The 56,553-nt window shown below is 66.8% G+C and carries 57 protein-coding genes and 1 tRNA gene (1 of these 58 only partly in view); 36 read left to right on the plus strand and 22 right to left on the minus strand.

Features of this window, described 5'->3' with window-relative positions; all coding sequences use genetic code 11:
- The coding region (locus IFT87_RS20195; protein ID WP_206757226.1) for a hypothetical protein at window positions 1–216 on the minus strand (216 nt) is incomplete at its 3' end.
- 30 nt (window positions 217–246) lie between these two features.
- Between IFT87_RS20195 and IFT87_RS08510 the strand changes: the two genes are divergently transcribed.
- Window positions 247–1,071, plus strand: coding sequence for a Crp/Fnr family transcriptional regulator (locus IFT87_RS08510; protein ID WP_052149411.1), 825 nt, complete (start codon window positions 247–249; stop codon window positions 1,069–1,071).
- Between the two features lie 178 nt (window positions 1,072–1,249).
- Here the strand turns inward: IFT87_RS08510 and IFT87_RS08515 are convergent, their stop codons facing one another.
- Window positions 1,250–4,084: a TonB-dependent receptor gene (locus tag IFT87_RS08515; RefSeq protein WP_249403281.1), complete on the minus strand. Its 2,835-nt coding sequence runs from the start codon at window positions 4,082–4,084 to the stop codon at window positions 1,250–1,252.
- An 873-nt stretch (window positions 4,085–4,957) separates the two neighbouring features.
- Between IFT87_RS08515 and IFT87_RS08520 the strand changes: the two genes are divergently transcribed.
- The 4 genes from IFT87_RS08520 (at window position 4,958) to IFT87_RS08535 (ending at window position 8,487) form a co-directional block, all read left to right on the plus strand.
- Window positions 4,958–5,608 carry a carbonic anhydrase gene (locus IFT87_RS08520; protein WP_031394264.1) on the plus strand — a complete coding sequence of 217 codons (651 nt, stop codon included), beginning with the start codon at window positions 4,958–4,960 and terminating at the stop codon, window positions 5,606–5,608.
- Window positions 5,609–5,778: 170 nt separating this feature from the next.
- Window positions 5,779–6,579: a class I SAM-dependent methyltransferase gene (locus IFT87_RS08525; RefSeq protein WP_192008219.1), complete on the plus strand. Its 801-nt coding sequence runs from the start codon at window positions 5,779–5,781 to the stop codon at window positions 6,577–6,579.
- A 70-nt stretch (window positions 6,580–6,649) separates the two neighbouring features.
- Window positions 6,650–7,708 (plus strand): sensor histidine kinase, encoded by a 1,059-nt coding sequence (locus tag IFT87_RS08530; protein WP_037533299.1) that lies wholly within the window; start codon window positions 6,650–6,652, stop codon window positions 7,706–7,708.
- Between the two features lie 86 nt (window positions 7,709–7,794).
- On the plus strand, window positions 7,795–8,487 hold the full coding sequence (locus IFT87_RS08535) for a dienelactone hydrolase family protein (RefSeq protein ID WP_249403282.1): 693 nt from the start codon (window positions 7,795–7,797) through the stop codon (window positions 8,485–8,487).
- Window positions 8,488–8,541: 54 nt separating this feature from the next.
- Here IFT87_RS08535 and IFT87_RS08540 read toward each other — a convergent pair whose 3' ends face one another.
- Both IFT87_RS08540 and IFT87_RS08545 read right to left on the minus strand, forming a co-directional pair.
- Window positions 8,542–9,438 (minus strand): ROK family protein, encoded by an 897-nt coding sequence (locus tag IFT87_RS08540; protein WP_031440373.1) that lies wholly within the window; start codon window positions 9,436–9,438, stop codon window positions 8,542–8,544.
- Window positions 9,439–9,509: 71 nt separating this feature from the next.
- Window positions 9,510–10,739: an ROK family transcriptional regulator gene (locus tag IFT87_RS08545; protein WP_042466987.1), complete on the minus strand. Its 1,230-nt coding sequence runs from the start codon at window positions 10,737–10,739 to the stop codon at window positions 9,510–9,512.
- Between the two features lie 263 nt (window positions 10,740–11,002).
- Between IFT87_RS08545 and IFT87_RS08550 the strand changes: the two genes are divergently transcribed.
- A complete protein-coding gene (locus IFT87_RS08550; RefSeq protein ID WP_052149412.1) occupies window positions 11,003–11,512 on the plus strand; it encodes a DUF697 domain-containing protein in 510 nt (169 codons plus the stop codon).
- 38 nt (window positions 11,513–11,550) lie between these two features.
- Entirely contained in the window at window positions 11,551–11,847 is a 297-nt protein-coding gene (locus IFT87_RS08555) for a hypothetical protein (RefSeq protein ID WP_031393817.1), read from the plus strand.
- Window positions 11,848–11,916: 69 nt separating this feature from the next.
- Here IFT87_RS08555 and IFT87_RS08560 read toward each other — a convergent pair whose 3' ends face one another.
- The 7 genes from IFT87_RS08560 to IFT87_RS08590 all read right to left on the minus strand — a co-directional run bounded on the left by IFT87_RS08560 (window position 11,917) and on the right by IFT87_RS08590 (window position 20,137).
- Complete coding sequence (locus IFT87_RS08560) at window positions 11,917–12,867, minus strand: D-alanyl-D-alanine carboxypeptidase family protein (RefSeq protein ID WP_244649069.1); 951 nt, start codon at window positions 12,865–12,867, stop codon at window positions 11,917–11,919.
- Window positions 12,868–12,872: 5 nt separating this feature from the next.
- Window positions 12,873–13,226, minus strand: coding sequence for a hypothetical protein (locus tag IFT87_RS08565; protein ID WP_084215397.1), 354 nt, complete (start codon window positions 13,224–13,226; stop codon window positions 12,873–12,875).
- An 11-nt stretch (window positions 13,227–13,237) separates the two neighbouring features.
- A complete protein-coding gene (locus IFT87_RS08570) occupies window positions 13,238–14,815 on the minus strand; it encodes a L,D-transpeptidase family protein (protein ID WP_249403283.1) in 1,578 nt (525 codons plus the stop codon).
- Between the two features lie 145 nt (window positions 14,816–14,960).
- Window positions 14,961–16,592: a M28 family peptidase gene (locus IFT87_RS08575; protein ID WP_037533334.1), complete on the minus strand. Its 1,632-nt coding sequence runs from the start codon at window positions 16,590–16,592 to the stop codon at window positions 14,961–14,963.
- Between the two features lie 83 nt (window positions 16,593–16,675).
- The gene (locus IFT87_RS08580) at window positions 16,676–17,488 is read right to left on the minus strand and encodes a DUF1206 domain-containing protein (RefSeq protein WP_192008221.1); all 813 of its coding nucleotides are present in this window, start codon (window positions 17,486–17,488) and stop codon (window positions 16,676–16,678) included.
- 139 nt (window positions 17,489–17,627) lie between these two features.
- A complete protein-coding gene (locus tag IFT87_RS08585; protein WP_342211144.1) occupies window positions 17,628–18,461 on the minus strand; it encodes an EAL domain-containing protein in 834 nt (277 codons plus the stop codon).
- A gap of 167 nt (window positions 18,462–18,628) precedes the next feature.
- Window positions 18,629–20,137 (minus strand): YifB family Mg chelatase-like AAA ATPase, encoded by a 1,509-nt coding sequence (locus IFT87_RS08590; RefSeq protein WP_192008222.1) that lies wholly within the window; start codon window positions 20,135–20,137, stop codon window positions 18,629–18,631.
- 137 nt (window positions 20,138–20,274) lie between these two features.
- Here IFT87_RS08590 and IFT87_RS08595 point away from each other — a divergent pair, with 137 nt between their 5' ends.
- The 8 genes from IFT87_RS08595 (at window position 20,275) to dapE (ending at window position 25,935) form a co-directional block, all read left to right on the plus strand.
- Window positions 20,275–20,592: a hypothetical protein gene (locus IFT87_RS08595; RefSeq protein WP_235188444.1), complete on the plus strand. Its 318-nt coding sequence runs from the start codon at window positions 20,275–20,277 to the stop codon at window positions 20,590–20,592.
- Between the two features lie 87 nt (window positions 20,593–20,679).
- The gene (gene rpmH, locus IFT87_RS08600; protein WP_031393806.1) at window positions 20,680–20,814 is read left to right on the plus strand and encodes a 50S ribosomal protein L34; all 135 of its coding nucleotides are present in this window, start codon (window positions 20,680–20,682) and stop codon (window positions 20,812–20,814) included.
- A gap of 83 nt (window positions 20,815–20,897) precedes the next feature.
- Window positions 20,898–21,236, plus strand: a complete 339-nt coding sequence (gene rnpA / locus IFT87_RS08605) for a ribonuclease P protein component (RefSeq protein ID WP_249403285.1) — start codon at window positions 20,898–20,900, stop codon at window positions 21,234–21,236.
- A 196-nt stretch (window positions 21,237–21,432) separates the two neighbouring features.
- Entirely contained in the window at window positions 21,433–21,681 is a 249-nt protein-coding gene (gene yidD, locus IFT87_RS08610) for a membrane protein insertion efficiency factor YidD (protein ID WP_081874402.1), read from the plus strand.
- A complete protein-coding gene (yidC, locus tag IFT87_RS08615) occupies window positions 21,678–23,387 on the plus strand; it encodes a membrane protein insertase YidC (RefSeq protein ID WP_031441665.1) in 1,710 nt (569 codons plus the stop codon). Before yidD ends, yidC begins: the two co-directional genes overlap by 4 nt.
- A 26-nt stretch (window positions 23,388–23,413) precedes the next feature.
- Window positions 23,414–24,076, plus strand: coding sequence for a ribosome biogenesis GTP-binding protein YihA/YsxC (gene yihA, locus IFT87_RS08620; RefSeq protein ID WP_031393803.1), 663 nt, complete (start codon window positions 23,414–23,416; stop codon window positions 24,074–24,076).
- A gap of 66 nt (window positions 24,077–24,142) precedes the next feature.
- Window positions 24,143–24,817: a glutathione S-transferase gene (locus tag IFT87_RS08625; RefSeq protein WP_031393802.1), complete on the plus strand. Its 675-nt coding sequence runs from the start codon at window positions 24,143–24,145 to the stop codon at window positions 24,815–24,817.
- Window positions 24,814–25,935, plus strand: coding sequence for a succinyl-diaminopimelate desuccinylase (gene dapE, locus IFT87_RS08630; RefSeq protein ID WP_037533315.1), 1,122 nt, complete (start codon window positions 24,814–24,816; stop codon window positions 25,933–25,935). The genes IFT87_RS08625 and dapE overlap by 4 nt, the downstream gene beginning before the upstream one ends.
- A 9-nt stretch (window positions 25,936–25,944) precedes the next feature.
- On the opposite strand, the gene IFT87_RS08635 is transcribed toward dapE, so the two are convergent.
- Genes IFT87_RS08635 through IFT87_RS08645 form a run of 3 tightly spaced genes read right to left on the minus strand, consistent with a single transcriptional unit; the run spans window position 25,945 to window position 28,518 of the window.
- Window positions 25,945–26,529, minus strand: a complete 585-nt coding sequence (locus tag IFT87_RS08635; RefSeq protein WP_037533317.1) for a Smr/MutS family protein — start codon at window positions 26,527–26,529, stop codon at window positions 25,945–25,947.
- Window positions 26,504–27,874 (minus strand): murein transglycosylase A, encoded by a 1,371-nt coding sequence (locus IFT87_RS08640; RefSeq protein WP_342211145.1) that lies wholly within the window; start codon window positions 27,872–27,874, stop codon window positions 26,504–26,506. The genes IFT87_RS08635 and IFT87_RS08640 overlap by 26 nt, the downstream gene beginning before the upstream one ends.
- Window positions 27,871–28,518, minus strand: a complete 648-nt coding sequence (locus tag IFT87_RS08645) for a Tim44/TimA family putative adaptor protein (RefSeq protein WP_156360333.1) — start codon at window positions 28,516–28,518, stop codon at window positions 27,871–27,873. Before IFT87_RS08645 ends, IFT87_RS08640 begins: the two co-directional genes overlap by 4 nt.
- 184 nt (window positions 28,519–28,702) lie before the next feature.
- On the opposite strand from IFT87_RS08645, the gene secB reads away from it, so the two are divergent.
- Genes secB through trpS form a run of 3 tightly spaced genes read left to right on the plus strand, consistent with a single transcriptional unit; the run spans window position 28,703 to window position 31,818 of the window.
- Window positions 28,703–29,212 carry a protein-export chaperone SecB gene (secB, locus tag IFT87_RS08650; RefSeq protein WP_031394740.1) on the plus strand — a complete coding sequence of 170 codons (510 nt, stop codon included), beginning with the start codon at window positions 28,703–28,705 and terminating at the stop codon, window positions 29,210–29,212.
- A 23-nt stretch (window positions 29,213–29,235) separates the two neighbouring features.
- The gene (gene murJ / locus IFT87_RS08655) at window positions 29,236–30,801 is read left to right on the plus strand and encodes a murein biosynthesis integral membrane protein MurJ (protein ID WP_192008224.1); all 1,566 of its coding nucleotides are present in this window, start codon (window positions 29,236–29,238) and stop codon (window positions 30,799–30,801) included.
- A gap of 9 nt (window positions 30,802–30,810) precedes the next feature.
- On the plus strand, window positions 30,811–31,818 hold the full coding sequence (gene trpS, locus IFT87_RS08660) for a tryptophan--tRNA ligase (protein WP_031394738.1): 1,008 nt from the start codon (window positions 30,811–30,813) through the stop codon (window positions 31,816–31,818).
- A 44-nt stretch (window positions 31,819–31,862) separates the two neighbouring features.
- Here the strand turns inward: trpS and dnaA are convergent, their stop codons facing one another.
- From dnaA to mutM, 3 genes are all read right to left on the minus strand, one after another.
- Entirely contained in the window at window positions 31,863–33,323 is a 1,461-nt protein-coding gene (gene dnaA / locus IFT87_RS08665) for a chromosomal replication initiator protein DnaA (RefSeq protein ID WP_235188442.1), read from the minus strand.
- A 461-nt stretch (window positions 33,324–33,784) separates the two neighbouring features.
- A complete protein-coding gene (gene rpsT, locus IFT87_RS08670) occupies window positions 33,785–34,048 on the minus strand; it encodes a 30S ribosomal protein S20 (RefSeq protein WP_031394736.1) in 264 nt (87 codons plus the stop codon).
- Window positions 34,049–34,155: 107 nt separating this feature from the next.
- A complete protein-coding gene (gene mutM, locus IFT87_RS08675; RefSeq protein ID WP_031441657.1) occupies window positions 34,156–34,971 on the minus strand; it encodes a bifunctional DNA-formamidopyrimidine glycosylase/DNA-(apurinic or apyrimidinic site) lyase in 816 nt (271 codons plus the stop codon).
- Between the two features lie 56 nt (window positions 34,972–35,027).
- Between mutM and IFT87_RS08680 the strand changes: the two genes are divergently transcribed.
- The 7 genes from IFT87_RS08680 (at window position 35,028) to IFT87_RS08710 (ending at window position 41,632) form a co-directional block, all read left to right on the plus strand.
- Window positions 35,028–35,807 (plus strand): class I SAM-dependent methyltransferase, encoded by a 780-nt coding sequence (locus IFT87_RS08680; protein WP_042467653.1) that lies wholly within the window; start codon window positions 35,028–35,030, stop codon window positions 35,805–35,807.
- Between the two features lie 238 nt (window positions 35,808–36,045).
- A complete protein-coding gene (gene ubiB / locus IFT87_RS08685) occupies window positions 36,046–37,578 on the plus strand; it encodes a 2-polyprenylphenol 6-hydroxylase (RefSeq protein WP_159512496.1) in 1,533 nt (510 codons plus the stop codon).
- Between the two features lie 13 nt (window positions 37,579–37,591).
- On the plus strand, window positions 37,592–38,713 hold the full coding sequence (locus IFT87_RS08690; RefSeq protein ID WP_192008226.1) for a hypothetical protein: 1,122 nt from the start codon (window positions 37,592–37,594) through the stop codon (window positions 38,711–38,713).
- Between the two features lie 10 nt (window positions 38,714–38,723).
- Window positions 38,724–39,917, plus strand: a complete 1,194-nt coding sequence (gene coaBC, locus IFT87_RS08695; RefSeq protein WP_192008228.1) for a bifunctional phosphopantothenoylcysteine decarboxylase/phosphopantothenate--cysteine ligase CoaBC — start codon at window positions 38,724–38,726, stop codon at window positions 39,915–39,917.
- Between the two features lie 10 nt (window positions 39,918–39,927).
- Complete coding sequence (dut, locus tag IFT87_RS08700; protein WP_037533326.1) at window positions 39,928–40,368, plus strand: dUTP diphosphatase; 441 nt, start codon at window positions 39,928–39,930, stop codon at window positions 40,366–40,368.
- Window positions 40,365–40,880, plus strand: coding sequence for a hypothetical protein (locus IFT87_RS08705; RefSeq protein ID WP_192008230.1), 516 nt, complete (start codon window positions 40,365–40,367; stop codon window positions 40,878–40,880). The genes dut and IFT87_RS08705 overlap by 4 nt, the downstream gene beginning before the upstream one ends.
- Complete coding sequence (locus tag IFT87_RS08710) at window positions 40,877–41,632, plus strand: HesA/MoeB/ThiF family protein (RefSeq protein ID WP_037531158.1); 756 nt, start codon at window positions 40,877–40,879, stop codon at window positions 41,630–41,632. The genes IFT87_RS08705 and IFT87_RS08710 overlap by 4 nt, the downstream gene beginning before the upstream one ends.
- A gap of 58 nt (window positions 41,633–41,690) precedes the next feature.
- On the opposite strand, the gene galU is transcribed toward IFT87_RS08710, so the two are convergent.
- On the minus strand, window positions 41,691–42,560 hold the full coding sequence (galU, locus tag IFT87_RS08715) for a UTP--glucose-1-phosphate uridylyltransferase GalU (RefSeq protein ID WP_031394718.1): 870 nt from the start codon (window positions 42,558–42,560) through the stop codon (window positions 41,691–41,693).
- 124 nt (window positions 42,561–42,684) lie between these two features.
- Between galU and wecB the strand changes: the two genes are divergently transcribed.
- Window positions 42,685–43,848 (plus strand): non-hydrolyzing UDP-N-acetylglucosamine 2-epimerase, encoded by a 1,164-nt coding sequence (wecB, locus tag IFT87_RS08720; RefSeq protein WP_052149235.1) that lies wholly within the window; start codon window positions 42,685–42,687, stop codon window positions 43,846–43,848.
- Between the two features lie 12 nt (window positions 43,849–43,860).
- The gene (gene wecC, locus IFT87_RS08725; RefSeq protein WP_037531160.1) at window positions 43,861–45,156 is read left to right on the plus strand and encodes a UDP-N-acetyl-D-mannosamine dehydrogenase; all 1,296 of its coding nucleotides are present in this window, start codon (window positions 43,861–43,863) and stop codon (window positions 45,154–45,156) included.
- On the opposite strand, the gene IFT87_RS08730 is transcribed toward wecC, so the two are convergent.
- Window positions 45,153–46,205 carry a M48 family metallopeptidase gene (locus IFT87_RS08730; RefSeq protein WP_192008231.1) on the minus strand — a complete coding sequence of 351 codons (1,053 nt, stop codon included), beginning with the start codon at window positions 46,203–46,205 and terminating at the stop codon, window positions 45,153–45,155. The genes wecC and IFT87_RS08730 overlap by 4 nt on opposite strands.
- A 122-nt stretch (window positions 46,206–46,327) precedes the next feature.
- Here IFT87_RS08730 and IFT87_RS08735 point away from each other — a divergent pair, with 122 nt between their 5' ends.
- Window positions 46,328–47,128 (plus strand): metallophosphoesterase family protein, encoded by an 801-nt coding sequence (locus tag IFT87_RS08735; protein ID WP_042467448.1) that lies wholly within the window; start codon window positions 46,328–46,330, stop codon window positions 47,126–47,128.
- A gap of 169 nt (window positions 47,129–47,297) precedes the next feature.
- On the plus strand, window positions 47,298–47,543 hold the full coding sequence (locus IFT87_RS08740) for a hypothetical protein (RefSeq protein WP_031394633.1): 246 nt from the start codon (window positions 47,298–47,300) through the stop codon (window positions 47,541–47,543).
- 443 nt (window positions 47,544–47,986) lie between these two features.
- Here IFT87_RS08740 and IFT87_RS08745 read toward each other — a convergent pair whose 3' ends face one another.
- Window positions 47,987–48,556, minus strand: coding sequence for an FKBP-type peptidyl-prolyl cis-trans isomerase (locus IFT87_RS08745; RefSeq protein ID WP_031394634.1), 570 nt, complete (start codon window positions 48,554–48,556; stop codon window positions 47,987–47,989).
- 133 nt (window positions 48,557–48,689) lie between these two features.
- Window positions 48,690–48,896 carry a 30S ribosomal protein S21 gene (gene rpsU / locus IFT87_RS08750; RefSeq protein WP_031394635.1) on the minus strand — a complete coding sequence of 69 codons (207 nt, stop codon included), beginning with the start codon at window positions 48,894–48,896 and terminating at the stop codon, window positions 48,690–48,692.
- A 186-nt stretch (window positions 48,897–49,082) separates the two neighbouring features.
- On the opposite strand from rpsU, the gene cysS reads away from it, so the two are divergent.
- A complete protein-coding gene (gene cysS, locus IFT87_RS08755) occupies window positions 49,083–50,549 on the plus strand; it encodes a cysteine--tRNA ligase (protein ID WP_192008232.1) in 1,467 nt (488 codons plus the stop codon).
- 61 nt (window positions 50,550–50,610) lie between these two features.
- Window positions 50,611–51,549 (plus strand): D-2-hydroxyacid dehydrogenase, encoded by a 939-nt coding sequence (locus tag IFT87_RS08760; RefSeq protein ID WP_192008233.1) that lies wholly within the window; start codon window positions 50,611–50,613, stop codon window positions 51,547–51,549.
- 37 nt (window positions 51,550–51,586) lie between these two features.
- Here IFT87_RS08760 and IFT87_RS08765 read toward each other — a convergent pair whose 3' ends face one another.
- Window positions 51,587–51,742, minus strand: coding sequence for a hypothetical protein (locus IFT87_RS08765; protein ID WP_192008536.1), 156 nt, complete (start codon window positions 51,740–51,742; stop codon window positions 51,587–51,589).
- Window positions 51,743–51,950: 208 nt separating this feature from the next.
- Between IFT87_RS08765 and IFT87_RS08770 the strand changes: the two genes are divergently transcribed.
- From IFT87_RS08770 to IFT87_RS08790, 5 genes are all read left to right on the plus strand, one after another.
- Window positions 51,951–53,324 (plus strand): class II 3-deoxy-7-phosphoheptulonate synthase, encoded by a 1,374-nt coding sequence (locus IFT87_RS08770; protein WP_031441317.1) that lies wholly within the window; start codon window positions 51,951–51,953, stop codon window positions 53,322–53,324.
- Window positions 53,325–53,437: 113 nt separating this feature from the next.
- A tRNA-Glu gene (locus IFT87_RS08775) sits at window positions 53,438–53,512 on the plus strand.
- Window positions 53,513–53,675: 163 nt separating this feature from the next.
- Window positions 53,676–54,251 carry a GNAT family N-acetyltransferase gene (locus tag IFT87_RS08780; RefSeq protein ID WP_084215166.1) on the plus strand — a complete coding sequence of 192 codons (576 nt, stop codon included), beginning with the start codon at window positions 53,676–53,678 and terminating at the stop codon, window positions 54,249–54,251.
- A gap of 91 nt (window positions 54,252–54,342) precedes the next feature.
- Window positions 54,343–55,986, plus strand: coding sequence for a PAS domain-containing sensor histidine kinase (locus tag IFT87_RS08785; protein WP_249403286.1), 1,644 nt, complete (start codon window positions 54,343–54,345; stop codon window positions 55,984–55,986).
- Window positions 55,979–56,553, plus strand: partial view of a response regulator transcription factor gene (locus IFT87_RS08790; RefSeq protein ID WP_192008234.1) — the 5' portion only. The gene runs 31 nt beyond the window's last position; the window shows 575 of its 606 coding nt (coding positions 1–575); its start codon is at window positions 55,979–55,981; its stop codon lies beyond the right edge, outside the window. The genes IFT87_RS08785 and IFT87_RS08790 overlap by 8 nt, the downstream gene beginning before the upstream one ends.

A 56,553-nucleotide genomic window follows, 5' to 3' on the forward strand; every position in this document is an offset into this window, starting at 1 on the left:
AATCCCGTCAAACGCAAATTTCACTTTTATGGCAATTTTTGCGAACTGGCGCGTTCTGCGCCCCCGACGGCGCGGAACAGGGTTGGCGATAATCGTACGATCCCGGCCGCAGGAACGACGCGATCCAGCTGCGTTGCCACTGAGCGGGATCAGGATATTCCATAAGTCGAGCGATTCGAACGGTGAGCCGAGCGCATCACACCCTTCCCCGGTCATCCACCGCAGAGGCGTTCTCGTTCCTGCTTGATGACCAGCGTCTTATCCGAACATCGCCCCGGCAGCACCTCAGGCCCACGCACGTCTTTTGCGACGCGGAGTCCCGCGGCGGACAAGCTCGTCCAGAAGCTGCGCGACCGGCATCCCCTGTCGACTGCGGAGGAGGTCGCGCTTAACACGTTGCTTGCGGCCAAGGCCGGGCCGATTTCCGGTCGGACGGTGTTGCTCGACCGGGGGATGCAGCCAAGCGGGATCCATGTCCTGCTTGACGGCTGGGCGTGCCGCTACACGATGCTCGTCGATGGGCGCCGTCGGATCGTCGCCTTTTATCTCCCGGGCGATGTCTGTGACTTCGACGTCTTCCTGCTGGCGGGGATGGACCAGACGATCGCCGCGATCACCCCTGCACGCGTTGCGGTGGTCGATGCCCCGATGCTAGCCGTGCTTGCCATCGACCACCCGCCCCTGACGCAGGCCCTGTGGTGGGAATCGCTGACCGCCGCCGCGATCCAGCGCGCCTGGACGCTCAATGTCGGGCAACGCAGTGCCAAACAGCGAATCGCACATCTGTTGTGCGAGCTATATCTGCGAATGGACCGGGTTGGGCTGGTGCAGGACGGCAGCTGTGCGCTGCCGTTGACCCAGTTTCATCTGGGGGATGCCTGTGCGCTGACGTCCATCCACACCAATCGTGCGCTTCAAGAGCTGCGCCGTGACGGCTTGCTGTCGCTCGAGGCCCGACGCCTGACGATCCACGACTGGCCGGCGCTGGTCGATCTGGCCGCGTTCGACCCCGCCTATCTCCAACTGTCCAAAGAGCCTGGCACGTCCGGCGATCGTGCGGCCCTTGGCTAAATAGCGACCCGGGTGGCGGTCGGCTTCTTCATAGAGGTCCAGCAAAGGCGGGGTTGCCGCTCCGGCGCGCCACGCCACCCCGTTAAGCCATGAACGCCCGCTCGCCACAGAGCCGTCTGCAGACAGGCGGTCTCCGGGCGAGCGAGACTAGGCGCGGCCTATCTAGCGGCCGCCAGACCTACAGCCGGAAGGACAGCGACGCGACATAGGTCCGCCCGTTCTTGTAGAAGGCCGTGGGCCGATCGGGCGTCGCGTTATACTGGCGATAGGTCTCGTCGAGCAGGTTCTGCGCGTTGAGCGACAGCGTGACCTGCTTGGTCAGATTGAACCCTGCCGACAGATCGAGCTGGTTATACGCGGCGACCATTTCGCGCGAGCCGAGACGGCCAATCGTGCGGAAATACTTCGTCCGGTAATTGTAGCTCAACCGCGCCTGGAACGGTCCGCTTTCGAAATAGGGGATCACGTTGACGGTGTGCTTCGACAGATAGGGAAGGTTGAGATCGGCGCCCGACGCGTCGGTCGAGGAGGTCGTGCTGTCCTGATAGGTATAATTCGCTTGGAGCCCGAACCCGCCCCAGATCTCGCTCTGCCCGGAAACGAGGATCCCGTTCACCTTCGCCTTGCCGCCGTTGATCGGCTGCGAAACGCTGTAATTGTTCTCCAGCCGCCCGGTCAGCGAATTGAACAGCGTCACCCCCTCGGTCCGGGTCGTGATGATGTAGTTGCTGATGTCGCGACGGAAGGCCTCGACCGCGAGCAGGCTGCCCGGACGCGGGTAGAATTCCGCGGTCAGCTCGTAATTGGTCGACTCATACGGCTTCAGATTGGGATTGCCGCCACCCGCATCGCGCGTCGTATCGTTTTGCGAGATCGATGCCGCCAGATCCTGATAGCGTGGCCGCGAGATCACCTTGGCGACCGCACCGCGGAAGATAAGCGACGAACTCGCCTCATAGGCAATATTGAAACTCGGCAGGAACTTCAGATAGTCGGTCGATGTCGTCGTCGGGGTCGGCACGGGGTTGGGGTTGGCCGCGGTCGACAGCGTCAGCGCATAGTCCGACACGTCCTTGGTATAGACCAGCCGGCCGCCGATATTGCCGCGAAAGCCGCTCTGCTCGAAATTGAGCTGCGCATAGCTCGCCGCGACGGTTTCCTTGACCCGGGTTGACGCGCCGATCTTGCGGATCAGCGGCGAATTGATCGCATTCGCCAGGATGTCGATCACCGACTGTTCGGACAGGTTCAGATACTGAGTCGCGTTGCCCAACCCGCCGCTGCCGCTGAATGTGCCGTCCGGGGTCGACGCAGTCGGCACGTTGAGCTGCGATGCGAGCTGGGACGTGGTGAGATAGGTGTTGATGCCGCGGCCGTCGATGCGGTTGACATGGTCGGTGACGCGCGCGCCGAGCATCAGCTGCGTGAACGGCCCGAACGAAACCGGGATCGTCGCATCATAGCCGCCGAAGATGTCGCGATCGGTCGTCACGCTATAATCGAGTCCGCCGATCTGCGCGGCGTTCAACTGCGCGCCGCCGACCAGCACCGGGCTGCCCTCGATCTGTGCGGGATTGTTGTTCGGGTTGGTGAAGTAGTTTGCAGGGTTGGTCGGGTCGCCGGTGAAGTTGACCGTCGCCGTATCGTTGGTGAAGGCATAGCTGAACGGCAGTCTGGTCTGCACGTTGAACAGATATTCGGGATTGCGCCCGCCCCTCGCCCGGCTCCAGCCACCCGCGAACGACACCTTGGCGCCGTCATCGCCTTCCCAATCCGCGAACAGGTTCAGATTATCGGTGGTCAGCTTGGTCTTGCGGACGAGCGTGTCGAGCTGCGCGCTCTGGCTCGTGGCAGCACCGAAGGTCGCGGCGTTGACGACCCCGTTGCTGATATTGGCCGACTGCAGCACGTTACCCGTCCAGGCCCCGGGAATGGTGTACATCGACTGGCTGTAATTGTCGTAATTGCCGTTGATGTGCAGGCCGTTGAGCGTCAGCGTCAGCTCCGAGCTGGGGCGGTACTGCACGGTGCCGGACACGCTCTTGCGCTCGCGCGTCTGCTGGAAATAGGCATAGTTGATGCCGAACGGCGAAGCGGCCTTGTAGAGATCCGCAATTGTTCCGCCGGTGATGGTCGCACCCGGGCTCTTCAGGCTGAGCGTGCCGTCCTGCGCGCGGTTGACGAACGGGCTGTTATAGGTGCCGTCCGCATTCGCCGCGGCATTGTCATAGCCGAAGAATTCCACGCCGGCGCGCGTCAGGCTCTGCTTGTCATAGGTCGCGGCGACCAACACACCGAACGTCTCCGCATCGTTTTTCCAGCTGTACAGCCCCGAGCCGCGGACATTGCCCTTGTCCGAACGGTCGTTGTACGAATAGCCGCCCGACGCGAAAATCGAATTGGCCTTGAGCTCGAGCGGCCGGCGGGTGCGGACGATGACGGTGCCGCCAAGGCTACCCTCCTCGATCCGCGGCTCGGGCGACTTGTACACCTCCAGCCGGTCGACGAGTTCGGGCGCGAGCAACGAATAGTTGAAGGTGCGGCTCGACGGGTCATTGTCGTTGCCGCCCCAATCCGCCGACGCGAGCGCATGACCGTCGAGCAGCATCCGGTTCAGCGCGGGATCGGTACCAAGGATGGCGACCTTCTCGCCCTCGCCGAAGCGCCGATCGATGCTCACGCCCGGGATGTGCGACAGCGATTCAGCGACGTTGCGGTCGGGAAACTTGCCGATCGCTTCGGCGCTAATCACGTCGACCACGGCATTGGCCTCGCGCTTGACCGCGATCGCGCTGCGCAGGCTGCCGCGGATACCGGTGACGACGATGTCGCTGTCCGCGTCTCCCGAGGGGGCGGCCTGCGTGGGGGGTGTCTGCGCGGATGCGGGCTGCTCGGCGGCGGCTGGCGGGGCCGACGACGGCGCGGTCTGTGCACCCGCAGGCGCGATCAGCCCGGCGATCGCGCTGGCGACCACGCCGGTGGATGCGAGCAACATCTGCTTAGGAAAAACCATTGGTCAAAGCCCCTTTTCATAGGCGCCATCGCGCCATCCCGATGCAGCCCATGCCTGCACCCGTAAATCCCGCGAATCGCCCGGTATTCTTTTGGTAGCCAGGTCGATGTCTAGGCGCCGCTACCTATATCAAATTCATTTTCCGAATCTAATGCGAAAATTACCTTTTTATCACCAATTCTGGGAGGGACGCATTCCAGTCCGGCGGTTGCCTCGTGGCTGCGGACCTGACCCCAGCGAGACCCGGGCCAAGTCCGTTCGACAAGGCAAGACGCGTCAGCGCATCAATTTGCCAAGATACTCCACGTTTCGGAAGATGGTGTCAGTCGCGAGCCGAAGACACATTCCTTTGCCCGTCGAGGGACTCGCCCACGCTTACTGACAGGCGCTAGCGCATCATGACCCCGGCAACTGACGCCAAGATCGACCGCAGCGGATCTAATACTCGCTTAGGCTCGCGAGGTATCCGTTGGCGAACCCCGAATAAGGGCAACACTCCGTACCAATATAGGATGTTTGCGGCGTCCACTGAGCCATGCGGTTTGTGCGCGGCGGGTGTCGCTACCAGCCCCAGCGAAAGCGCTGATCAGGCGAGCGCAAAATATCCTCGTAGCGCAATGCTGCGCGCGGCAGCGCCCTGTCCATGGCGCCGGAGCCCCTGCCCATGGCATAGGGCCTGACCAACCCCATGGTCGCGCAATTCCTCCGTGCGGGGGGCGTGCCTACGATTCCCCCGTACCTGCGCCACTCGCGGGGCAGATCGCTCGCCCTATCGCAGGATCGGCAGTGTTGCGGGCTTCCCGGGGAACCGCTCGCATGACAAGGGGTTTCTGAAATTGGCCGTTTTGGCCGTATCCCGGGAGACGATACACAATGACTGATTTTGCCGATCTTGTAGATGGATACCAGCGGTTTCGGACGTCCGACTGGCGCCGCCAGCATGACCGTTGGGAGAAATTGAAAGTCGGACAGGAACCGCGCGTCATGGTGATCGCCTGTTCGGACAGCCGGGTCGAACCCGCGCAGATCTTCGACACGTTGCCTGGTGAGATGTTCGTCGTCCGCAACGTCGCCAACCTCGTTCCGCCGTTCGAGACGGGCGGCGGCTATCACGGCGTTTCTGCCGCGGTGGAATTTGCGGTCACGCAGCTCAAGGTCGGCGAGATCGTCGTACTCGGCCATGGCCAGTGCGGCGGCTGCAAGGCGGCGCTCGCAGGCACGTTCGACAAGGCAGAGCGCGGCCAGGGTGGCTTCATCAGTGACTGGGTGCATCTGCTCGATGGCGCACGCGAGTCCGTCGCCAAGGATCATGCCGATCTGAAGTCTGAAGAGGCTCGCGAGGCGATGGAGCAGGCTGCCGTTCGGACGTCGATTGAAAATCTGCGGACCTTCCCGTTCGTCCGCGATGCAGAGGCTGCCGGCGATCTCGAGATCCGCGGCGCGGTGTTTGCGATCGACGACGGCATTCTACGCGTGATGGACGAGGATGGCGGGTTCACGCCGGCTCAGCCCCGCGCGGACTGATGCCGAGGCCGGGCCGGCGAAAGTCTCGTCGGCCCGGCGCATCTTTACTTCAAACCTTATCAGCTGGCCGCTGCGAGCTCTCGCAAATGGTCAGGGGAAACCGAGACTGTAGGCGGGTTGCGGCCCGTCAGATTAGGGCGCTATGTTGCTGGCTTCTGACTGGAGGTCCTATGACGCGCCTTGCCTTGGTTATCGCTGCCGGCCTGTCGGCCGCCACAGCGGCGTATGCCGCACCCGATCCCGCGCCGAGCGCCGCTCTCGTCGCGGCGACCAAAGCCGGGACGCGAACGCCCGCGACGATCGAGCGCGACGCTTTCCGCCACCCCGCCCAGACGCTGGCGTTTTTCGGTGTGAAGCCTGGTGACACGGTCGTCGAGATCTGGCCCAGCGGCGGCTGGTATACCGAGATCCTTGCGCCCTATCTCGCGGCCCGCGGCACGCTTTATGCCGCTGCGCCGAGCGAGAAGGGTCTCGCAGCTGTCCGGGCCAAGCGCCAGGCGATGCCCGAAGCCTATCGCGCGCTGCGCTATGCCATGTTCCCGGCAGTCGCTGGCCAGCCGACCGTTCCCGCAGGCTCGGCGGACGTCGTGCTGACCTTCCGCAACGTGCACAACTGGCGGTTCGGGGCCGCCGATCAGACCCAGGCCGCGTTCGACCAGATGTTCGCGATGCTCAAGCCCGGCGGCACGCTTGGCCTTGTCGAACACCATCTGCCCGAAGCGTCGGGCAAGATCGAGGAAGGCAAGAGCGGCTATATGAAGCGGTCTTCGGTCATCGCCTATGCCACCAAGGCAGGATTCAAGCTGGCAGGCGAGAGCGCGGTGAATGCGAACCCGAAGGATACGCATGACTATCCCAAGGGCGTGTGGACCCTGCCGCCCAATTACGCCGAGGGCGATGTTGGCCGCGCGCGCTATGCCGCGATCGGCGAAAGCGACCGGATGACGCTCAAGTTCGTCAAACCCCGTTGATCGCCGCGCAGAGTGTCACCCGCCGCATCCAAGATTTGGAAGCGGCGGGCTACACTGTTACGACACCCGTGTGACCGCCACCCCACTCCGTTTCCTCGAACGTCTGCCGCTGCTATGGGATCGCCGCGCCATCGCGTACGGCGTTGCGGTCGCCCTCTCCATCGCTGCCTGCGCGATCCGGATCGGCGTCGATCACCTGCTGCCGCCCGGTTTTCCGTTCCTGACCTTCTTCCCGGCGGTCATCATCTCGTCCTTCCTGCTCGGGCGCGGTCCCGGTTCGGCGGCTGCGCTGCTGTGCGGTGTGCTGGCCTGGTATTATTTCATCGCGCCACGCCAAGGGTTCACACTCGGCGTCGATACCGCGGTGGCACTGCTCTTCTATGCTGCTGTTGCTGCCGTCGACATCGCGCTGGTCCACTGGATGCAGCAGGCCAATCACCAGCTGCGCGACGAGCGCGAACGCAACGCCGACCTTGCGCTGCGCAGCGGGCTGCTGGCTGATCGGACAGAGGTGCTGTTCCGCGAATTGCAGCACCGCGTATCGAATAACCTCCAGATGATCGGGGCCGTCCTGGCGTTGCAGAAGCGCGGTATCGCCGACCCCGCCGCGGCTCTCGCGCTCGACAATGCAGCGACCAAGATCACGCTGATCGGCCGGATCCAGCGGCAGCTCTACGATACCAGCGGATCGCTGATCGCGCTCGACCAGTTCCTGCACCAACTGACTGCCGACGTGATCGAGGCGGGCGGCAATCCCGGTATCGTCCACTCGGTTTCCGCGCCGCCCGGCGTCATGCTCCCCCCCGACGCGCTGATCCCCGTTGCGCTGATCATGGCGGAGGCGATCGCCAACGCGATCGAGCATGGGCTGGTGGGACGCGATCATGGCAGCATCCGGGTCGATCTCGTCCAGACCGCCACCGGGTTGCAGCTTTGCGTGACCGACGACGGCGCCGGACTGCCCGAGGGATTCGACACGCGCGGCTCGACGAGTCTCGGCCTGAAGATCGCCACTACGCTAGCGCGCCAGCTCGGTGGCAGCTTCGACGTCAGAAGCGCCGAGCCGGTCGGCGCACAAAGCGTGCTGACCATTCCCCATTCCCCCGCAGGACAGCCCCCTACCCCATGATCATCCGCAGCGACGAATTCATCGATATCCCTCGGATCGCCAGCGGCACTCCTTCGGATGATGCCATGCCGTCACCAGGCGGCGTCATGCGCACGCACCTGTTCCGTCCCGCGGTCGAGGGGCGCTATCCCGGGGTTCTGCTGTTCTCGGAGATCTACCAGGTTACGGACCCGATCCGCCGGCTTGCTGCCTATGTCGCCGGTCACGGCTTTTGCGTCGCGGTGCCCGAGGTCTATCATGAGTATGAGCGACCCGGGACGGTGCTGCGCTACGACGTGGCCGGCACCGATCGCGGCAACGCGCTGAAGGTCACGAAACCGGTTCACGCCTTCGACGCGGATGCGGTCGCAGCGCTCGACGGCCTTGCTGCGCATCCCGCCTGTACCGGGCGGCTTGCGACGATGGGCGTCTGCCTGGGGGGACATCTCGCCTATCGCGCCGCACTCGATCCCCGCGTTGCAGCGGCTGCATGCTTCTACGCGACCGACATCCACGGCGGAACGCTCGGTGCGGGCAAGCAGGATGATAGTCTGGCGCGCATGGCAGAGCTGAAGGCGGAAACGCTGTTCATCTGGGGGCGGCAGGACCCGCATGTCCCGTTTGCCGCGCGCGAGACGATCCGCGCGCGACTGGAGGCGGTCGGTGCCACTTATGGCTGGCTAGAGGTCAACGGCCAGCACGCGTTTTTGCGTGACGAGGGACCACGCTATGATCCCGCCCTGTTCGCCCAGACGCTGAACGCGGTCATCGCTCTATTTAACCGCACCCTAGCCGGATGACGGCCCACCGCCGGTCAGCCGGCTAGGCGCCTCGCGGGCTCCGACGCAGGAGGCTCAGCGCGGCCACAACCGCGCTGCGCCGCGCACGCCCGAGGAATCACCCCAACGGGCCGGCACCACCTGCCCCTTCCAGTCGCCACCGAAGCTGTAGCGATCGATCACCGCGGGAAGCCGGGCGTAGATCGCCTCGACATTCGACATGCCGCCGCCGAACACGAAGACGTCCGGGTCGACGATATTGGCGATCATCGCCAGCGCGCGTCCGAGCCGATCGACATAGGTGTCGAGCGATGCGACCGCGTCGGCTTCGCCGTGTCGCGCGGCCTCGACGATCGCGGCGCCGTCGAGCATCTTCCCCGACCGCGCGGCATGGTCCTGCCGGAAACCGGTCCCCGATATCAGCATGTCGAGACACCCGTTTTGTCCGCACCAGCATGACGGACCGGGATATTCCGCCGCGGTCATCCACGGAAGCGGGACATGGCCCCATTCGCCGCCCATGCCGTTCGCGCCCTCGACGATGTGCCCGTCGACGACCAGCCCGCCTCCGACGCCGGTCCCGACGATCACCGCAAAGGCGGACCGCGCTCCCGCTGCCGCACCATCGACCGCTTCGGACAGTGCCATGCAATTCGCGTCATTGGCCATCCGGACCTGACGGCCCAGCGCAGTCTCCAGATCCTCGCGAAAGGCGCGGCCGTTGAGGAAGGTGGCGTTCGAGTTGCGCATCAGCCCGTCGCGCGGACTGATCGATCCGGGCGTACCGACCCCGATCGAGCCCATGGCGCCCGCCTCGCTCTCGGCGCGAGCGATCAGCTCGCCGATCGTCCCGATGGCGTCGTCGTAATTTCCCGGGTTCGGGCTGCGCACGCGGGCGAGGAACTGGCCGTCGGCGTCAAGGGCCGCTGCCTCGATCTTCGTGCCGCCGACATCGATACCGATCTGGATCACTGCATCTCTCTCTGACTTTGGTTTGGAGGCACCCTGCCCGCGAGAAAGATAAAGTCAATTTGCTTTAACAATCAGCCCTTAATCAGGATGGCGTCCGACGGCAGGATCCGGTCGAGAAACGGCAGGATCGCAGCGCCCACGGCGGGCGCATCGCGCGATAGTGTGGCGCGCCGGATCGGTGCACGGGCCGGGATCGTCGGCGCCGCCGCGATCAGCTTGCGCGTCGTTTCCGACGCCAGTCGGTCTAGCACCGTATCGGGCAGGCGTCCGCCGATCAGCACCGCGGCCGGATTGATCAGGCAGTTGACGGCGGTCAACGCGGGCACGAGCGCGCTCGCGCACTCGTCGACCCATGCATCAAGTGTCGCGCCGAACTGTTCGGCAACGTCCAGCGCCGGGTCGAACGGCGTGGTCAAGCCAGCCTGTTCAAGCCGCGCGGCGAGCGCGGACAAGGACACCACGTCCTGAAGCACCTGTCCCGGCATGCCCGCCAGCGGCAGAAAGCCGAGCTCCCCGCTGCGGGCGTCGGCGCCGCGATAATAGGATCCGTCGATGACGACCCCGCCCCCAAGCCCTGCGCTGACCAGAATGTAGAAGAAGCTCGCATGGTCGAGCCCGCCACCGAACTGCGCCTCGCCGATCGCCGCCGCCGCCGCGTCATTATCGATATGGACCGACCAGGGAACGACACCGGCGAGCAGCGCCTGGAGGTCGACAGCACCCCAGCATTCATAGCCCGCCGGACGATGCGGCAACGCCACCTGCCCCAGATCGTCGGGCAGTGCCACGCCGACGCCGAGGATGCGATCGGCGCGCAGCACGTCCGATCGCCGGATTTCCGCGATCTCCTTGCCGACGATACCAATGATGTCGTCGGGCATCGCGAACGCGATCTGCTGTGTGAACCGGGACCGGACCTGCCCCGCCAGATCGAGCGATACGAGCGTGACGTGATCACGGTCGATGTTCAGCCCGATCGCAAAGCATCCATCGGGGTTGATCCGCAATCGCACCGCCGGCTGGCCGCGTCCGCCCTTGCGGCGCCCGGCATCGACGATGAGATCGGCCTCGAACAGGCGCCCGGTGATATTCGCGATCGTTGGCGCGGTGAGGTTGGTCATCGTCGCGATCTCGGTCCGGGTGATGTCCGGGTTTCGACGGATCACCTGAAGCACGACGCGCTGGTTATAGTCGCCGGCCCGTTCGAGATTGGTGCCCGACAGGCTTGGGCCGAGCCGCACCGCGCGTTCCTCCGCAGTCACCCCGCCACCGGCATGCGGCTCGAAATCCGAGAAATCCACGGCTTGCTCCCTCCCCGGAACGTCGAGGCGCGCGTCGATGTGACTTCGCGCACCGCCCCGTCAGTCGTGCGTGCCGACGGCCCCAAATGCGATCCTATAGTCCGACATCCACCTCAACCGGTCAATTGAATATGCCAAGTTGGTTATATCTCCGCACCGGCCCGGCACGGCAGCCTGCATCCGGCAGCGAACAGGCGACGTCGCGCAGTTTCAAAGCGTGTGGTATCGCGCCGCAATTCAACCATTTGGAAAGATCGACATCGATGATTACACGGCTCGAAGATCTGGAGCGGGTCCGCGCCGAAAGCCGGTCGCTTGTCACCCGGCGATCCTTGATGTCGGCGGGCGCCGCAGTCGTACCGATTCCGGGCGTCGACCTGGTCGCGGATGTCGGCCTGTTGACGACCCTGCTGCCGAAGATCAGCGAAATGTTCCAGCTCGATCACGAGCAGGTGCAAAAGCTCGAGCCGCATCTCGCGCAGCAGGTTCTGGTGATGGCGTCGAGCATGGGCAATAACGTGATCGGGCGCATGGTCACCAAGCGGGTCGTAGCGGCGCTGCTGCGGCGCGTCGGTGCGCGGGTCGCGGCGGGATCGCTTGCCAAATATGTACCGTTCGTCGGTTCAGCCTTTGCCGCCACGATCAGCTTCGGGGCGATGAAGCTGGTCGGCAACGCGCATATCGAGGATTGCTACAAGACGGCGCTGGCCTTGCTGCCCGCGTCGGGGCAAATCGCTCCGGTCTCGACCCCGGCGGGCGGTATCGCACGCTGACCCCGGCGCACGCAGCGCCCCACGAACAGGACCGACACATGGCGAAACAATATTGGGCACAGTTGATCGACTTCGAAGAGGAGATGCAGTCCGCGTGCATCTCCGGCGCGACCGATCACGAGGATGCCGCCGAGACGCTCATCTCCGACTTCGTCGGGCAGATGGGTGGAGAAATCACCAAGGGCGCTGTGCGCGTCTGGGTACAGGGCGAAAACCGCGAGAAGGTCTATGACTGGACCGTCGACCTGATCATCCCAGAGGATGACGGCACGCACGGCGGCGAAGATGAAGAGATCGAGGTCGAGGCCGAGATCGAGTTGATCGAACGCACCTGACGCCCCCGCGCCAATCAGGCACCCCGTGCGCCGTGGCGTACGGGGTGCCCTGGCTTGAGCCGCAACAGATTAGCTCGGGGCGCCCTCGCCGCCGTTGAACCCGCGCTCGAGAATCTGTGCGACGAGCCGATCGCGTGAGCGCGCGGTTCGCTCTCCCAGGACGACGGCGATCAGTCGGCGGTTGCCGCGCTTGGCCGATGCCGCCAGATTGAACCCCGCCTCGACCGTATAGCCGGTCTTGATGCCGTCGAGCCCGTCAAAGGCGCCGAGCATGTGATTGTGGTTCTGCAACTGCCGTCCAGCCCAGCGAAACGACCGGGTGCTGAAATAGGCATAGCGATCCGCATGCTGGTCGATCAGTGCCTTGGACAACATGGCCATGTCGGTCGCGGTCGTGAGATTGGCGCCGGGCAATCCGGTGACGTTGGTGAACGACGTCCGCCGCATGCCGAGCGTCCGCGCCTTTGCGGTCATCCGCCGCGCGAAGCCGGCTTCGCTGCCACCCAGTTTTTCGGAAAGCGCTACCGCCACGTCATTGGCCGAACTCACCGCGATCGCCCGGATGGCTTCGCCGACGGTCAGCCCGGCACCGGGTCGCAGACCGAGCCGTGACGGCGGCTGGTTCGCCGCGGCCCGCGAGAATTTGACGGTGTCGGACAGCTGCAGCTTGTTCGCGTCGAGCGCGTCGAACGCCAGGAACAACGTCATCATCTTGGTCAGCGACGCGGGTCGACGGACCAGATTGGCCCCTTGCGCATATAATACCCGGCCATCGCGCGCATCGATCAGGATGGCCGACACCGTCCGCGCCGCCGCCGGCGATGGCGCGGCGAGCACCGGTTCCGCCAAAGCCGGAACCGCCATTGCCGTCCCGGGAATCGCCGCCAGCGGAACCGGCGCGGCGCGGCTCGCCACGCCGGCGGGCGACGCCGTCGATACCGCAGACGACATGGGCAGAACCAGCGTGGCCAGCGCCGCCAGCACGGCCGGGATACGGCGCTGATAGGCGCCGGTCGGCATCGGCCTCACTGCGGCTCCATCTCGTTCGTGGCGGGCACGTCATCGGCGGGTTCGCTCGCGATGCTGCCGTCGCGGCGGACGCGCGCAGTCATGCCGGTCGCATCGGCATCGTCCTGCATCTGAACGTCCGGCCCGATTTCCGGAGCGGGCGGGGCCTCGGCTTTCACCTCTGCAGGGGCGGGCGCAGGCGCTTCCTCGACCACCGCCGGCGCCTCGGCCTCGGCGGGGGCCTCGTCCTCATACGCGCTGTTTTCGGTCACGGGTGCGGTGTCCGGCTCGGACGGGGAACAGCCGCCGAGCGCGGTCGCCAACAGGCTCGCGCCGAGCGCGAAGCGGATCGCATATGCCTTCGTCGTCATGGTCATGTCCCTCATCGTGCTGCCATCGCCTGCGCCGCCGACCGTGCCTCGATCTTGGAGGCCAGTGTCGAATCCCAGCTATAGGGATCCGCGCGGAAGTTCATCTGGCCGTTACCACTGGCGAATGCCGTCCAATAGAGGAGATAGACCGATACGGGCTTGCTAAGCCGCGCCCGCACCGTAGCGCCCTTATCGACCGTCGCCGCGACCGTCTCGGGGGTCCATTGCGGATCACCCGCCAGCAGGAGGTTGGCAAGCTCGGCGGGCTTTTCGAGCCGGACGCACCCATGACTCGCCAGACGGCTGAAGCTCGCAAACTTCGCGCGTGACGGGGTGTCGTGCAGATACACCGAATAGGGATTGTCGAAATCGAACTTGTACCGCCCCAGCGCGCTCTGCGTACCAGCGGCCTGCTGCAGCCGCGTGCCGCCGATCACCTTGAAGCCGTTGCGCTTCAGGTATCCCGGATTGGCCTTTTCCTTCGGCCAGAGCTCGCGTGTCGCGATCGAGGTCGGGACGTTCCAGGGCGGATTGATCACGACGCTGTGAATCGTCGAGGTCAGCATCGGCGTCTCGTCACCCGGTCGCCCGGTGACCGCGCGCATCGACGTGATCGGCCGGTCGCCGTCGAATACCGTCAGGACCGCGGCGGCGATATTCACCTGAATGCGATCCTTGGGCAGTTCCTGCGGCAGCCAGCGCCAGCGTTCCATGTTCGCCATGATCTGGCGGACGCGATCGGTCGCCGAGACGTTCAGCGCGCCCAGCGTCTGCCCCGACACGATCCCGCTCGGGTTGAGCCCGTAGCGCCGCTGCGCGCGACGTACCCCCTCGAGCAGCGCGGCGTCGAACCGGTCGCCGCCGGCCGATACGTCCTTGTCCTCGACCGCGAGGCGCTGGCGCAGCGCGGTCACGCGTGGGCCCGTCGCGCCGATCGTCATGTCCGGCCCACTCGCCAGCACCGACCAACCGCCCGCCGCCGCGATCGCGCGATAGCGCTCGAGCCCGGCCTTGAGCCCGTCATACCCTGAATAGGGCGGCGGCAACGCGGCGAACCACGCGGCGATCCGGTCACGCTTCACCGCATCGGCAAAGCCCGGCAGCGGATCGAAGGCGGGCGGGCGCATGCCCCAGTCCCGCTGGAAGTCGGCTTCGGACAAGCGCCCGGCATGCACCGCGCGGGCGTGGTCCAGCGCTTCGCGAACCAATGTGTCGTTGTCGACGTCGAGCACAAGCGACGGCCGCGCGAACGCAAGCCCCTGCCCCATCGTGTCCGACGCTAGCAGCTTCTGCAGCTGCTTGACCTGGGCAACGGACAGCACCGGCATACGAACGGTAGGCACCACTGGCGGCACCGCCATGCGCGGCGTCATCGCCTGCGCCGGAAGCGCAGGCTGGCTGGCCGGCGGGTTCGATGGGGCGACGGGCCTTTGCGGCTGGGTCTGGAACAGTTGCGGCGGCACCAGCTGCTCCTGCGCCGCTCGGGCCGAAACGGCGTCGACCGGGAGCAACAGGGCCACCACCGCGGCACCGCTCAGCATCGTGCCGAACCAGGGGGCGTTCGTCTTTGTCTTTGAAAGGCTTTGCATAGCGTCCCTATAGCGATCGCATCCTGCGTCGCACGGGCAATATCGCCCTAGCCTGAATAAAGCCCGGACGACGCGATATTTCCCGCCGCCTCGCCGAATATCGCAGGGCGCAACGCCCCCTTCGGCCTGGGCGCGGCCGTGCCCGTCATTTGCGCGCCGCCCGAGTTGTGTCGCGCTCCGCTGCGAACGGCTCGGACGCGTTCCAGACCGGCCATGCCGTCCCCTCGGCGACCTCGCGGCCTAGCGCATAGGCGACGCTGCCCTCCTGCGCGGCGCCGGTCATGTCCCAGCGTGCATCGAATTCGTCGCAGGTCTGGTGATAGCATCGTGCGTTGAACCGATCGCGCATCGCCTCGCCCGCCTTCGCCCCGCCCGTCACCAGATCGCGGCCCGCGCGGAAATACACTCCCGGCACGCCCTTCTGCGCCAGCGCATAATGGTCCGAGCGGTAATACCAGCCCGCCTCGGTATTCTCCTCGGGCACGATCCGCAGCCCCTGCGCCGCCGCAACCCGCGTGAGGTCACGCTCCATCGGCGTTCGCCCGACGCCGATCAGTTCGAGATCGCGGGTTCGCCCCAGCACGACATGCGGGTCGAGATTGAACTGTGCCGCGGTCGTCGCGAGCGGCAGGACCGGGTGGTCGGCGTACCAGCTTGCACCAAGCAGCCCCTTCTCTTCCGCAGTCCACAGCGCGAACACGACCGAACGCCGCGGCCGGGCGGCGCCCGCATAAGCGTGCGCGATCTCGAGCAGCGTCGCGGTGCCGGTCCCGTTGTCGATCGCGCCGTTGCGGATCCGGTCCGCGGGCGGATCGAACGCGTTCTCCCCATAGGCATCCCAATGCGCGCCATAGAGAATGCTGCCCGCCGCGGGATCGGTGCCCGGAAGAACGCCGACGACATTGTGGCTCGCGACATGTTCCATCCGCGTTTGAACACGCGCCGACAGGGTCGCACCCTTCAATATGATCGCAGCGAAATCGGCGCGCTGTGCGGCAGCCTTCGCCGCGGCATAACCCAGCCCCGCCTGCCGCAGCAGACGGATTCCGATGTCGTTGCGCAGGTTGCCGCGCAGTCCGAACGCCGCAGGCACCGTCCCGGTGTCGAGCGCATAGCCCGGTACCGCGTCGCCGTTCGCGATCTGTAGCCAGGGATAGCTGGCCGGAAACGTCTCGTGGATCGTCAGGAACGCCGCTGCGCCGCGCTTCTGCGCCTCGCTGAGCTTGGTCCGTGCGGCCGGACTTGAGGCCCGTCCCCCAAATCCCAAGTCGCGTCCCGCCTCGACATCGGGATCGCCGGCCAGGGCGACGACGATCTTGCCGCGCACATCGACGCCGCGATACGGATTATAGCCGAGCTTCGGTTCGACCACGCCATAGCCGACAAAAACGATATCGCCATGATCGAGCGCGGTCGTGCCGACGATCCGCGACGATGCCGCGATCTCGATCCCCGGCCGTAATGGCACCGACTGATCGCCGAGATGCAGCGTGAAGGTTGCGGCATCGCGGGTCCAGCGCAGCAGGGGCACACGCTGGCGATAGCTGGCGCCGGCAATGGGTTTCAGCCCGAGTTGCTTGAAGCGTCGCTCGAGGAATTCGAGCGTGACTGCCTCACCCGCTTGGGTAGGCCCGCGCCCGTGGAATGCATCCGCGCTCAGTGTCTTGACGTCCGCCTTGATCCGGTCCGGCGACAGGATGGGCGGCCGTGGATCAGCGGCGATGGCGGCGGGAGTGGCCGAGACGGTGAGCAGCAGCAGCGGCAGGAGGCGTTTCATCGGCATAACCTGCCCGCGATGTGTCACGTGCACAAGCGAACGAATGAGATCGCACGCTATTCCCGCGCCTTAGGCCGCGATCTTCAGCCCGGCAGACGAACCTGAACGCGGCGAAAGCGCGCTTCGACAAAGCTGTAGACGCCGAACAATCCCAGCCCGACGCCCGTCGCGGCCAACAACCATTTGCCCCCCGGCTGGTCCTGCAGCATCGCCAGCGCGTCCGCCATGCCGCCGGCTTCGGTCGCATGCGCCTGCCATGCCGCGACCGCGAAAAAGCCCGCGATGATCGTGAAGACGACCGCGCGGGCTCCATATCCCAGCCGCCCCATCGTGCAGACATAGGAAGGCAGCGAGCCGTCATTGTGCAGGTCCTTGACGAAATCGCCCTTCCAGGCCTTCTTCGCCTGCATCACAGCCGCGGTGAGGATGCCGATTGCGACTAAGGCAACCAGCACGCGGCCGAACGGCACCGAAAGCAGCCAGCCTGTCCAGTCGCGGGCGCTCTCGTCACCCGGGGACTGCCCGCCGCCGCCAGTCCGTGGTTGCCAGGCGAGACGTGCCGCACTCCAGGCAAGGATGAGGTGAGCGATCCCGCTGACGACGTGCCCGATCCGGGTCAAGGCGCCCTTGGCGTCGCGCATGATCTGCTCCGGATCGGCGATCGCTTCGGTCAGCCGCCACACCGCATAGCCGAGCAGACCCGCGGCAATGACGGCCAGCAGGACGGCGCCTAGCTGCTCGTCCGCCAGCGATCCGATCGCACCCTGATTGTCGGCGATCGTCCCGCCGCGCATTGCGGCATCGACCGCAAACCAGGCCACCAGACAATAAACCAGCCCGCGCGCGGCGAAGCCGAGACGTGCGAGTTGCGTCGCACGGACATCCGAGATGGTCACCGCAAATCCCCCTGGATCATATTGATCGTTACGCCGGCTAAACCCGCCGTGCGCAGCGACGTTCCGCCGGCGGTCACGACATCGCCGCGGCGACGCGGATCGGCGCAGCCCGGTACCGCGCCCGGGCCGCACCGGACCGTCAGGCGTGGACCACCTCTGCGGCATCCGCGAAGGGGACCGGAAGGCGCGCAATCGCGGGACGCGCGATCAGGTAGCCCTGGCACAACCGTACCCCGAGCGCGCGCAACGCCGCCAGTTCGCCCGAAGTCTCGATCCCCTCGGCGATCGGGATGATGCCAAGTTCATCGCACAATGCGATTACCGCAGCGACGATCGACCGCTTCACGGCGGACCCGTCGATCCCGCGGATCAACGCCATGTCGATCTTGATGACATCGGGATTGAGTTCGGCGAGCAGCCCCAGCCCCGCATAGCCCGCGCCGAAATCGTCGATCGCGGTCACGAACCCTTGCGCACGGTACGCCTCGATGATCCGCCGTACATGCGGCACGTCGCGCATGCGTTCGTTCTCGGTGAATTCGAACATCAGGTTGCGCTTGTCGAAGCCGACCCGCGCCGCTGCCCCCAGCGTCGCCCGGATACAGGCATTGGGTTCATAGACCGCGTTCGGCATGAAATTGATCGACAGCTTCACGTCCTCGCCCGGCGTGAACAGCGCGCCAGCCATCTCCACCGCGCGCACACGGCAAGCCTGATCGAACCCGTAGATCATGTCCCCCGACACCCTGTCGAGGATCGCCCCCGCGCCCGCACCGTCGGTGCCGCGAACCAGCGCTTCATAGGCCCAGACCCGCTCCGTCGCGATGTTGACGATCGGCTGGAACGCCATCGTGAAATCGAACGGGAGCATGCTGCCGGTGCCACAGGCACCGCACGTCACACGGGTCGCCGTCTCGACTGGTGCAATCGCGTCCGCTGCAGCCCGGAATGGGGCGGGGTCGATAAATGTCACTGTCGCTCCTTACCGCGCTCTATCGGGGCCGGACGGGCATGAGGACCGGCGCGACGCCACCTCACTCCAAACTCGGTGAGGTCATTGTTAATCTACAACAATTAACAGAATGAGTAGTACTGTTTTATTATCATGGATCAAGTATCTTGTAGATGTACAAACATGAGTCAATTGGTTGGCGGACGGCGGCGATAGCTCAGCGCTTCCGCGACATGGAGACGCGCCACGTGATCGGCGCCGGCCAGATCCGCAATCGTTCGCGCGACGCGCAGTATTCTGGTATAACCCCGCGCGGTCAGCCGCATCGCCTCTGCCGCCTGTACGAGCAGACGCTGTCCCGGCGCATCGGGGGTAGCGACCGATTCAAGCAACGGGCCGTCCGCCTCGGCATTCGTCCGCACGGGATGGTCGCGATAGCGCTCCGTCTGTACCCTGCGGGCGGCGGCCACCCGCGCCGCCACCGCTGCCGATCCCTCGCCGGCCTGGGGCAGGACGAGATCTGCCGCCGTGACCGCTGCCACGTCGATGTGCAGGTCGATTCGGTCGAGCAGCGGCCCGGACACCTTCGCCTGATAGTCCGCGGCACAGCGCGGTGCCCGCGCACAGGCAAGGCCGGCATCACCGAGATGGCCGCAACGACACGGATTCATCGCCGCGATCAGCTGGACGCGCGCAGGGAAGGTCACATGCGCATTGGCGCGCGCGACGCTGATCGTTCCCGTCTCGAGCGGCTGGCGCAGAGAATCGAGCACCGCCCGCTGGAAGTCGGGCAATTCGTCGAGGAACAGCACACCCAGATGCGCCAGGCTGACCTCCCCGGGCTTCACCTTCAGCCCTCCCCCGGTTAGCGCAGCCATCGACGCCGAATGATGCGGGCTGCGGAACGGCCGAGTCCGGGTCAGCCGTCCCCCCGACAACCTGCCCGCGACCGACTGGACCATCGACACTTCAAGCGCCTCGGCGGGGTCGAGTGGCGGCAGGATCCCCGGCAGGCACGCCGCCATCAGCGATTTGCCCGACCCCGGCGGACCACACATCAGCAGATTGTGCCCACCCGCCGCAGCGACCTCCAGTGCGCGCTTGGCGGTCTCCTGCCCGCGAACCTGCGCAAGGTCAGGCCCGGCCGGCGCGACATCGACCTCGCCAGGCTGGGGCGCGCGCAGCAGGCCATGGCCTTTGAAATGGGTGATCAGCGCGAGCAGGTCGGGCGCGGCAACCACCTCGATCGACCCGGCCCAGGCCGCTTCCGATCCTTGCGAGGCCGGGCAGATCAGCCCCTTGCCCTCGTTCGACGCATGCAGCGCGGCGAGCAGGACACCGGGCGACGCGGTGATCCGCGCATCGAGGCCGAGCTCGCCGACGACGACATAATCGGCAAGCATTTCGGCATCGATCACCCCCATCGCCGCCAGCAATGCGAGCGCGACAGGAAGATCGAAATGCGATCCTTCTTTCGGCAGATCAGCCGGCGACAGGTTCACCGCGATCCGTTTCGGCGGCAATGCCAGCCCCATCCCCGCGATCGCGCCGCGGACCCGCTCGCGGCTCTCGCCTACTGCCTTGTCCGCCAGTCCGACGAGGTTGAACGCGGGAAGTCCCGGAATCAGCTGGACTTGTACTTCGACCGCGCGCGCTTCCAGCCCGAGATACGCCACCGTCGACACGATCGCCGCCATGAAAATCCCCCGCCGCGTCGCTCGTCATGGCGGATCGCCACCGTCACGCCCTATTCATACCGGATTTGGCCTTTGGGCAATGGCAGGCGGCACGGTGCCGTCTTGCCAACCTAACACACCGGTCCCAAATGCCTCGCGTGAACGCCGTCCGCTCCTCGACCTATCGCCTCGTCCAGCTGCTGTGCGGCGGGATGATGATCCTCGCCGCGCCTCTGCTGACACCGGTGCCCGGGCCGGCGGGGGTCTTCGTGTTTGCCGGCGGCATGGTCCTGGTACTGCGCAACTCGCCACGGGCACGGCGACGCTGGGGCCGGCTCAAGCGCCGCTGGCCGCGGGGCGGCCATTTCGTCGACCGGATGATGCGCCGCCGCAGCGCGTTGCGACGGCACGCGCGCGATCGTGCCGCCGCGGTTTCGCAGCCGATCGATTCGGCCAAGACGGAGCGGGTGAATTGACTTGTCACCGCGCTTTGCCTAAGCGCCCACCCATCAAGGCCGTCCCCGTGGCGGCCGTTTTCTATTTGATGACCTAGGGAATGACCAATGAAGCGGACCTTTCAGCCGAGCAACCTGGTACGTGCACGCCGTCACGGCTTCCGCGCACGGATGGCCACGGTCGGCGGCCGGGCAGTGATCCACGCCCGCCGCGCCCGCGGTCGCAAGAAGCTGTCGGCCTGACCGTCGCGGCCGGCGATGCTGGCCTGACGATCATGTCGAAACGCCGCGATTTTCTCGCGGCGAATGCGGGGAAGCGCGCACCGATGCCGGGATTCGTCCTGCTCATGCGCGCCCGCGATGACGGTGACGAGACGATGCGAATCGGCTTCACCGTCACCAAGAAGATTGGCAACGCCGTCGTCCGTAACCGCATGAAACGGCGGTTGCGGGCTTTGGCGCGTGAGCTGTTGGCGGAACGCGGTGTCGCTGGCGCCGATCACGTGCTGATCGGGCGCAACGGCGGCATCGAGCGTGATTACGCGCTGTTGCGGACCGAGCTCGGCAAGGCGTTCCGCAAGGTCACGCCGCAAGCACCAGCTGCTGCTGCAGTGGATACCACCACCCCGGCGAAGGCCGGCGCCCAGGTGGGAAAGCCCCTTTAATGCACCGCAGCCACTCGTCATTAGCGCCCCCCAACTGGGCCCCGGCCTACGCCGGGGTGGTCCGCGGTTTGGAGTGGCGCGGTGCCGAAGGCGCGATCTTGCCACGCTTCGTGTTCTCCCGCAAACGCGGGAGTCCAGTCTGGATCCTCGCCTTCGCGGGGAAACAGTTTTGGGTTACACTGGTCCCGGCCGCTTCGTGCTAGCCCGCCTCCTCATCCTCGTCGCGCGCGGCTGGCAACTCGGTCCTTCACTGGTCCTGCCGTCGAGCTGTCGCTACGATCCTTCCTGTTCCGCCTATGCAATCGAGGCCGTTGGGCGCTATGGCGCGCGCAAGGGGGGCTGGTTGGCGGCGAAGCGCATCGCGCGCTGCCATCCGTGGGGCGGGTACGGACCCGACCCAGTCCCAGAGCTGAAGCCTGAGAAATTGAAAGACGCCGCCCTGTGAAAGACGACAAGCAGAATTTCGTGCTGTTCGCGGTTATCGCGGCGCTCATCCTGTTCGGATGGCCGATGATCCAGGGCAAGTTCTTCCCGACGGCCAATCCACCGGTGACGAAAATCGAAGGCGGCAAGACCAAGCCCGTCGCGAACCCCGCCGCCGATCCGGCTGCCGACGGGGCCGCCGCAGTGCGCGATCGCGCCGCGGTCATCGCCGAGACGCCGCGCGTCCGCATCGAAACCCCGCGGGTGTCCGGCTCGATCAACCTGAAGGGTGCGCGGATCGATGATCTCGTCCTCAAGGGCTATGACGAAACCGTCGCGAAGGATTCTCCGCCGATCCGTCTGCTTTCACCGGCCGGTGCACCCGACGCCTATTTCGCGAGCTTCGGCTGGCGCGCGCAGGGGCTTGCTCCGCCTGCCGCTGACGCCGTCTGGACTGCGTCGGGCGCGACGACGCTGACGCCGACGACTCCGGTCACGCTCGATGCGACCAACGCCACGGGCCAGCGCTTCCGCATCCAGATCGCGGTCGACGGCGACTACATGTTCACGGTCCGCCAGACCGTGCTCAACGCTGGCACCGCGCCCGTCCCCGTTGCCACCTATGGCCTCGTCAACCGTGTCGGCATCTCCAAGGATCCGTCGTCGATGACGATCCACGTTGGGCCGATGTCGGTCGACAATGGCGGCGCGCATTACCGTCCGAACTACAAGGACATCGACGAGGCTCCGCAGAAGTTTTCGACCACCGGCGGCTGGCTTGGCTTCACCGACAAATACTGGCTGACCGCGCTCGTTCCCGACCAGGGCCAGGCGTTTGACGGCCAGTTCCGCGCGGGCGCCAACAAGGCCTATCAGGCGGACTACGCGCTGCAGCCCAAGCTCGTCGCCCCCGGCCAAGCGGTGACCCAGACGTCGCGCTTCTTTGCGGGCGCGAAGGAGGTCCGGCTGCTCGATCGCTATACCGATCAGGCGGGCGGCGTCGCCAAGCTCGATTATGCAATCGACTGGGGCTGGTTCCGGATCGTCGAGAAGCCGATCTTCTATTATCTCGACTGGCTGTACCGCACGGTCGGCAATTTCGGCGTCGCGATCATTTTGCTGACGGTGACGATCCGCGGCCTGCTCTTCCCGATCGCGCAGCGCCAGTTCAAGTCGATGGCCGCAATGCGCGCCGTCCAGCCCAAGACCAAGGCGCTGCAGGAGAAGTACAAGGACGACAAGGTCCGCATGCAGCAGGAGGTCATGGCGCTGTACAAGGCGGAGAAGGTCAACCCGCTCGCGGGTTGCGCGCCGACGCTGCTGCAGATCCCGATCATGTACGCGCTGTACAAGGTGCTGATGCTGACGATCGAAATGCGTCACCAGCCGTTCGTCGCATGGATCAAGGATCTGTCCGCGCCCGATCCGCTGACGCCGCTCAACCTGTTCGGTCTGCTGCCGTTCACCCCGCCGCACATGATCGCGATCGGCATCGTCCCGATCATCCTCGGCATCAGCATGTACTTCCAGTTCAAGCTGAACCCGACGCCGATGGACGACACGCAGAAGCAGGTCTTCAAGCTGCTGCCGTGGGTGCTGATGTTCGTGATGGCGCCGTTCGCCGTCGGTCTTCAGGTCTACTGGATCACGTCGAACTGCCTGACGATCCTTCAGCAGAAGCTCCTCTACGCCCGACATCCGGGCCTGCAAGCACCGGTGACCAAGTGAACGACCTTCCGACCGCCGGCTCGAACCTGGGTCCCGATCTCGAGCAGACCGACGCGCCGTTCACCGCGGAGCAGCTCGAGCATGCGCGCAAGCTGTTCGCCGGGCATGTCGGCTTCCTGAAGTCGGCGCCGACGCTCGAATTCCTGCCCGATGCGTCGGTGCCGGAGGTGGCGTTTGCCGGGCGGTCGAACGTCGGCAAGTCATCATTGCTCAATGCGCTGACCGGGCGCAATTCGATGGCGCGTACGTCGAACACGCCCGGACGCACGCAGGAACTGAACTTCTTCGAGGTCGGCGCGCCGCTCGCCTTCCGCCTTGTCGACATGCCGGGCTACGGCTTTGCCAAGGCGCCCAAGGATGTCGTCAAGAAGTGGCGCTTCCTGATCAACGACTTCCTGCGCGGCCGCGACGTGCTCAAGCGCGCACTCGTGCTGATCGACTCGCGCCACGGCATCAAGGACGTCGATCGCGAGATCCTCGAGATGCTCGACAAGGCTGCGGTCAGCTATCGCATGGTGCTGACCAAGGCGGACAAGATCAAGGCGTCGGAACTCGTCGAGGTCACCGAGCGCACCGCGGTCGAGGCCCGCAAGCGCCCCGCCGCGCATCCCGACATCCTCGTGACGTCGAGTGAATACGGCATGGGCATCCCCGAACTGCGCGCGGCGGTCGTCGAAGCCGTCAGCTGACGCCCGTGCATCCGGCGAGGGCGGCAGAGATTGCCCTCGCCGCTCCCGCCCGCTAGTCCCCGGGCCATGAAACTCGTCATCGGCAACAAGGCCTATTCCTCCTGGTCGCTTCGCGGCTGGCTCGCCTGCAAGCAGTCCGGGCTGCCCTTCGACGAGGTCGTCGTCCCGCTCTACGATGCGGAATGGGAAAAGCGGCGCCAAGGCGATGAGTTCGCCCCCTCGTCGGGCAAGGTGCCGATCCTGTGGGATGGCGAGGCGGTCGTATGGGACAGCCTGGCGATCGTCGACTATCTCGCGGACAAGGTGGGTCGCGACCGCTTCTGGCCCGAAGACGAGGCGGCCCGCGCCATGGCCCGCTCGATGGCGGCCGAAATGCATTCGAGCTTTGCCGCGTTACGCAAGAAGCACAGCATGAACGTCCGCCAGATCTTCCCGGCGCAGCGCCCCGACGACGATGTCCTGGTCGATCTTCAGAGGATCATGGAGCTCTGGGCTCAGGCGCGCGCGCGCTTTGGGGGCGGCGGCGATTTCCTGTTCGGTACGTTCGGCGCGGCCGACATCATGTACGCGCCCGTCGTCACGCGGATCGTCACCTATCAGCTGCCGATCGCCCGGTTCGCGCAGGGCTATATGCAGGCGATGTTCGACCATCCCTTCATGCAGGACTGGATCGCCGGCGCGCAGGAAGAGGATTGGGTGATCGAACAATATGAGCAGCCGGCGCCGAGCGCGCTGCGGTGATCGATCCGCTGGCGCTGGCGCAGGCGCTGCTGGCCAAAGACAGCATTACGCCGGCGCGGGGCCGCGTGTTTGACGTGCTGGAGGCGGCGCTGACTCCGATCGGCTTTGACGTCGACCGCTTCACGATCGGCGAAGCGCCCGACGGTCCGGTGGAAAACATGCTCGCGGTCCGGACTGGATCGGGGCCGCATCTGGCATTTGCAGGGCATCTCGACGTCGTACCCCCTGGCGAGGGGTGGCAGGGCTCGCCCTGGTCGGCGGAGGTTCGCAACGGCCTGCTCTACGGGCGCGGCGCAGTCGACATGAAGGGCGCGATCGCCGCCTTTGCGGCGGCCGCCAGCCGGACCGACGCGGGCACCGTGTCGCTGATCATCACCGGGGACGAGGAAGGCCCTGCTACCTTCGGGACGCGCGCGCTGATCGACCGGATGGCGTCACGGGGCATCCGGCCCGACCATTGCATCGTCGGCGAACCGACCTCCACCGCCGTGCTTGGTGACACGATCAAGATCGGCCGGCGCGGCTCGGTCAATATCTGGATCAGCGTCCCCGGGCGGCAGGGTCACGTCGCCTATCCGCACCTTGCCGACAATCCCATCCCACGGCTGGTCGCGATCCTCGCCGAGATCGAGACCGTCGCGCTCGACCAGGGCAATGCGTGGTTCCAGCCGTCGAACATCGAGGTCACCGATATCGCGGTCGGCAATCCCGCGCACAACGTCATCCCGGCCACAGCGTCGGCGCGGCTCAGCATCCGGTTCAACGACACGCATAGCGGCGACGCGCTCATCGCCCGGATCGCCGCGCTGGCCGCACGGCATGATCCAGCAGCGGTCGTCACCGGTCGCGTGTCGGGTGAAGCCTTTCTGACGGAACCCGGGCCGTTGTCGACGCTGGTGTCCAACGCGATCATCGCGGTGACGGGGGTCGTCCCAGACCTGTCGACGACGGGCGGCACGTCCGACGCGCGGTTTCTGGCGAAGCTGTGCCCGGTGGTCGAATTCGGGCTGATCAATGCGACGATGCACAAGGTGGACGAGGCGGTTGCGGTCGAGGACCTGTACCGCCTGACCGACATCTATGCCGATGTCATCGTCCGCACGGTCGAGCGCGGATAACCCATCGTGTCAGCCGCCCAGTTCGCGGCTGCGACGCAGGATGATGTAGAGCGCCCCCGCCCCCCCGTGCCGGGGATGCGCGCCGCGGACCGCGACGATCCCGCCGGCATGACGCGAGATCGAGAGCCAGTCTATGACTGCCGCACGGATCGCGCCGCGCGCATGCGGCCGTTCGCTCTCGGGGCGCGGCGGCTTGCCCGTCACCAGCAACAGCACACGGTCGCCGCGGGCGATCGCGCGGGACAGGCCGGTGTCGAGGATCGCATGCGCGGAGGCGAGCGTGTGGCCGTGAAGATCGATCGAACTGTCGGGACTGACCGCGCCGCGCAGCAGCCTTTTGTCCCAGCCACCGTCGAGCGTGTTGGCCGGCGACAGGGTGCGCGCCGCCGTCTTCAGCGGCGCAGCGCCGGGTGGGGGCGGAAGCGTTGGCAGGCGGATGCCCTTGGTCGGCTTTACCTTGCGCGTCGTCGCGACGGGCGCGGCTAACGACACGGCCGGGGGCGCGAGCTTGGGGACCGCGCGCATTGGGCGCACGGTCTGCATCACGCGCGCCCAGAGATGCGCCTCGTCAGGGTTGAGCGGACGACCCGTCATAGCGCGCCCCGTTCGCGGTTGCGGCGCTGAGCCGTGCGGTGGTGCCGATCGGGAGCAGAAGGAACGCGGTGCCGCGCCCCGCCATGCCGCCAGCGGTCGCCTCGGCAGCGGCGCCGGCACCCCAGAAGGTGTCGAACCGGTTGCTGCCCTTGATCGCGCCACCGGTATCCTGGACGATCCACAGCCCGGTCGCATCCTGCCGGTCGAGCGACAGGATCACGGGCGCACCGAGCGGCACGAACTTCACGTCCGCCGCCGCGCTGACCTGCCCGGTCACCGGATAGCCCATCGCACCCTGCGGCGCGCCGTCGAGTTCGCGGAAGAACACGAAGCTCTTGTTCTCGCGCATGATCGCCTGCCCCTCGACGGGGTGATCGTGGAGCCACCGCACGATGCCCTGCATCGAGGTCTGGCCGGGCTGCAACAGCCCGCGCGTCTTCATCAGCGCGCCGATGCCGGTATAGTCGCGGCCGTTCTGTGTGTCGTAGCCGATCCGCAGGATCGACCCGTCGGGCAGACGAAGACGTCCCGACCCCTGGATCTGGAGGAAGAAGAGTTCGACCGGATCCTTCGCCCAGGCGAGGATCGGCGCAGTATCGGCAAGCGCGCCCTGCTCGATCGCGGTGCGGTCATAATAAGGAATGAAGTTCGAGCCCGACACGCGGCCGCGGATCTTCTTACCCTTCAGCGATGTCGAAAAGGCGCCGAGATCGACGTCGATCAGATCGCGCGGGCGACCATAGACCGGCGCATAGCCGTCGCGACGTTCAAGCGAGCCGGCGATCTCTGGCTCGTAATAGCCCGTCGCGAAGGCCTTGCCGTCGCCGACCTGGACCGCCTCGAACCACTGGGTGAAGAATGCGCGCGCGCCACCGGGTCCGGTCGCCTGCGCCGCGGCACAGGCGGGCTGCCAATCGGCACCGCGGGTCAGCCCCGACTGGTCGGAACGACGCTGCAAGCCGGGGCAGCTCGTGACGAAGGCCAGGCGTGCGGCCTCGGCCTGCGCATCGCTGATCGGCAGCGTTGCCAGCGACGGCCCCAGCGTTACGCCGGCCGTGACCGCGCTGACCGGGGCGAGCGCGCCGGGCAGTGGCGGAGCGACAGGAACGGCAGCCAGCGGAACCGCCCCGACGATGCGGGCGGGTATCTGGATGCCGCGAATGTTGCGAATGTTGTCACTGTTTGGGGTAAATTGACCCCGGGGCGGCTTTCCGGCGGTGGCCGCCGGCGATGCGGTGCCCGGCGAGGACGGGCGGTCGGTCGGTGCCGCGACACCGCCGACGCACCCGCTGAGTGCCAGGGCCAGCGCGAACGAACCGCCAATCCCCCTGATCGCGCGCGTCACGCCTCGTCGGTGTCCGCGAGCTTCCAGTTCGGGCCGGCGCTTTTCAGCGTCCGGACGAACGTCCAGATGTCATGCGTCTCGACCGCGTCGGTGAGCGACCCGGCGATGACTTCGCCCGCCTCGTTGCGCGTGATCGCGGCGATGTCCGCATCGAAGCGCACCGAGATCCGGGCTTCGCGGCCCGAAACCGACGCGTCGGCGATCACCGCACGTTCGATCGTCACCAGACGATTGTCGAGCGTCTCGCCGGCCGCCTCGCGCGCCGCGATCGCCTCGACGAAGGCGGTGCGGACATCGTCCTCCGCCAGATCGGCGAGCGTATCGGCATCACCCTTCCAGAAGGCCTCCAGCGTCATGCGATAGGCCGCCTGCGCACCTTCGAGGAACTGGTTGACGTCGAAGCCGGGCTCGACGGCGATGATCGAGCGCAGGCCGGGTTCGGCGCGCGCGTCGATGTTGCGGTTCGCGATCGTCCGCTGTTCGGCGGCCGCATCGATCGTGCGCGGGATCGTGACGGGTATGGACCGCTCCTCTGCCGCACGCGGCAGGGGCTGCTGTTCATGACCGGTCCGCTTTCCGAGCACGCTATAAAGACGCATCGCCAGGAACCCTGCGACCATCGCGAGAAGTACTACGTAAAACAACCGTGCCTCCGATCTTCGTCCCAACATAGGGCAACGGCGTCTCTTTTCAAACCCGCCTAGGATTCCGTGGGATCCGTAGCCGTTGAAACACCCGTCGGGCACTGCTACGCGCACTGCCTCAAGACACGAACGCGCGACCCGTCCGCTTCGGTCCCACCTCATTTATACGAAGGATTCGCAGATCATGGACGACCAGAACGGCATGTCGATCGCGGATCAGCCGCTTGCCAATGGTGCCGACGAAGCGCCCGCCGCCGGCCTGATCTCGCAGTACGTCAAGGATCTCTCGTTCGAGAACCCCAACGCGCCCGCAGTCTACCAGAACCAGACCCCGCCCGCGATCGACGTCCAGTTCAACATCGGCGCGGCGCAGGTCGGCGACGAGGTGCACGAGGTCGTGCTGAAGATCGACGTCCGCGCCGAGACCGACGGCCAGGTCGCCTTCATCGTCGACCTGTCCTTTGCGGGCCTGTTCGGGCTGCGCAACATCCCGGCCGAGCATGTCCAGCCCTTCCTGCTGGGCGAGGCCCCGCGCCTGCTCTTCCCGTTCGCCCGCCGCGTGCTGTCGGATGCGGTGCGTGACGGCGGCTTCCCGCCGCTGCTGCTCGAGCCGATCGATTTCGCGCAGCTCTATCTCCAGCAGTCGGAGCAGCAGGGCATCCAGCCGAACGTCGGCGATTTCGGCCAGGCGTGAAGCCCGGACCGGAGGGCGTATAGGTGAACCTGACCAAGGCGCTGGGATCGGTTGGCGGGCTGACGCTCGCCAGCCGGATCCTGGGGCTGGTGCGCGATTCGCTGTTCGCGCGGTTCGTCGGCGCAGGATTCGCATCGGATGCGTTCCTGATCGCCTTCCGCCTTCCCAACATGTTCCGCGCCCTCTTCGCCGAGGGCGCGTTCTCGGCCGCGTTCATCCCGATGTTCAACCGCAAGGTCGGCGACAAGGATGGGCGCGGCCTGCCCGACGGCATCGCCTTTGCCGAAGACGCGCTGTCGGTGCTGCTGCCGGTGCTGATCGGCATGACGGTGCTGCTCGAGCTCGCCGCCTGGCCCGTCACCTGGCTGCTGACCTTCGGGTTCAACGGGGCGAGCGCCGAGCGGTTTGCGTATGTGGTCCACCTGTCGCGGATCACCCTGCCCTATCTGCTGCTGATCAGCCTCGTCTCGCTGCTCGGTGGCATCCTCAATTCGCTGCATAAATTCTGGATCAACGCCGCGGCGCCGATCCTGCTCAACGCGACGCTGATCGCCGCACTGCTGCTGTTCCACGAGCGGCTGCCGCTGATGACCGCGCGCAACCAGGCGATCGCGGTGACGGTGTCGGGCGCGCTCCAGCTGCTCTGGCTGATCTACGCCTGCCGCAGATCGGGCGTCGTGCTCCGGCTGAAGCGGCCCCAGCTCAATCCCGAGGTGAAGCGGCTGATGTCGCTGATCTGGCCTGCCGCCGCGGGTGCGGGTGCGGTGCAGATCAACCTCGTCGTCTCGACCGCGCTCGCCGCCGCGCTGCTGCCCGCGGGCTCGGTCTCGTACATCTATTTCGCGGACCGGCTGAACCAGCTGCCGCTCGGGCTGATCGGCATCGGGCTTGGCACCGTCCTGCTCCCCACCATCTCGCGCCAGCTCGGTCGCGGCGAGGAGACGGAGGCGATGGCGACGCAGAACCGCGGCATGGAGCTGGCGCTGTTCCTGACGCTGCCCGCGACGGTGGCGCTGATCGTCTGCGGCGTGCCGATCGTCGGCGCATTGTTCCAGCACGGCAAGTTCGCGCTCGACGACAGCATCCTCACCGCGCAGGCGCTCGCCGCCTTCTCGATCGGGCTGCCGTCCTACATCCTCGTGAAGGTGCTGACGCCGGGCTATTATGCGCGGTCCGACACGAAGACGCCGGTGCGCTATGCGACGATGTCGATGGTCGTGAACCTCGTCCTCAACCTCGCCTTCATCAAGCCGCTCGGCCATATGGGCCCGCCGCTCGCCACCGCGATCGCGAGCACGGTCAACGTCGCGATGCTGTATCGCACGCTCGTCCGTCGCGGGCATTTCATCCCCGATGCGCGGTTGGTGCGGCGGACGTGGCGGCTGCTGGTCGCCGCGCTGATCATGGGCGGCGTGATGTATTTCCTCAACGACCTGTTCCAGCCGTTCGTCACCGGCAGCGGGACCGAGCGCTGGGGGGCGATGCTCGTGCTGGTCGCGACCGGCGGGGTCGTCTATGCGATCGCCACCCTGCTCACCGGCGCGTTCCGGCTGGGCGACATCTCCACGCTCCTGCGTCGTTCCAAATAAGGTTTTCCCATGCGCGTCGTCTCCGGCATCAAGCCCACCGGTAATCTCCATCTCGGCAATTACCTGGGGGCGGTGAAGCAATGGGTGACGTTGCAGGACGACGTCGTCGCGCAGGGCGGGGAGTCGATGTTCTTCATCGCCGATCTGCACGCGCCGACCGAATGGATCGCGCCGGCCGAACTCTCGTCACACACGCTCGAGGTCGCCGCGACGATGATCGCGGCGGGCGTCGATCCGGCTAAGTCGATCCTGTTCAACCAGGCGCGCGTGCCCGCGCACAGCGAGATGGCGTGGCTGCTCAATACCGTCGCGCGCGTCGGCTGGCTGAACCGCATGACGCAGTTCAAGGACAAGGCGGGCAAGAACCGCGAGGGCGCGAGCGTCGGGCTGTATGACTATCCCGTGCTGATGGCGGCGGACGTGCTGCTCTACAATGCGACCCACGTGCCGGTCGGCGAGGACCAGAAGCAGCATCTCGAGCTCGCGCGCGATATCGCGACCAAGTTCAACGGCGATTACGGCGTCGACCTGTTCACGCTCCCCGCGCCGCTGATCAGCAAGGCGGCGCCGCGGATCATGTCGTTGCGCGATGCGTCGGCCAAGATGTCCAAGTCGAACCCGTCCGAACAGTCGGTGGTCAAGCTGATCGACAGCGACGACACGATCGCGGACAAGTTCCGCAAGGCGAAGACCGATCCCGACCTGCTGCCCGCGACCGTCGACGAGCTGGGCGACCGGGCGGAGGCGCGCAACCTGCTGACCATCTATGCCGCGCTGGCGGACAGCGACGTCGCGACCGTTCTGGGCGAATATGGCGGCAAGGGGTTCGGCGCGTTCAAGCCGGCGCTCGCGGATCTCGCAGTGGCCAAGCTTGGGCCGATTCGTGACGAGATGGTGCGACTGCTCGACGATCGAAGCGCGGTGACCGCGGTGCTGCGCGACGGGGCGGAAAAGGCGCGCGCGCTGGCGGCGCCGGTGCTGAAGCGTACGCAGGATGCGATGGGGTTGCAGGTCTAAGCTGCCCCCCTCTTCCCGTCATCGGGATTAGGGGCGCGAGGGCCTCAGCCCTCCAGTTCGCGCATCAGCACACGGACCGCGGCGTCGATGTCGCGGTCCTGGTCGCGCAGTTCGGTGATCTTGCGGACCGCGTGGATGACCGTCGAGTGATCGCGGCCGCCGAACTTGCGTCCGATCTCGGGCAGCGACCGCGTCGTCAGCCGCTTGGCGAGATACATCGCGATCTGTCGCGGCCGCGCGACCGCACGCGCGCGGCGGGCCGAGATCATGTCGAGCGGCTTCAGCTCGAAATGCGCCGTCACCAGCTTCTGGATCTCGTCGATCGTCACGCGCTTCTGCGCGCCGCGCAGCACTTCGCCGAGCGTCGCGATCGCGAACTCGAGGTCGATCGTCTCGCCGGTCAGCTGCGCATAGGCGATGACGCGGTTGAGCGCGCCCTCGAGCTCGCGGATATTGGCGTGGATCCGGCTCGCGATCAGATCGAGCACGTCGGTCGGCACGCGCAGGTCGGGCAGGTCGACGAGCTTGCGGTCGAGGATGGTCCGGCGCAGCAGCAGGTCGGGCGCCTTGATGTCCGCGACCAGCCCGACCGCCATGCGGCTGATGATCCGCGATTCGACACCCTCGAGCGCCTGCGGGCAGCGATCGGCGGAGATCACCAGCCGCTTGCCGGCGGTCATGATCTCGTTGATCGTGTGGAAGAATTCCTCCTGCGTCGCGTCCTTGCCGGCGATGAACTGGAGATCGTCGATCAGCAGCAGGTCGGCACCGCGCAGCCGGCGCTTGAACGCATGCGTGTCGCGTGCGCGCATCGCTGCGACGAAATCATACATGAATCGCTCGGCCGACATGCACAGCACGACCGCGTGCGGGTTGGCGGCGAGGAACGCATGGCCGATCGCATGCATCAGATGCGTCTTGCCCTGCCCCGTGTTGCTGTGGAGGAACAGCGGGCTGAACCGGACGGGTCCGGGCTCGGCGAGCACCTTGGCGGCGTTGAACGCGACCTTGTTCGACGCATCGACGACGAAGCGGTCGAACGTATAGCGCGGATCGAGCGGCGGGCGCTCGGGGATGACGGTGTCGTAGGCCGGTACGGGCTGTGCCGCGGGGGCGGGGGCGGGCTTCAGCGACGGGTCGACGCCGAATTTGACCGGGACCTGAGCGGGTTCCACGGCCGCGGCTGCGGTGTCGCGGTCCAGGGTCTCCGCGGGGGTCGGCATCACCAGCAGCACGGGCTTCGGGCCAGGCCTGCGCGTCTCGATCTGGACGGTGCGGACCTGCGGCAGGATCTGCCGGAATTCGAGGGCGAGCCGGTCCGCATAATGGTTGCGGACCCAGTTCGTCATGAAGGCGGACGGCAAGGCGAGGCGGATCGACTCCTCGTCGTCGCTCGGGATCAGCTCGATCGGCTTCAGCCACTGCTCGAACAGGCGCGCGCCGGCAGACTCGCGCAGGGACGAGCGCACGCGATCCCAGGCCTTTTCGGCCTCCGAAGCGTGCACGGTCGATCCTTGCCAATTCGTCACGCGCACACTTCTCCGACCCCGCGCGACAGCCGCGCTGGTGATATAGTCCCGACAGAAAATGATCCCCCGTGACGACCCATAGGGTCGCCCGGCATCTTCGCCCTGTTGCTTGCGCAGTGGTGATTCACGTCCGTGATTCACCGCCGCCGTTCGCTCAGTTATGAAGCGATCGGCGAGTCTAGCAAGGCCCGAGCACGTCACATTTTCGAAATAAAGCGGGTTGACTTGATCAAGCCCCGGAAATGCGTCGATATTTTTATAAGTGGCTGTGTTTGGCCAATTTTTACGATTTCGGAGCCGGTGCGGCATGATCCGGCATCACTCGAATCGCGGGGAATCCGTGGGTTGCGCGCGCGCGCCTTCCGTTCCCTTTGCAGACGCAAAAAACCCGCCGGGAAGATCCCGGCGGGCAATCCGCTCCGGCCATGTCGGGTCGCTTATGCGAGCCCGGTCACGGCCTTGGTCAGACGCGCGAACTTGCGGCTCGCGGTGTTCTTGTGCAGCACGCCCTTGGCGACGCCACGCTGCAGCTCAGGCTGTGCCGCGGCCAGTGCGGTAGTCGCTGCGCCCTTGTCGCCCGAAGCCAGTGCGGCCTCGACCTTCTTGATGAAGGTACGGATACGGCCAACGCGGTTGCCGTTCACTTCCGCGCGACGGTCGTTGCGACGGATACGCTTTTTCGCCTGCGGCGTGTTCGCCATGAAGCCCTCTGGATGTTCGAATGATAAAAAGGGGCGCCGGATTGCTCCTACGCCCTCTCGAAGCGCGGCTCCTACCCACTCCGCACCGAATCGTCAACCGCGTTCCGTCATGCCTTTTGGCAACGCGCACACCAGAAGGTCGAACGCCCGCCCTCCGTCCTGCGGCGGACCAGCGCGCCGCACGAACAGGGCTCGCCCTCGCGACCATAGACGCGCCATTGTTTCGAGAAATAGCCAAGCTCGCCGTCGGGTCGCGCATAGTCGCGCAGACTCGATCCGCCCGCGAGGATCGCGGCGGTCAGCACCGCGCGGATCGCCTCGACCAGCCGTTCGAGTCGCGGCAGCGCGATCCGCCCCGCCGCCCGGCTCGGCGCGATCTTCGCCATGTGCAGCGCCTCGCACACATAGATGTTGCCGAGTCCTGCGACGATCCGCTGGTCGAGCAGCATCGTCTTGATCGACGCCCCCCGCCCTTCGAGCGCCGAAAGGAGATAGGCCGCGGTCAGATCGGGGCCGAGCGGCTCGGGGCCCATGGCGAGGAACGGCGGATACTGCGCGATCGCCTCGCTGGACCAGAGATCGAGAAAGCCGAAGCGTCGCGGGTCGTTGAGCGCGACCGTCCGCCCCGCCGCCGTGCCGATGAGCAGATGGTCGTGCGGCAGGATCGCGCTGGGATCGACCCGCCAGCGTCCCGACATGCCGAGATGGAAGACGAGCGTATCGCCGCGATCGGTGTCGATGAGGCCGTATTTGGCGCGCCGCGACAGCCGCGTGACGGTCGCGCCGGTCATGCGCTGCCGCAGGTCGACGGGAATCGCCTTGCGCAGGTCCGCACGGCGCGGCTCGACCGAGGCCAGGCGCTGGCCGAGGAGCACGGGTTCGAGCCCGCGCACGGTGGTTTCGACTTCGGGAAGTTCTGGCACGTTTTCCAGCTAGGTTGCGTTTGCCCGCGCCACAAGGCGCCGCTAGAGCACGGGGCATGAATGACATCGCGCCCGCCCCCGCTCTCATCCCCGACACCGCCCCGAAGGCCGATACCGTCTCGTTCGGTTATGAGGACATTCCCGCCACCGAGAAGACCGCGCGCGTCGGCGGCGTGTTTTCGAACGTCGCGAGCAAATATGACCTGATGAACGACGCGATGTCGGGCGGCATGCACCGGCTGTGGAAGGACCGCTTCGTCCGCCGCGTGAAGCCGCGCGAAGGCGAGCAGATCCTCGACATGGCGGGCGGCACCGGCGACATCGCGTTCCGCATGGAGCCGTCGGGCGCATCGATCACGGTCGCCGACATCAATCCGCAGATGCTCGAGGTCGGCATGGAACGCGCGCACAAGCGCGGGCTCGACGGGCTGGTCTGGACCGAGGCGAATGCCGAGACGCTGACCTTCCCCGACAGGTTCTTCGACGCGTACACGATCGCGTTCGGGATCCGGAACGTGACCGACATCCCCAAGGCGCTACGCGAGGCCCACCGCGTGCTGCGGCGCGGCGGGCGCTTCTATTGCCTCGAATTCTCGACCACCGTCTGGCCGGGCTTTGCCGAGGTGTACGACGCCTATTCGCACAAGATGGTGCCGAAGCTCGGGCAACTGCTCGCGCAGGATGCCGACAGCTATCGCTATCTGATCGAGTCGATCCGTCGGTTCCCGGACATGCCCAAGTTCAAGGGCATGATCGCGGATGCTGGTTTCGTGCAGACGAAGGTCGAGCCGCTGCTGGGCGGTCTGGTTGCGATTCATTCGGGTTGGAAGATTTAGTGATCACGCGAAGGCGCGAAGGCGCGAAGAGGGGTTCACGCGGAGACGCGGAGACGCGGAGAGTCAGAGCCGCATTCGCGCGACAGCGCATAATCAACTCTTCGCCGATGATGAAAAGCCGCAGTCGCGGCAGGGTGCACACTCTCCGCGCCTCCGCGCCTCCGCGCGAACCAAATTCTTCTCTTCGCGCCTCCGCGCCTTCGCGTGAACAAACCCCTTCTCACGACGCACAAGCCCGATGACCGCCTCGACCACCCATGTCTGGCGGCTCCTCAAATGGGGTCGCATCCTCGCCCGGCACGGCGCGCTGCGCGGGATCGAGCGGGACCCCAATACGCCGGCCGCCGTGCGTCGCCTCGCGCGGATCGCCCGGTTCGGTGCGCGCGTGCCGAAGGTGCCGCGCTATGCCGATGCATTCCAGGCGATCGGCCCCGCCGCGATCAAGCTCGGCCAGACGCTCGCCACCCGCCCAGACCTGGTCGGCGAGGATGCTGCGCAGGATCTGCTGCGGCTGCAGGACCAGCTGTCGCCGGTCCCTTACGAGACGATCGAGGCGGCGATGCTGGCGAGCTTCGGCAAGCCGCTCGAAACGCTGTTCTCGCGGATCGAGCAGGTCCCGGTCGGTGCCGCGTCGATCGCGCAGGTCCACCGCGCGACGACCACCGATGGCCGCCAGGTCGCGGTCAAGGTGCTGCGCCCCGGCGTCGAGGATGATTTCGCGCGGGCGATCGACACCTATAGCTGGGCGGCGGCGCAACTCGAGGCGCTGAGCCCCGAGGCGATGCGTCTGCGCCCGCGCCTGACGATCGAGACGTTCAAGCGCTGGACGCTGCGCGAGTTGAATTTCCGGCGCGAGGCCGCCTCGGCGTCCGAGCTCGCGGACGGCATGACCGCCGAGCCCGATTTCGTCATCCCCGCGATCGACTGGGCACGATCGACCGCCAAGGTCATGACGATCGAGTGGATCAACGGCATCAAGCTGTCGGATCGTCCCGCGCTGGTGGCGGCGGGCTACGACCTGCCCGGCCTCGCGCAGACCTTGGTCCGCGCGTTCCTGCGGCAGGCGATCGCCGACGGGTTCTTCCACGCCGACATGCACCAGGGAAACCTGTTCGCGCTGCCGGGCAACCGGATCGCGGCGATCGATTTCGGCATCATGGGCCGGATCGACCGGCGCGCCCGCGTCTGGCTCGCCGAGATCCTCTACGGGCTGATCACCGGCAACTATAAACGCGTCGCCGAAATCCATTTCGAGGCGGGCTATGTCCCCGCGCACCACGACGTCGCCGAATTCGCGACCGCCTTGCGCGCGGTCGGCGAGCCAATGCGCGGGTTGCCGGTCAAGGACATGTCGATCGGCATGATGCTCGACAGCCTGTTCTCGATCACGCGCGATTTCGACATGGTGACGCAGCCGCACCTGCTGCTGCTGCAGAAGACGATGGTGATGGTCGAGGGCGTGGCGACCAGCCTCGATCCCGACATCAACCTGTGGGAGAGCGCGGAGCCGTTCGTGCGCGACTGGATCCGCGGCGAACTCGGCCCCGAGGCGGCGATCGCCGACCGGATCATCGAGGACGTGCGTACGCTGACCCGGCTGCCCGAACTGGTCCGCCGGATCGAGGCGCATTACCCGGCACCCGGCGGCGCACCGCCAACGATGCCGCTGCGCGAGATCGAGGTCATCCGGATCGGCGGCGGCTGGCGCTATGGCCTCGTCGCGGTGATCGCGGCGATGGCCGGGGTTGCCGCCACGCTGGTCTTCGGTTGAGCCTGCACGTCGGATGAGGACGCGGCGGGGCGCCCCCCTGTGGCTGGTCGGCCCGAGCCGGTTTGCCGGCATGTCCCGGTCGCAGGCGCGGCTGGGGCTCGCGCTGTTCGCGATGCTGCTGCTCGCATGCCTGACCGCGACCAGCGCGCCCGGACCGCGCCCGAGCGAGGCGCGCATGGCGTCCGCACCGCTGGGCCAAACCGAGCTGCTGCTCTATCAAAGCGTCGTCGCAAACGTGCGCAGCGGCACGCCCTATTATGTCGCGGCGGCAGAGGCGCACCGCGTCGCGCACGCCCCGCTCAAGCCCTATACGACGGTCCGGCTGCCGACGCTGGCGGTGGTGCAGGCCGCGGTGCCGCCGCTGATCGTCACCGCGCTGTTGCCGCTCCTCTACATTGGCGTGATGGGCGCATGGATCGTCCGGTTACGCCCTGCGATGACCGGGCCGATCCCCGTGGGGATCGCGGGGCTGCTGATCCTGACGGGGCTCTACGTGCATCTCGAGCCGCCGCTGGTCGTCTTCCCCGAAGTCTGGGCGGGGGCTCTGATTGCGCTCTCGCTCGCCTTGCGGCGCCCCGGTGAGTGGATCCCCGCGGTCGCGCTCGGCCTGTCGGCGATGCTGATCCGCGAGACCGCGCTGATCTATGTCGTGATCATGGCGGTGATCGCGTGGATCGAGGGCGAGCGCCGCGAGGCCGCCGCATGGGTCGGCGCGACCCTCATCTTCTTCGTCGCGCTCGCCGCGCATGCGCATGCGGTGACGCTGGTGACCGGTCCGCTCGACCGGAGTGCGCAGGGGCTGAGCGGTCTGGAGGGGTTCGGCTTCTATGTGCAGCTCGTGACGCTGTCGTCGGGCCTCGCGCTGCTGCCGGACTGGCTGGCGGCGGTCCTGATCGCGACCGCGCTGTTCGGGTGGCTGGCGTGGCGCGATCCTGCCGCCGTCCGCGCGCTCGCGACGCTGCTGGGCTATGCGGCGGTGATTGCGCTGGGCGTGCGCAGCGACGACTTCCCCTGGGCGCTGATCACCACCCCCGTCCTGCTGGTCGGGATCGTCTTCGCGGTCGATGGCCTGCGCGACATGATCGTCGCGGCGCGCGATACACGACGGATTACGGTGACGCGCGTGATCCGCTAGGACTCGCCGCATGAAGCGTATTCTCCTGATCGTCGGGGGCGGCATCGCCGCCTACAAGGCGAGCGAACTCGTCCGCCTCCTGCGCAAGCGGGGCCATGCGGTGCGCTGCGTGCTGACCGAGGCGGGGCAGCATTTCGTCACGCCGATGACGCTCGCCGCACTCAGCGAGGACAAGGTCTACACCACCCTGTGGGACCTGAAGGACGAGGCGGAGATGGGGCATATCCAGCTCAGCCGACAGGCCGACCTGATTGTCGTCGCGCCCGCGACCGCGGACCTGATCGCGCGGATGGCGGGCGGGCTCGCCAACGACCTTGCGACGACATTGCTGCTCGCGACCGACAAGCCGGTGCTCGCCGCGCCGGCGATGAACGTGCGGATGTGGCTGCACCCCGCGACGATGCGCAACGTCGCGCAGCTGCGCGCGGACGGCATTACTGTCATGGCGCCCGACGAGGGGCCGATGGCGTGCGGTGAATTCGGACCGGGGCGGCTGCCCGAACCCGACCGGATCGCCGACGCGATCGATGCCGCGCTCGAGGCCGAGCCGCAGCGTCTCGCGGGCCGGCACATCCTCGTCACCGCAGGGCCGACGCACGAGCCGATCGATCCCGTCCGCTATATCGCCAACCGGTCGTCGGGGCGGCAGGGCTTCGCGATCGCGGGCGCGCTAGCGGCGCTTGGCGCACGGGTGACGCTGGTGGCGGGGCCGGTGACGCTGCCGACCCCTGCGGGCACGACGCGCATCGACGTCGAGACCGCGCGCGAGATGGCCGATGCGGTGGACCGCGCCCTGCCCGTCGATGCCGCGATCATGGTCGCGGCGGTCGCCGACTGGCACGTCGACGCCGCGGTGCAGAAGATCAAGAAGGGTGACGCGACGCCGACGCTCGCGCTGTCCGAGAACCCCGACATCCTCGCGACACTCGCGCGCAGCCCGCAGCGCCCCGCGCTGCTGATCGGCTTCGCCGCCGAGACCGAACGCGTCGTCGAGCATGCGACCGCCAAGCGCGCGCGCAAGGACGTCGACTGGATCGTCGCCAACGACGTGTCGGGCGACGTGATGGGCGGCGACAGCAACAGCGTCCATATCGTCACGAAGGACGGCGTCGAGAGCTGGCCGCGGCAGGGCAAGGATGCAGTCGCGGCGCAGCTGGCACGGCGCGTCGCCGATGCGCTGGAACCCGCACAGCCGATGCGCTAAACCGCGCCGCATGACGATCCGTATAGACCTCAAGAGATTGCCGCATGGCGATGGCCTCCCCCTGCCCGCCTATGCGACCGCCGGTGCCGCTGGCATGGACGTGGTCGCGGCCGAGCCGCTGACGCTTGCACCGGGCGCCCGCGCGGCGGTCGCGACCGGCTTTGCGATCGCGATTCCCGAAGGGTACGAAGTGCAGGTGCGGCCGCGTTCGGGGCTGGCGCTTAAGCACGGCGTCACCTGCCTCAACACGCCCGGGACGATCGATTCGGACTATCGCGGCGAGGTGAAGGTGATCCTCGCCAATCTCGGCGATGCCCCCTTCGACATCGCCCGCGGCGACCGGATCGCGCAGCTCGTTCCTGCGGCGGTGGTGCGCGCGAGCCTCGGCGAGGTCGAGACGCTCGACGACACGATGCGCGGGCATGGAGGATTCGGGTCGACCGGACGATGATCGCGCTGCTCCTCCTGGCAGCGTCGCTGGGCGCCGTTCAGGCCCCGGCCGCCGATCCGCAGGCCGCACCGGCGCTGCCCGTGCCGCGGATCATCCCCCCGCCCGTCGTTCCGACCCTGCCCCCCGCGCCTGCGCCATCCGCGCCGCCGCAGGTGACGGGTGGCGTCCCGCTGCCGCCACAGGACTGGAGCGCGCTGCCGGTGTTGCGGCTGCGGCGCACGGTTGCCCCGTCGCTGGATGCCAGCACGTTCGTCCAGCGCGAGGTACTGGCCGGGCGATGCGGAGGCGCGACGCGGACGCCGCAGGGCTGGGTCCTGAACCTCGACCTCGCGCTGCTCGCCGCGGCCGATGGCCGGGTGCGACGGGTCACGCCGCGCGCGATCGACTGTCCGACGGTCGAGCAGTTCGCCGCCGGTCTGCTGCTGGGCGCGGCGCGCAACAATGTCGATCTGCGCGGCGCCGCCTCCGACAGCTGGTACCGCACGACGATGGTGTTCGCGTGGAAGGCATGACGCTCTCCGACGACGAACTCGCGCGCTATGCCCGGCACATCGTTCTTCGCGAGTTTGGCGGCACCGGTCAGCTGCGGCTGAAGGCGGCGACGGCGGTGGTGATCGGCGCCGGCGGTATCGGCTCGCCGGCGATCCAGTATCTCGCGGCGGCCGGGATCGGGCGCCTCGTGCTGATCGACGACGACGCGGTCGAGACGTCGAACCTGCAGCGTCAGACGATCTTCCGCACCGAAGACCAGGGTCTCGCCAAGGTCGAGGCCGCCGCCGCCGCGCTGCGCCGGATCAATCCGAACGTCACGGTCGACACGCACCGCCTGAGGGTCGACCAAGGCAATATCGGCGCGCTGATCGCGGGCGCGGACGTGGTGCTCGACGGCTGCGACAATTTCGCGACGCGGTTCGTGGTCGCCGATGCGGCGCATGCGGCGCGGATCCCGCTGGTCTCGGCGGCGGTCGGACAGTTCGAAGGCCAGCTCGGCGTCTATCGCGGCTGGGAGCCCGACCGGCCCTGCTATCGCTGTTTCGTCGGCGAGAATCCCGAGCGTGCCGAGACGAGCTGTGCGGAGGACGGCATCCTCGGCCCCGTCACGGGCGTGGTCGGCAGCCTGGCCGCGCTGGAAGTGATTCGTGCGGTCGCGCCGTTCGGCGACGATGTGGCGGGCCAGCTGTTGCTGATCGACCTGCTGTCGCTCCGCTTCCGGACGATCCGGCTGCCCAAGGATCCCGGCTGCCCCTGCTGCGGCGGCGGCTGATCCGAAAACGAGCGGGGCGGATGGGCTGAACCCACCCGCCCCGCATCTTGCAGATCGTTCAGCCCAGCAGCGTCTTGGCGAAGGCGCGGACGACCGGTCCGATATCGTCGCGTGCGAGTGCGAGCGCGAGATTGGCCTGGATATAGCCCGCCTTGTCGCCGCAATCGTAGCGCTGGCCATCAAAGGTGAAGCCGTGGAACGGCTGGTTGCCGATCAGCTGCGCCATCGCGTCGGTCAGCTGGATCTCGCCGCCGGCGCCCTTTTCCTGCCCTTCGAGGATGCGCATCACTTCGGGCTGGAGGATGTAGCGGCCCGGGATCATCAGGTTCGACGGCGAGGTGCCCTTGGCGGGCTTCTCGATCAGCGCGGTGACCTCGGTCAGGCGGCCGTCGGTCGCGCCGGGCGAGATGATGCCGTATTTGTCGGTTTCCGAATCGGCGACCTCGAGCGCGCCGATGACGTTGCCTCCGACCTTGTTATACGCCTCGACCATCTGCTTCATGAAGCCGGGCTTGCCGACCATCAGCTCGTCGGGGAGCAGCACCGCGAACGGCTCGTCGCCGACGATCTCGCGCGCGCACCAGACCGCATGGCCAAGACCCAGCGGCTCCTGCTGACGGACATAGACGGGCGAGCCGGGCCGCTGGCGGATGCCGTCGAGCACGGTCAGCGACTTGCCGCGCGCACGCATCGTCGCCTCGAGCTCGTAGGAGATGTCGAAATGATCCTCGAGCGCACCCTTGCCGCGTCCGGTAACGAAGATGATCTGCTCGATCCCCGCTTCCAGCGCCTCTTCGACGGCATATTGGATCAGCGGCTTGTCGACGACGGTCAGCATCTCCTTGGGCATCGACTTGGTCGCCGGAAGGAATCGCGTGCCAAGCCCAGCAACGGGGAATACGGCCTTGCGCAGCGGTTTGATCGTCATTCAGTAGTCCCTTGTATCGTTGCGGGTGCAGATCGTTGCGGGTGCATAAAGCCGCCGAACGGACTCGGCAAATCAACTGCGGCGGTTAGCGCGTCATTAAAGACGTGGGGTGTAGGCGGGTTCCATGTCAAAAATACTCGTCATCTTCGGGACGCGCCCCGAAGCGATCAAACTCTTCCCGGTCATCCGGGCATTGCAGACGCAGCCGGGGCTGGTCGTCAGGACCTGCGTGACGGCACAGCATCGCGGACTGCTCGACCAGGTGCTCGCGATCGCGGGGCTGTCCCCCGATATCGATCTCGACCTGATGGAGCCGGGGCAGACGCTTGATCGGCTGACCGCCCGGCTGCTGGTCGGGCTGGGCGCTGTGATGGACGCCGAGCAGCCCGACATGATCGTCGTCCAGGGCGACACCGCCACTGCAATGACCGGCGCGCTCGCCGCCTATTACCGCAAGGTCCCGGTCGCGCATGTCGAGGCGGGGCTGCGCTCGGGCGACATCCATCATCCCTGGCCCGAGGAAGTGAACCGGCGGATCGTCGCGCCGATCGCCGCGCTCCACTTCGCGCCGACCCAGACTGCGGCGGACGCGTTGCTGCGCGAGAATATCGCCCCCTCGACGATTCACGTCACGGGCAACACGGTGATCGACGCGCTGCACTGGACCCATGCGCGGGTGGCGGCGGATCCGGCGCTCGGCGCTGCGCTCGACCCGGTCGTGGCGGACTGTGCGGGCAAGCGGATCATCCTCGTCACGACCCATCGGCGCGAGAATTTCGGCGACGCGATGGCCGGGATCGCGCGGGCGATCGCGCGGATCGCGGCGCGCGATGACGTCGCGGTCGTTTTTCCCGTGCATCCCAACCCGAATGTCGTGTCGGTGATGGACCGCATTCTCGGCGACCAGCCCGATATCGCGCGGATCGCGCCGCTCGATTATCCGAGCTTCGTGCGCGCGCTGGGGCTGGCCGAGATCGTGCTGACCGATTCGGGCGGCGTGCAGGAGGAAGCGCCCGCGCTCGGCAAGCCGGTGCTGGTGATGCGCGAGACGACCGAGCGCCCCGAGGGTGTCGAGGCGGGTACCGCAAAGCTGGTCGGGACATCGGAGGACCGCATCGTTTCCGAAATCTTCACGCTGCTCGACGACAAAGCGGCCTATTCCGCGATGGCGCGCGCGCACAATCCGTTCGGCGACGGCCATGCTGCGGCCCGGATCGCCGAGACCATCGCCCAGACCATCGCCCAGACCATGGCCCAGCCGGTCGCCAGCGCACCGGCCCATCGTTGAGGATCATCCGTCATGCTTTCCGATACTGAACTGAACGTCGTCGTCATGGGACTGGGCTATATCGGCCTGCCCACCGCGGCGATCATCGCGCGGACCGGCGCGCGCGTGCTCGGTGTCGACGTGACCGAACGCGTCGTCGAGACGATCAATTCGGGGCGCGTGCATATCGAGGAGGTCGATCTCGACGGTCTGGTCTCGGGCGTGGTCGCGCGCGGTACGCTGCGCGCGGCGATGACGGTCGAGCCCGCCGACGTCTTCGTGATCGCGGTGCCGACCCCGTTCGACGCCGCGCATGCGCCCGACATCAGCTATGTCCTGGGTGCCGCGACGACGATCGCGCCGGTGCTGAAACCCGGCGATACCGTCATCCTCGAATCGACCTCCCCCGTCGGGACGACCGAGAAGGTCCGCGACCTGCTGGCGACCTTGCGCCCCGATCTGCGCGTGCCCGGGCGGACCCGCGACCAGGCCGATATCGCGATCGCCTATTGCCCCGAACGCGTGCTGCCGGGACGGATCCTGGTCGAGCTGATCGACAATGACCGCGTCATCGGCGGGATCACGCCGCGCTGTGCGCGCAAGGCGCTGACCTTCTACCGCCGGTTCGTGCGCGGCGCGTGCGTCACCACGACCGCGCGCGCCGCGGAGATGACGAAGTTGACCGAGAATGCGTTTCGCGACGTCAACATCGCGTTCGCCAACGAGCTGTCGCTGATCGCCGACACGATGAACGTCGATGTCTGGGAGGTGATCCGGCTCGCCAATCGCCACCCGCGCGTCAACATCCTGCAGCCCGGCCCCGGTGTCGGCGGGCATTGCATCGCGGTCGACCCCTGGTTCCTCGTCCATGCCGCGCCCGACCAGACGCCGCTGATCCGCACCGCGCGCGAGGTGAATGACGGCAAGACCGATCACGTCATCGCGCAAGTGGCTGCGATGATCGCTGCAGATCCGACCGCGCCGGTCGCGTGCCTGGGCCTCGCGTTCAAGGCCAATATCGACGATTTCCGCGAGAGCCCGGCGATGAAGGTCGCGCTGGCGGTCGCGAATCGCTTCGGGGATCGGGTCCGGATCGTCGAGCCCTATGCCGCGGCGCTGCCACCGGCCTTCGACGGCACGGGTGCGACCCTGATCGACGTCGACACCGCGATCGAGACCTGCCCGATCATGGTCGTGCTGGTCGATCACGACGTCTTCCGTTCGATCCCGCTCGAGGAGCGCAGCGAGAAGACGGTGCTCGATACGCGCGGGATCTGGCCCGACCAGCCGCGCAGCCCCGCACAGCCGGCGGCGCGACTGGCCGGCTAGCGGAGCGGCTGGGTCCGCAGCGCGAGGACGTCGGCGGGCAGGATCGGCCGTTCGGGGCGGCGGACAATGTCCTGGACGGCGGCGTCGAGCGCAGTCGCCCGCGCCTTGGACGAGGCGTGGGTGCGGCTGCGGAAGAGGCCGCCGTCGATCGTGCCGCCCTTCTCGCGCCAGAATTGCGGTGCCGAGCGCGGATCATAGCCGGCATTGGCGAGCAGATAGATGCTGAGCCGGTCCGCCTCGTCCTCGGTCTGGCGGATCAGCCGGCCGTTGCGGCCGAGTTCCGCCATCAGCCCGCGGCTGATCTTCGCGGCGTCGAGCCGGTCGCGGTGGCGCAGGATGTTGTGCGCCAGCTCGTGCGCGACGATCACTGCGATCTCCGGATCGCTATAGCCTTCGAAATACTTCTCGCCGATCTGGACGACCGCGCCGTCCGCGCTCGCATCGAGGCCGCTGCCGAGCAGGATCTCGAATCGCGAGCGGCATCCCGCGACAGCCGGGATCGAGACCGTGACCGCGCGCCCGTCGCGCAGGACCGTCATCGCGATCGGTGCGCCGGGCGGCTGCGCTGCGATCAGCGCCTCGGCGGCGTCGCGGTCGGCGGGGGTTTCCGCGGTGTCCGCGGCACCGATCCCGGGTTGCCGCTTGCCCGCGAGCAGCTGGATCGAATCCCCCGACCGGACGCCTGCGCGCGCGGCCGGTCCGTCGGCGACCACCGCCTCGACCCCCAGCAGCGTTTCGAACCCGAACACGCCGATCGCATTCGGCCTGGCCTCCGCACTATATTGGTTGAGCGCATGGATCGGCATGCCGATCTGCGGCTGAAGACGATCGCACAACGCCGCATTGGCGGAGGTCAGTCGGTATCCGATCGTCGCCAGCCGCAGATCCGCGGCGCGCAGTGCTTCGAAGAATGCCCTGGGCGGGGCCTCCGCGGGTGCTGCAGCCGGGGCGGCGGTGGTGCCGGCGAGGGAGACGGACGGCGGCGGAACCGCGGAGGCCGCACCTGCGCTTAGCAGGACTGCGGGCAGGAGACGCATGACGATCGACATGCAGCCCTGATAGACGGCTTTCAGCCGCACGCCATCCACCCTCGCGCAGGAGTCGACGAACCGCGCCGCGTTGCGACGGCGCGCCCGAGCCTCTATGTGCGGTGCCAACGGATATAGACTTTATGATTTCAAGATTCTTTCGGTCCAAGGCCCCGCGATCCGCGGGCCGGTCCTGCTCGATCCCTGAAGGCCGGCGCGTCTATGCGGTCGGCGACATCCATGGCTGTGCCGATCTGCTCGACGATCTGATCGCGCAGATCGACGCGGACGATGCGGCGCGCGGTGCGGCGGAGACGACGGTCATCTTCCTGGGCGATATCGTCGATCGGGGTCCGGGCTCGGCCGCGGTGATCGATCGGTTGATCGGCTATGCCGCGGCGCGCGCCGACGTGCGCTTCCTGCAGGGCAATCACGAGGAGATCTTCCTCGGCGCGCTCGACGGCGAGCCCAAGGCGCTACGCCTCTTCTGCCGGATCGGCGGTCGCGAGACGGTGCTGAGCTATGGCATGGATGCGGCGGAATATGAGCGGCTCGATTACGAGGAGCTGGTGCAGCGTCTCGCGCAGCTCGTACCCGAGGCGCATCGCGCGTTCCTGGCGGGCTTCGAGGATCTGATCACGATCGGCGACTATGCGTTCGTGCATGCGGGCGTCCGTCCGGGAACGCCGCTCGCAGACCAGCGCGGTTCGGATCTGCGTTGGATTCGCGATCCTTTTCTCGATCATCGCAGCCCGCTCGACAAGATGATCGTCCATGGCCACACGGTGATCGAAGAGGTCCAGACGATGGCGCATCGTATCGGCATAGATACGGGCGCCTATGCGACCGGTCGGCTGACTGCGCTGGGAATCGAGGGCGATCGCACATGGACGTTGCAGACGGCACCCCGCCCCGGCTCGTCGGAAAATTCTCTCGAATCCTGAAAACTATGCCTTCTCGTCTTACTACAATAGGGTATACCCCCAGGGCGATCAGGGCATGTTGCCCGCTCGCAACAGTATGGAACTCTTCCGTACCGTTCCAGTTACCTCGGTTGCGCAAGGTCAGGTTTCGTGCCAAAGACCTACGCGACGAGCACAAAGGGAGTTCATCATGCGTCTTGGGAAGTATCTCCTGACCGCAGCAGCAGCCACGATGGCAGTTGCTCCGGCCATGGCAGCACCGGTTAATTCGGCAGCAAGCCTTTCGGTCTCGAAGTCGGCTCGCGCCGGTTCGGTTACCGCGAAGAAGAACAAGGTTGCAGGCGGCGGCGTTATCGTTGCAGTCCTCGCAGCAGCAGCCGTTGTCGGCGGCATCGTTATCGTTGCCGATAACGACGACGACAGCGACAGCAACTAAGCCTAGGCTCAGTTCTGGAAAATAGCGGTCTTCGGGCCGCTATTTTTTTGTCTGCCGCAGATGGGTCCGGGGCGGATGCGGCGAAACTCCAGCGCCCCTCCCCGTCTTGCACCGCTGCGCAAGCCACCGCGTGCCACCGGGATCGACGATAGATTGCGACGATCCGCGGGACTGAGGCCTGCACAGGAATTCCGGCGGTCGAGCATGATCCACCATGCCGCTCTAATGCCGGATGGTGTTTGACCCCTGACGCGGCGCACCCACCCTTGGCCAAGGCAGGCGGGCGCGAGATGACCCGAGGCGTCACCGGGCGCGTCGGCCGAACCCTGCATGATCCGCGTCACGCCGACATAACAAGGCCGCCCGCGACGATCAGTCACGGACGGCCCTGTATCATGGTGCCGAGTCCGGCGGGTCGGGCGGCGAACCGCCCGACGAGGCGATCAGCGCGGCTGCGGTACCGCGCCGCCGGCGCCCGGCGCACCCTGCTGCATCTGCATCTGCTGCTGCGCCTGCATCTGCTGGACGACGCTCTGCGGCAGGAAGTCGAGCAGTTCGACGTCGAACACGAGCGTCGAGTTGGCCGGGATCGGTCCGCTGGCCTTGTCGCCATAGCCGAGCGAAGGCTTCAGCCAGAAGCGGTACTTGCCGCCCTTTGGCATCAGCTTGAGCGCTTCGGAGAAGCCGGGAACCACACCCGTGACGGGCAGCGGCGTCGGCTGCTGCGACTTGTCGAAGGTGGTGCCGTTGAGGAGCTTGCCCTCGTAATTCACCAGCGCGACATCGGCATCGGTCGGCTTGGCGGCACCGGGCTTGCCCGGCGTCAGAATCTTGTACTGGAGGCCCGACGCGGTCGTGACGACGCCCTTGGCGCGCCCGTTGCGGGTCAGCGGATCGTCACCCTGGCGCGCAAGCGCGACGGCCCCAATCAGCGCGAGCGCGATGCCCAGCCACAGATAGATCAGATAGCTGCGCTTGGTCGGCTGCAGCGGAACGGCGGTGACGGTCGACATCGGACAAACCCCGGGTCATCTGGTCACGCCGGAGCGCCGCGCGTGCCGTAGAATTCGTAATCGGAGCCGCGGTGACGCGGCCCCCAAAACCCTGGCTACGCGTGCAGCCGAGGGTTCCTACTGCAGGCGAAGCTTAGCGTGCGCCGTCGCGCTCGGCGCGCTTGCGCTCGAGCTTGCGCGAACGACGGATCGCAGCCGCACGCTCACGAGCGCGCTTTTCCGACGGCTTCTCGTAGTGGCGGCGCAACTTCATCTCGCGATACACACCTTCACGCTGCAGCTTCTTCTTGAGCGCGCGAAGGGCCTGGTCGACGTTGTTGTCGCGGACGATGATTTGCATAAACCCGTTAAGCTCCGGTCGAATAGATACGAATGGATAGTGCCGTCGCGAACAAGTCCGCGCCGCATGAACGGGAGCCCCTAACAGCGTGTGCCCGCTGTTTCAAGCCAAACCCGCCCGGTCCGTGTCGGGGTTCACGTCGGGAGGCGGTTTGCGGGCCTGCCAAGCCAGCGCTAAGAGCCGCGCATGACCACGCATGCCCTGACCCTGTATAACAGCCTGACGCGCCGGCTCGAGCCGTTTGCGCCGATCGATCCCGCCAATGTCGGGCTCTATTCCTGCGGACCGACCGTCTACAACTATGCCCATATCGGCAATCTGCGTGCCTATGTCTTCACCGACACGCTGTCGCGGACGCTGACGTGGAAGGGCTTTGGGCTAACGCACATCGTCAACATCACCGATGTCGGCCACCTGACCTCGGATGCCGATGCGGGCGACGACAAGATGGAGGCCGCCGCGCGCGCCAGCGGGCAGGATATCTGGGCGATCGCAAGACATTACACCGAAGCCTTCAAACGCAACCTGATCGACCTCCACATCCGCACGCCGACGCGCTTCCCGCTCGCGACCGACCATATCGCGGAGATGATCGCCTTTGCCGAGGCCATCGCGCCGGAGCATTGCTACGTGCTCGAGGACGGCCTGTATTTCGATACCAGCACGGTCCCGGATTATGGCCGGCTCGCCCGGTCAAACGACGATGCCGGAGAGAGCCGGATCGATCCGGTCGCGGGCAAGCGCCACCCGCAGGATTTCGCGATCTGGCGGACATCGGCCCCGGGCGAGATGCGCCAGATGGAGTGGGACTCGCCCTGGGGACGCGGTGCGCCTGGCTGGCATCTCGAATGCTCGGTGATGAGCCAGAAATATCTGGGGCCGCGGTTCGACATCCACACCGGCGGCATCGACCACCGCGAGATCCACCACCCGAACGAGATTGCGCAGAATCAGGCGCGTTGCGGCTGCGCGGATACCGGCGCGAACCTGTGGATGCACAACAACTTCCTGGTCGAACGCTCGGGAAAGATGTCGAAATCCGGCGGGGAGTTCACGACGCTCCAGACGCTTATCGATCGCGGTTTCCACCCCCTCGCCTATCGGCTGATGTGCCTGCAGGCGCAGTATCGCAGCGAGCTGGAATTCTCCTGGGACAATCTGGCGGCGGCGGCGACGCGGCTGAAGCGGCTGGCACTCACCGTGCAGGCGTTGCGCGACCGGGCGGCCCCAGGCAATTCGGCGAGCGATCCCGCCAAACCCGCGACCGACGCCGTCCGCGCGCTGCTCGCCGGCTACCGCGATCGACTCGACATCGCGGTCTGCGACGACCTTGCGACGCCGCGCGCCCTGCCGGTCCTCGACGAACTGCTCGCGGACAAGCGACTGTCGCCCGCCGACCGACTCGCCGCGCTGGCCGATTTCGATGCGGTGCTGGGACTCGATCTCGCAGCCCTGCGCCGCGAGGATCTGCGCGTCCGCCCGGCCTCGGCCACGCTCGACGCCGCAGCCGTCGACGAACGCCTTGCCGAGCGCCGCGCCGCGCGGGCCGCGAAGGACTTCCTGCGGTCGGACGCGATCCGCGACGACCTCGCCAGCGCCGGGGTCGAGGTGATGGACGGTGATCCGCTCGGCTGGGACTGGCGGATCAGCTGATTGGCGGCGGAGACGACTCCGCGCTTTGGCGTCGCACCCGAAGCGCGGTACAGAGGCGGGGATGAAAGCCGTCCTCCCCGCCGCCGCCCGTCCGCTGCTCGAACCGCATCTGCCATCCGATCTCGACGTCGAATGGTTTGCAACGCCGGGCGAGGCGAATGCGGCGATCGCCGATGCGGACATCGCCTGGGTCGACATGCAGCCGACTCACCTGGTGGCGGACGCGATTCGCGCCGCCGGGCCGCAGCTGAAATGGGTGTCGACCATCTATGCGGGACTCGACGCCTTCCCCCTTGCATGGCTGCACGACCGGGGCGTGATCCTGACCAACGGTGCGGGCATCAACGCGGTCGCGGTCGCCGAATATGCGGTGATGGGGATACTCGTCGCCGCCAAGCGCCTCGACACCGTCCTCCGCGCGCAGGCCGACCATGTCTGGCTGAAGGACGCGCCGGGCAAGATCGAGCTTGCCGACACGCGCGCGCTGGTCATTGGCTATGGCACGATCGGCGCGATGATCGGCGATCGGCTCGCGGCCTTTGGCGTCGACGTCACCGGCGTGACCCGGACCGGGCGCGACGCGACGCTCACGCCCGATGCCTGGCGCGACCGTCTCGGGGAGTTCGACTGGGTAGTGCTGGCCGCGCCCTCGACCGATGCGACCAAGACGCTGATCGGCAGCGGCGAGCTTGCCGCGATGAAGGACAGCGGCTGGCTGATCAACATCGCGCGCGGCGACATGATCGATGACGAGGCGTTGCTCGCCGCCTTGCGTTCGGGACAGATTGGCGGGGCGTTCCTCGATCCGACGCACCCCGAACCGTTGCCCGCTGATCACCCCTTATGGTCCGCGCCGAACACGATCCTGACGATGCATCTGTCAGGTCGCAGCCAGACCAGGATGTTCCAGCGCGGGGCGGCGCTGTTCCTCGACAATCTGCAGGCGTACCGCGCGGGGTCTGCGATGCGAAACGTCGCCGATCTCGGCGCGGGCTATTGAACGATAGCGTCGGTGGCAGGCACCGGCGGTCGCACGATCAGCTGCGCGCGGTGCCGTTGTTCGGGCTGTTATAGTCCTTGATCCCGCGACGGCGGCGCGTGTCGCGACGGCGGCGCTTCATCATCATGATCAGGACGGGCACGCCGATCGCGACACCGACGCCAACGATCGAAAATGCAATGATAATTCGCAAGGGAAGATCCATCATCGCCCTGTGCCAAACCTGCCCGACATTGAGAAGCGCTTTCTATACAATCTCGGGCAACCCGCGACCGACCGGATCGCTGCGATCAGCCAAGCCCTGGGTTCGGTACTCGTCCGCCTGCAAGCTTTACTTGATTGCGCCAAAAGCCGATTCGGCGCATGGCCGCGCCTCGAATTCACCAATCGGACGAACAATTATGGCCGCGAACTGGGCCCCCGACAGCTGGACCACGCACGAAGCCCGCCAGCTCCCCTCGTATCCCGACGCTGGCGCGCTCGACGCCGCGACCGCACAGCTTGCGACGTTTCCGCCGCTCGTCTTCGCCGGCGAGGCGCGCAACCTGACCGCGAGTCTCGCCGAGGTTGCGGCAGGCAAGGCGTTCCTGCTCCAGGGCGGCGACTGCGCCGAGAGCTTTGCCGAGCACAGCGCGAACAACATCCGCGATACCTTCCGCGTCATCCTGCAGATGGCGGTCGTGCTGACCTTCGCGTCCAAGCTGCCGGTCGTGAAGCTCGGCCGCATGGCGGGCCAGTTCGCCAAGCCGCGCTCGGCCAATACCGAGACGATCGGCGGCGTCGAGCTGCCGAGCTATCGCGGCGACAACGTCAACGACATCGCCTTCACGGCCGAATCGCGCGCGCCCGATCCGCAGCGGATGATCCGCGCCTATTCGCAGTCGGCGGCGACGCTCAACCTGCTCCGCGCCTTCGCGCAGGGCGGGTATGCCAACCTGCATCAGGTGCATCGCTGGACGCACGACTTCATGGGCCGCAGCCCCTGGTCGAAGAAATATGCCGAGACGGCGGACCGGATCGGCGAGGCGCTCGAGTTCATGGCGGCCTGCGGAATCGATCCGGAAACCGTGCCACAGCTCGCTCAAACCAATTTCTACACCAGCCACGAGGCGTTGCTGCTGCAATATGAGCAGGCGCTGACCCGGCAGGATTCGCTGACCGGCGACTGGTACGACACGAGCGCGCATTTCCTGTGGATCGGCGACCGGACGCGATTCGAGGGGTCGAGCCATGTCGAATATCTGCGCGGCATAGGCAATCCGATCGGCATCAAATGCGGTCCGAGCCTCGAGCCGGATGCGTTGCTGCGGATGCTCGACACGCTCAATCCCGCGCGCATTCCCGGCCGGATGACGCTGATCACGCGCTATGGCTATGATTCGATCGAGGCCGCGCTGCCCAAGCTTGTCCGTGCGGTGACCCGCGCGGGGCATCCCGTCGTCTGGTCGTGCGACCCGATGCACGGCAACGTCGTCAAGGCGGCCAATGGCTACAAGACACGCCCGTTCGAGCGCATCCTCGCCGAGGTCCGCGGCTTCTTCGCGGTGCACCGCGCCGAGGGCACGCATGCCGGCGGCATCCATATCGAGATGACCGGGCAGAACGTCACCGAATGCACCGGCGGCGCGGTCGACGTCACCGAGCAGAGCCTGGCGGACCGGTATCACACGCATTGCGATCCGCGCCTGAACGCCAGCCAAAGCCTTGAGATGGCGTTTCTTCTGGCCGAAATGCTCAACGCCGAAATGGCCGAGCGCAAGAAGGTCGCTGCCTGACGACGACGACCGCCAAGACGATCCGGCGGCAAAACGTGCACCTCGCGCGATTTTGCCGCCGCACCGCCTTGACGCCCGCGCCCCGCTTCCGTAGGAGCGCGGCTCGACTACACGGCCCCTTCGTCTAGCGGTTAGGACGACGCCCTCTCACGGCGTAAGCACGAGTTCGATTCTCGTAGGGGTCACCAAGTCTACCCATTCCGACATCGCTGGGACGTAGTACACCGCGGCATTCGTGTGTGCGGCAACCGTGTCGCTACGTGTTTCCCGACGGTGCAGCGACGGGCGAGCGGGCGCTACCCGGGGCCGTCCTCATTTTCGAGGGCGTGCACCCCGTGGAAGGATGCCAGCATGGCCGATGCCGCCCGCAACACCGATTCGCCAGATACCCTCCCCGCGCCGGCCACCGACTGGAGCGCGGATCTGACGACCCGGACCGGCTACGCGTTTCACGTCCGCCCGATCACGCCGGATGACGAGGCGGCGCTGGCTGACTTCTTCACGCATGTCGGCAAGGAGGATTTGCGCTTCCGGTTCCTCAGCGCGATCAACCATGTCGGGCACGAGCAGCTGCTCGCGCTGCTGCGAGTCGATCACGAGCATAGCGAGCATTTCCTTGCCTGCGAGATCGGCAGCGGCAAAATCCTCGCGACCGCGATGCTGGTCGGCGATGACGACGGGCTGCGCGCGGAGGTCGCGGTCGCGATCCGCAGCGATTTCAAGCGGCGCGGGATCAGCTGGGTCCTGCTCGATCACGTCGCGATGTTCGCGCGGGCCAAGGGCCTCCGCACGCTCGAATCGATCGAGAGCCGCGACAATCACCAGGCGATCGACATGGAGCGCGAGCGCGGCTGGACGGCCGCCCCCTGCCCTGGCGATCCCTCGGCGATGATCCTGCGACTGACGCTGGCATCGCCGCCCGCCTGACCCGTTCTGGTCACAGCGGCATGCGATCGGCCGGCGGTGGCCGGTGCGGCGGTTCTGGTCTATCATGCAGGCCGGCCCCGTACCGGCGACCATGATCTTGGCCGCCGGCGTATCGGACCCGACCGCCGGACAAGGCTCAGAGCCCGATGAACCGCACGCGCCCAGCCCGACCGGCCGCCCCACCCGCATGATCGCGCATCCGTCCGACATGGGCGACGCGGCTGCCGGACGTCCTGCCGTGCTGGCGGAGGAACTCGGCCTGCTGATCGACGCGGCGACGACCTATGCGATCTACATGCTCGACCCGCAGGGGCGGGTGACGATCTGGAACCGGGGCGCCGAGCGGATCAAGGGATGGACCGAGGCCGAGATCATCGGCCGCGATGCCGCGATCTTCTACCCGGCCGAAGACGTCGCGGCGGGCAAGCCGCGCGCCGATCTCGAGCGCGCGCATGCCGGTGGCCGGATCGAGGAGGAAAGCTGGCGGGTCCGCAAGGACGGATCGGAATTTCTCGCGAGCGTGACGATCACCGCGCTGCACGACGACGCGGGCGCGCTGCGCGGCTTTGGCAAGGTGATCCGTGACATCACCGACGAGAAGGCGGCGGAGGCCGCGATCCTGCGGCGCGAACATCATCTGCGCTCGATCCTGAACACCGTCCCCGATGCGATGATCGTAATGAACGAACACGGCGTCATCGTATCGTTCAGCGCCGCCGCCGCGCTCGTCTTCGGCTATGAAACGGACGAGGTGATCGGCCGCAACGTCGCGATGCTGATGCCGCCCGCGAATGCCGCTGCGCATGACGCGCATCTGCACACCTACCGGCGGACCGGGGTGCGGCATGTCATCGGCAATGTCCGGCTCGAACACGGGCTGCGCAAGAATGGCGAGGTCTTTCCGATCGAACTCGCGGTCGGCGAGGCGTCGATCGCGGGCGAGCGGATCTTCACCGGCTTCATCCGCGACATCAGCCAGCGCCAGGCGACCGAGCGCCGGCTGAAGGAGCTGCAGGCCGAGCTGGTCCACGTCTCGCGGGTCAGCGCGATGGGCACGATGGCATCGACGCTCGCGCATGAGATCAACCAGCCGCTGACCGCGATCGCCAATTATCTGGAGGCGACGCGGGACATGATCGGCGACGCGCCGTCGCCGCTGCTGGCGGAGATCGCCGAGGCGCTCGAGCTCGCGGCGGCGCAGTCGCTGCGCGCCGGCACGATCGTCCGGCGGCTGCGCGCGTTCGTCGAGGGCGGCGACACCGCGCTTCGCGTCGAACCGCTCGCCGCGCTCGTCGAGGAGGCGATCAGCCTGGGGCTGCTGGGCGCGCACGAGGCGGGGATCACGGTCACCACCGATATCCGCCAGGGCGCCGATCTGGTGCGCGTCGACCGCATCCAGATCCAGCAGGTCCTGGTCAATCTGATCCGCAACGCCATCCAGTCGATGGCCTGCGCACCCGACAAGCGGCTGACGATCGCGACGCTGGCGGATCGCGAAGGCTGGGTGCGGATCAGCGTGGCCGATACCGGTGCGGGCATCGATCCGGCGATCCGCGAGCGCCTGTTCGACGCGTTCTCAACGACCAAGAGCGACGGCATGGGCCTTGGCCTGTCGATCTGTCGGACGATCGTCGAGGCGCATGGCGGCCGGATCTGGGTCGAACCGACATGCCCCGCCGGTACCGCCTTCCACTTCACGATACCGCTCGCCACACAGGATGTTGTCGATGGATGAGACCAGCCGCGTCGTGCACGTCGTCGACGACGATCCCGCGATCCGCCAGTCGGTCGGCTTCCTGCTGCGCAAGGCGGGCTATGCGGTCGAGACGCATGTGTCGGGCACGCAGTTCCTGAAGCACGTGACGCGCGAGGCGCGTGGCTGTGTCCTGCTCGACGTGCGGATGCCCGATATTGACGGGCTCGAGGTCCAGGCGACGCTGGCGCAGCGGGGCATAGCCCTGCCCGTGATCATGCTGACCGGGCACGGCGACGTCGCGCTCGCGGTGCGCGCGATCAAGGCGGGGGCGATCGAGTTTCTGGAAAAGCCGTTCGAGCGCGCGACCCTGCTCGCGGCGATCGAGACTGCACTCGCCAAGGCCGCGCGGATCGCCCGCGTCCTGCTCGCGGCGCTGACCCCGCGCGAGCGCGACGTGCTCGACGGGATGGTGCTGGGTCGACCGAACAAGCTGATCGCGTTCGATCTCGACATCGCGACGCGGACGGTCGAGGTCCACCGCGCCAATCTGATGGAAAAGCTGATGGCGCGCAGCCTGTCGGACGTGCTGCGCATCGCCTTTGCCGC

Origin of the sequence: Sphingomonas sp. CFBP 8765 (assembly GCF_014841445.1) — a bacterium.
Lineage (GTDB): Bacteria > Pseudomonadota > Alphaproteobacteria > Sphingomonadales > Sphingomonadaceae > Sphingomonas > Sphingomonas aerolata.

Bases quoted from the DNA above. Each gene is read 5' to 3' on its own strand.
- IFT87_RS08510 (WP_052149411.1), top strand. From the start codon at position 247: ATGACCAGCGTCTTATCCGAACATCGCCCCGGCAGCACCTCAGGCCCA.
- IFT87_RS08515 (WP_249403281.1), bottom strand. From the start codon at position 4,084: ATGGTTTTTCCTAAGCAGATGTTGCTCGCATCCACCGGCGTGGTCGCC.
- IFT87_RS08520 (WP_031394264.1), top strand. From the start codon at position 4,958: ATGACTGATTTTGCCGATCTTGTAGATGGATACCAGCGGTTTCGGACG.
- IFT87_RS08525 (WP_192008219.1), top strand. From the start codon at position 5,779: ATGACGCGCCTTGCCTTGGTTATCGCTGCCGGCCTGTCGGCCGCCACA.
- IFT87_RS08535 (WP_249403282.1), top strand. From the start codon at position 7,795: ATGCGCACGCACCTGTTCCGTCCCGCGGTCGAGGGGCGCTATCCCGGG.
- IFT87_RS08550 (WP_052149412.1), top strand. From the start codon at position 11,003: ATGATTACACGGCTCGAAGATCTGGAGCGGGTCCGCGCCGAAAGCCGG.
- IFT87_RS08555 (WP_031393817.1), top strand. From the start codon at position 11,551: ATGGCGAAACAATATTGGGCACAGTTGATCGACTTCGAAGAGGAGATG.
- IFT87_RS08560 (WP_244649069.1), bottom strand. From the start codon at position 12,867: ATGCCGACCGGCGCCTATCAGCGCCGTATCCCGGCCGTGCTGGCGGCG.
- IFT87_RS08565 (WP_084215397.1), bottom strand. From the start codon at position 13,226: ATGACGACGAAGGCATATGCGATCCGCTTCGCGCTCGGCGCGAGCCTG.
- IFT87_RS08570 (WP_249403283.1), bottom strand. From the start codon at position 14,815: ATGCAAAGCCTTTCAAAGACAAAGACGAACGCCCCCTGGTTCGGCACG.
- IFT87_RS08575 (WP_037533334.1), bottom strand. From the start codon at position 16,592: ATGAAACGCCTCCTGCCGCTGCTGCTGCTCACCGTCTCGGCCACTCCC.
- IFT87_RS08590 (WP_192008222.1), bottom strand. From the start codon at position 20,137: ATGGCGGCGATCGTGTCGACGGTGGCGTATCTCGGGCTGGAAGCGCGC.
- rpmH (WP_031393806.1), top strand. From the start codon at position 20,680: ATGAAGCGGACCTTTCAGCCGAGCAACCTGGTACGTGCACGCCGTCAC.
- rnpA (WP_249403285.1), top strand. From the start codon at position 20,898: ATGCCGGGATTCGTCCTGCTCATGCGCGCCCGCGATGACGGTGACGAG.
- IFT87_RS08625 (WP_031393802.1), top strand. From the start codon at position 24,143: ATGAAACTCGTCATCGGCAACAAGGCCTATTCCTCCTGGTCGCTTCGC.
- IFT87_RS08635 (WP_037533317.1), bottom strand. From the start codon at position 26,529: ATGACGGGTCGTCCGCTCAACCCTGACGAGGCGCATCTCTGGGCGCGC.
- secB (WP_031394740.1), top strand. From the start codon at position 28,703: ATGGACGACCAGAACGGCATGTCGATCGCGGATCAGCCGCTTGCCAAT.
- trpS (WP_031394738.1), top strand. From the start codon at position 30,811: ATGCGCGTCGTCTCCGGCATCAAGCCCACCGGTAATCTCCATCTCGGC.
- rpsT (WP_031394736.1), bottom strand. From the start codon at position 34,048: ATGGCGAACACGCCGCAGGCGAAAAAGCGTATCCGTCGCAACGACCGT.
- IFT87_RS08680 (WP_042467653.1), top strand. From the start codon at position 35,028: ATGAATGACATCGCGCCCGCCCCCGCTCTCATCCCCGACACCGCCCCG.
- ubiB (WP_159512496.1), top strand. From the start codon at position 36,046: ATGACCGCCTCGACCACCCATGTCTGGCGGCTCCTCAAATGGGGTCGC.
- IFT87_RS08690 (WP_192008226.1), top strand. From the start codon at position 37,592: ATGAGGACGCGGCGGGGCGCCCCCCTGTGGCTGGTCGGCCCGAGCCGG.
- coaBC (WP_192008228.1), top strand. From the start codon at position 38,724: ATGAAGCGTATTCTCCTGATCGTCGGGGGCGGCATCGCCGCCTACAAG.
- dut (WP_037533326.1), top strand. From the start codon at position 39,928: ATGACGATCCGTATAGACCTCAAGAGATTGCCGCATGGCGATGGCCTC.
- IFT87_RS08705 (WP_192008230.1), top strand. From the start codon at position 40,365: ATGATCGCGCTGCTCCTCCTGGCAGCGTCGCTGGGCGCCGTTCAGGCC.
- IFT87_RS08710 (WP_037531158.1), top strand. From the start codon at position 40,877: ATGACGCTCTCCGACGACGAACTCGCGCGCTATGCCCGGCACATCGTT.
- galU (WP_031394718.1), bottom strand. From the start codon at position 42,560: ATGACGATCAAACCGCTGCGCAAGGCCGTATTCCCCGTTGCTGGGCTT.
- wecB (WP_052149235.1), top strand. From the start codon at position 42,685: ATGTCAAAAATACTCGTCATCTTCGGGACGCGCCCCGAAGCGATCAAA.
- wecC (WP_037531160.1), top strand. From the start codon at position 43,861: ATGCTTTCCGATACTGAACTGAACGTCGTCGTCATGGGACTGGGCTAT.
- IFT87_RS08730 (WP_192008231.1), bottom strand. From the start codon at position 46,205: ATGTCGATCGTCATGCGTCTCCTGCCCGCAGTCCTGCTAAGCGCAGGT.
- IFT87_RS08735 (WP_042467448.1), top strand. From the start codon at position 46,328: ATGATTTCAAGATTCTTTCGGTCCAAGGCCCCGCGATCCGCGGGCCGG.
- IFT87_RS08740 (WP_031394633.1), top strand. From the start codon at position 47,298: ATGCGTCTTGGGAAGTATCTCCTGACCGCAGCAGCAGCCACGATGGCA.
- IFT87_RS08745 (WP_031394634.1), bottom strand. From the start codon at position 48,556: ATGTCGACCGTCACCGCCGTTCCGCTGCAGCCGACCAAGCGCAGCTAT.
- rpsU (WP_031394635.1), bottom strand. From the start codon at position 48,896: ATGCAAATCATCGTCCGCGACAACAACGTCGACCAGGCCCTTCGCGCG.
- cysS (WP_192008232.1), top strand. From the start codon at position 49,083: ATGACCACGCATGCCCTGACCCTGTATAACAGCCTGACGCGCCGGCTC.
- IFT87_RS08760 (WP_192008233.1), top strand. From the start codon at position 50,611: ATGAAAGCCGTCCTCCCCGCCGCCGCCCGTCCGCTGCTCGAACCGCAT.
- IFT87_RS08770 (WP_031441317.1), top strand. From the start codon at position 51,951: ATGGCCGCGAACTGGGCCCCCGACAGCTGGACCACGCACGAAGCCCGC.
- IFT87_RS08780 (WP_084215166.1), top strand. From the start codon at position 53,676: ATGGCCGATGCCGCCCGCAACACCGATTCGCCAGATACCCTCCCCGCG.
- IFT87_RS08785 (WP_249403286.1), top strand. From the start codon at position 54,343: ATGATCTTGGCCGCCGGCGTATCGGACCCGACCGCCGGACAAGGCTCA.